Origin of the sequence: Acinetobacter sp. WU_MDCI_Abxe161, assembly GCF_025514355.1 — a bacterium.
In the GTDB taxonomy this organism is placed as follows: Bacteria; Pseudomonadota; Gammaproteobacteria; order Pseudomonadales; family Moraxellaceae; genus Acinetobacter; species Acinetobacter pittii_E.
Genome location: NZ_JAHPTU010000003.1, coordinates 287,751 through 340,374, shown reverse-complemented (window position 1 = coordinate 340,374; position 52,624 = coordinate 287,751). Strand labels below are relative to the sequence as shown.

The window sequence follows — 52,624 nt, the reverse complement described above, 5'->3', positions numbered from 1 at the left end:
GGCGAAATTGGTAGACGCACTGGATTTAGGTTCCAGCGCCGCAAGGTGTAAGAGTTCGAGTCTCTTCGCCCCCACCACTTTAAGTTAGAAACTTAAGGTTGATGTAGATGTTAAGTCATCTAGATCTTGGAAGAGGATTGGTGTAATGGTAGCATGACGGTCTCCAAAACCGTTCGTCAAGGTTCGAGTCCTTGATCCTCTGCCACATTTATTTTAAATAAATGTCCCAGATGGGGGCGTGGCGAAATTGGTAGACGCACTGGATTTAGGTTCCAGCGCCGCAAGGTGTAAGAGTTCGAGTCTCTTCGCCCCCACCATTGAAAGAAGCAAGACAATGATCTTGCTTTTTTTATGATTAAATCTAATGGGTTTAGTCATAAATATAGAGGATTGATGTAATGGTAGCATGACGGTCTCCAAAACCGTTCGTCAAGGTTCGAGTCCTTGATCCTCTGCCATTGAATAAAAGATGAAGCTCCTATTTAGGAGTTTTTTTATTATCTATAATTTTTAGAGATAAATTTTTATTGGCGATTGAAATAATTTTATAAATAGATATTTCGATTTCTGTTTTTGCATGGTTGTATATTAAATAATAGATTATTCTTTACTTAGACAATATGCTGAATTTCTTAATATTTTTTTAAGCTATTGTTTTCTATTTATTTAAGTTACGTTTTGGAAATTATTTAAATAAAAGCCTTGAATACAAATTTATTTCCTGTATGATTTAGTTAACTAGAAAAAAGTCTTGTTAGTAAATCTTCTTTTAAGTATCGTAGTTTTAGTCATAATCCTTCGTTTTTTAAGATATTAAGCTCAATTTGTTATTCTTTTTTCAAAGTTATGATAGGGTCATTATTTGTTTAATGATTCTAAAATATTAGAAATCAGTAGGATATATCATGTCTAATACAGTAAGTGGTACAGTTAAGTGGTTTAACGAAACTAAAGGTTTCGGTTTCATTCAACAAGATAATGGTCCAGATGTGTTTGCTCACTTCAAAGAAATTTCTGGTTCAGGTTTCAAAACTTTGCACGAAGGTCAACGTGTAACGTTTACTGTTACTCAAGGGCAAAAAGGCCCAAATGCTGTAAATATTATTCCACAATAATATACAGCAAACAAAAAAAGCACTTTTTAGTGCTTTTTTTTATTTTGGCTTTAAAGTAATTGATTGATGTTTTTTAAAGCCTTAAAGCCCTAAATAAGAGGGCTTTTTATTTTTATATAAAAATTAATATTTAATTATAAGTACATGTAATTACTCATTTAATTTTAATGTAAACTTTAAAATATATGTGAAAAATAAATTATTAGTAACAGATGTATGTTAGATTAAAAAATCTTTAAATAAAGAAATTTTATATTTCACGGAATTGCTAATGAACGTTCGCCTGTGTTATGCCAGTCAACGAAACGAAAAAAATGAAGATTTGTTGCAAGATCTACGTGATATTTTGACAGAAGCTAGAGATTTCAATGATTTGAATCAAATTTGTGGCGTACTCTATTATGCTGATAATGCTTTCTTTCAATGTTTAGAAGGTGAACAAGAGATAGTTGAAACATTATTTGAAAAAATTGCAAATGATGAAAGACACCACAATGTTAAATGGTTGTGCACATATTCCATTGAACAAAACTCTTTTAAAAAATGGTCAATGAAATATGTGCAACGCAATACCAATATTGAATCTTTCTTTCTAAAAATGGGAGAAACTACTTTTAATCCGATTCGTCTTGATGAGCAAAATTTAAAAGCTTTCATCAAAGAATTAGTTATTGCTGAGCAAACCAAAATTAAGACAGTTAAGAGAGTAGGTATGGTGAATCGGGGTGTGAACCCGTTTTAGCTATTTGGCTATTATACCGATATGGATGGTCTTGAGTTTAGGTAGTATTCTAGTCATCACTAAATATACAATAACTGTAGTTGCAAGCATCCATATCACTTCTAGGCTTTGACTAATGACAAACATTGCCCAATAAAAAAGGCCAAATAAAGCAAGGCACAGTCCACTACCTTTGAAATACCAAGTAATAAATATCCCAAACAGCGTGGAAGAAAGAAGGAGATTAATCGTCTCATTCATTCCTATATAGTTAAAAAGAATAATCAGTAAGCATAAAGCTAACATTGATAGTAAATATACAAATATATTTTTTGCAATAAACATTTTCTATACCCTATCTGATGATTAAAAAATTATCTTTCCTCTGTTTCCAGAGGAAAGATAGTACATATTAATTTTTTGAGATTCTTTTTCTATTATTAAGAGTTTTTCTATTAATAAAGATGACTTTATCATTTTCTCCAGATCTCTTTATTAATATTAAGCTTTCTATTTAATAGGAAAGAGTGCTTATATGTACTGAAATTAATTATAAGAAAAACAATGAGTTGTATTGTAAGTTTTAGCTTACATAGTTGTGAGAGAATACCTACATTTGTTCAAAAAATAATCAAAATTTACAAAGCTGATTTTATGTTAAATATATATTTTTCATAAGGTTATATTGATTTAAGGAGTAAGCCAAGCTTTACATAAATAACAAAAAGTAACATCGGTTTTTATGTTTTTTTAAATAAAAAGAATAAACAAAAAATATTATTGTTAAAAAACAATTGTGATGAATACTTGAATTTATAATTATGAAGTTTTTTTATTTGAATAATTACATTAATAATCGTAAATAATGAAAATATAGTGAGATTTCTTATTTTATCGGCTTCACTAAAGAGCAACTATAAGATGAGTTAATTTAAACTATTAATCTTAAAGATTTGTGCAGATTTTTCTATAGGCGGCGGGAGTTAAACCATAGCAACGCTTAAACCAGCGGCTCAAATGGCTTTGATCGGCAAAACATAAATCTGAAGCAACTTGTGCAGGTGAGATGCTTCTGGAAAGTAGCTCTCTTGCTCGTGTAAGTCTGAGTTGAATCAGATATTGGTGAGGAGCCAAGTGAAAGGCAGCTTTAAAAATACGGTGAATATGATATCGGTCTAGACCGATCATATTTGAAATCTCTTCTAATCCAATATCATCAAATAAATGGTCATGCAGAATATCTCGGATTTGGTGGGCGATCTGAGGACCATGCATAGACGATGTTTGTTGAGCTCTTTTTAACCATTTCCCTTGGGCAATATATTGAATTAGCAAGTCCAGACTATTGTCTTTCACAATATTCATTTCTTTATAATGCAAATGCTGAAATGCTTGTGACGTAATAATTGCAAGTTGCTCATCGGACTTTAATGGTGCATCAATGACTAACTCGTAATGATCAGGACTGTTATGAAATAAGCCCTGAATACGTTGTTTCAACCATTCCGGGTGCAGATAAAGCATTTGATAGGTAAAGCCATCAGAGGCAGGGGCATTTCCATCATGAATTTCTTCTGGTTCAAGCATAAAGACTTGTCCAGCATGACTATTAATTTGTTTTTTACGACAATGAAATTGCTGAACACCAGATTCGGTTACGCCAATTAAATAACTTGAATGCCAATGAGGGTCATAGGCATGACCCGTAAAATGGGCACGGATTGTTTCGATACCAGTATTGGTATCTTTTGAAATATCCACCCAGTTACCCATAATCTTTGACCCGTAAATTTTTAACTTTTGCCTCTAGAACGTTACAAAAGAGATCAACGCAGTTCTAGAAGATTTGTGCAAAACTTTAAAAATTTAGTGAGAATTAAAGCCAATCTAAGTTGATTAGACTGGTTTTCGCTAATATTTGAATGGATTAATCTGAGCGCTCGACTAACCATTGATTCACTTCTGGCCAGACTGTAGTCGGTGCTTGGCTACCCGAAACGACACCCATATGGCCACCCGGTACGACTTTAAAGGTTTTGTCTTCGCTACTAATCAAATCCATAAGCGGCTTAACAGCCTCAGTGGTCACGATAATATCTGTGCTTCCACCTACTGCGAGTACTGAACATTCAATATCTTTTAGATAAGCTGTAAGCTCACCAAACTTAACGACGCCTTTAGACAGTTCATTATCAATCCAGAAGCGGAGAATAATATCGCGCATGACTCCACCTGGGTAAGCCAGCATATTATCGATAAATGAACTTGAAGTTGCATGGTCGACAATAAACTCTCGGTTATCAAGATTCTTAAAAAGTTCCCAATATGTTTTCAGATTTCCAATCGGGTCGGTTAATTTAAAACCAAGGGTATTTTGCCAGCCGTGGATATGAAATGCTTCACTTGGTACATGATGGCGAATACGAAACGGCGTATGCTTACGAACCCATTCGGCAGGTTTGGTAAGACTACCGTAGAGTTTCCCCATATAACCCGCTTTATGTGTGTCGATAGGGGAAGCAAGAATAATGAGGTTTTTAATATCTTTATCTTTGTACAATGCGGTATAGCAGAGTGAAAGTGCACCGCCTAAACTCCAACCATGTAAAGAAAGCTGTTGTTGACCGCTGTGCAAGCGAACTTGCTTTAACATCTCTGGCATGAAAACTTTAATATAAGTGCCGAAGTTATATTTTGCTTGGTGCCGAGTTGGGACACCCCAGTCGATTAAATAGACATCAAAACCTTGCGCTAAAAAATAGCGTACAAAACTGCGCGTAGGAAACAAATCATAAATGAGCATGTTCACTGCTAGCGGTGGAACGATCACTAACGGTACGCGATGTTTAGGTGTAGATGTGTCAGTCTCATTTCTATAGTGGCGTAAGCTAATAATTTCATGCTTATAAATCACATCAAAAGGTGTTTTTCCTGACAAGGCAATTTGAGGGCCTCGGAAAAAGAGATCTGATGCATTGATCAGCATGTGAGGTATTTTTTGACCAGCACGTGTCTGAAGAGATTTTTTAATAGATTGTAGCTGTGGAACGTTCTGACGAACTTTAAGCAATAAACTCATTGAATATAAAACCTATAAAGATGTTGCCCAGAGCAGTGACGAGCTGGTCTTTTACGGATATTAAATGGAATAAAAGATGAGTTCAGTGACCCAAAAGACAGGATTTTCTGTTTAAGATATCAAGAGAATATTATTTTTAATCAAGGGTTGTTTTATTTAAGTTATTAAAAATAAATAATTAAATGGTTTTAAGATCAAAAAGTAATGTAAAATATTAAAAATTTAAGCTATTTTTAAGAATAATAAAAAAATATTGGTAGCGTAGTTTTGTAAAGTTTATTTGTGTTTTTTTTACATATTAAAAATAAAAATATAATTATTTTACAATCCGTTAGGAATGTTATTAGAAAGTAGTATATATGGAATTTGTTTTTAATGGTTTTTATACACTAATTTCGGCGGTTATCGTCTTATTGTTGGGCCGCTTTCTTGTTAATCGGATTGATTTTTTAAAACGCTACAATATTCCCGAACCTGTAGCCGGTGGTTTGGTGGCTGCTGTAGTTTCTTTACTCATCCACACTTTGTGGGGGTACAGCATTGTTTTTAGTAGTGAACTACAAACCAGCTTTATGCTCGTGTTCTTCGCTTCTATTGGTTTAAGTGCTAATTTTATGAAGCTGAAAGAAGGTGGTATGGCTTTAGTCATCTTCTTGGTTTGTGTAGCGTCATTTATTGTTGTGCAAAATGCTGTAGGTATGAGTCTTGCGACTTTACTCGGTCTTGATCCACTCATTGGTTTAATTGCGGGTTCAATTACCTTAACAGGTGGTCATGGTACAGCTGGTGCATGGGGTGAAATTTTAGAAACCCAACATGGTATTCAAGGTGCTTTAGCATTAGGGATGGCGAGTGCTACTTTTGGTTTGATTATTGGTGGTGTGATTGGTGGTCCTTTAGCAAAATTGCTTATCAACCGTTATGGCCTTGCTCAAGCAAAAACCAATGCTGAAATTCAAAATCGTGATACGCATCTTGAACAAAACTCAGATGATCTTGCACCGTTTGAAAACCCGCATCAAGTTCGTTTAATTACAGCAGACAATGCGATTACTACGCTGGGTATGTTTGCAGCCTGTTTAGCATTTGCTGAATTTATGACGGGCTTTAGTAAGGGAACATGGTTTGAGTTACCAACTTTCGTTTGGGCGCTTGGTGGCGGCGTTATCTTAAGAAATATTTTAGAGAGCGTGCTGAAAATTGATATTTTCGACCGTGCGATTGATGTATTTGGTAATGCATCGTTATCACTCTATTTAGCAATGGCATTGCTTTCATTAAAGCTTTGGCAACTTGCCGACTTAGCTGGCCCGTTAGTTGTAATTTTGGGTGCTCAAACAATTACGATGGCGCTATATGCAGCATTTGTGACATTCCGTGTTATGGGCAAAAACTATGATGCAGCAGTGTTATCAGCAGGTCATTGTGGTTTCGGTATGGGGGCAACACCAACCGCCGTTGCAAATATGCAAGCCATTACCAACATGTATGGTCCATCGCATAAGGCCTTTTTGATTGTTCCACTTTGTGGGGCATTCTTTGTCGACTTAATTAATGCAACAGTTATTCAGCTCATGTTGAAATTTATTGCTTAATTTAAAAAAGCCCGTAAGGGCTTTTTTTATGGGTGCTTGTCTATGAATATTTGATTTGTATCTATAGGCCCAATTTTTCTTTTCGGAGGATTTAAGCCATTTTATTTTTAGGATACTTTTTCTCAAAACTAATAATCGCCCTTACACCAAGTTTCACTTAGAATAATTTGCAGATAAATAAAATGAGAAATGTATGAGCTCAGAAGCGCATTCAATTAGCTTGGTTGCCCCAGTGGTTTTATTGGCAGCGGCTGTCATTGCAGTTCCTATTTTTAAACGTATTGGTTTGGGTTCAGTATTAGGTTACTTAATTGCAGGGCTGATTATTGGCCCATTCGGTTTTGCTTTTTTTCAAGATTCTGCCGCAATTTTGCATATTGCCGAGTTGGGCATTGTGATGTACCTATTTGTGATTGGTTTGGAAATGCAACCATCACATTTGTGGAGTCTTAGACGCGAAATTTTTGGTCTAGGTACACTACAGATCATTATTTGTGCACTGGCTTTGACTGGCGTAGGGCTATTATTTGGTTTTACGTGGCAAGTCGCTTTTATTGGTGCCGCAGGGTTCGTCTTAACGTCGACTGCGATTGTGATGCAATTATTGGGTGACCGCGGTGATTTGACTCAGCCACGTGGGCAAAAGATTGTAGCCATCTTACTATTTGAAGATTTATTAATTGTACCATTACTGGCTATTGTCGCTTTTATGGCACCGAATCACGTAATTGAAAGCACATCGGTACGTTTGGAAAATATAGGAATTGGTTTAATCGCAATTGCAGGTCTTATTGCGGCAGGGTATTGGTTACTTAATCCATTATTTAGGCTCTTGGCTGCTGCCAAAGCCCGAGAAGTCATGACTGCCGCTGCATTATTGGTGGTGTTGGGCGCAGCGCTACTCATGCAAGTCAGCGGTTTGTCCATGGCGATGGGTGCTTTTTTAGCGGGTGTACTTTTATCTGAATCAACATTTAGACATCAAATTGAAGCGGATATTGAACCATTCCGAGGAATCTTGTTAGGTCTGTTTTTCCTTGGCGTGGGTATGTCGTTGGATTTATCAGTTGTCGCTCAAAACTGGCAGCTTATTGTGAGTGGCGTAGTTGCTCTAATGTTTGTCAAAGCGCTCATGATTTATATAGTAGCCCGTATAACTAAAAGTCCTCACACAGAAGCCTTAGATCGCGCTTTGCTCATGGCTCAAGGAGGCGAGTTTGCCTTTGTACTTTTCTCTGCCGCACTCAGTGCACAAGTCATCGATAGTACGGTTAAATCTAATCTCACCGCTATTGTTGTGCTTTCAATGGTGTTGACGCCAATTGTAGGTATTATTTTTAAACGTTTCACTCAGACCAAAGCCAATATTTCACTAGAAAACGTGAATGTTGCTGACGGATTAAGCGGCAGTGTTTTAATGATTGGATTTGGACGCTTTGGGCAGGTAACTAGTCAGCTTTTATTGGCAAGAGGCGTAGATGTCACCATTATTGATAATAATACTGACATGATTCAAAACGCTGAAAAATTTGGTTTTAAAATTTATTATGGCGATGGCTGTCGCTTGGATATTCTGCATGCTTCTGGTGCAGCAACAGCGCAAGCGATTGTGGTGTGTGTAGACAGTAAGGAAACGACCAATCGAATTGTAGAACTCGTTAGCCATGAGTTTCCTTTAGCGAAATTATTAGTCCGTTCATATGACCGCGAGCATTCACTGCATTTAGTCAAACAAAAAGTAGACTTTATGATTCGTGAAACGTTTGAATCTGCAATTAAGTTTGGCGAAGTGATTTTACAAGAACTTGGCGTAGATGAAGACGAAGTCGTAAGAATTAGCGAAGAAATTCGAGATCTTGATAATGAGCGATTTGAAACTGAAATTGCAGCAGACGATGTATATGCCGGAGTTGGTTTGCAATATACACATGCTCATCATCCACGACCAACTGCGCCGTTAATTCGACCGAAACAAGAAGGGCGGATTTTAAACAAAGAAGATGCCTCCGATAATGAGAGTCTTAATTAGCATAAAAATATCTATAAAAGTTCTGTTTAGAAGCACTTCTACAAAATCATTATAAGTGATCTAAGGAGGAGTGCCTTTAAAATATGCATCCCTTTAAAGCGGGAGCGACTTCTGCAAAAATTACATTTTATGTATCAAGTTTATTTTGGGGAAAATTACGGTATTTTTTAATTGAATTGTCATAAAGAAAGGCTAATTTAAACTCATAACAAAAATTGATGAAGATTGTTGCGAACAATAAAATCAAACGCAATTTTCACAGACGTGGTCGTGAGGTAATTAGGGCTAATTCGAAAGAGTTGGCTTTTTTGTTTTAATCAATTTTTTCTGCAAACGATATTTTTGGTTGAAATGTTTAGCTTCTTTAAAGTTAAACTTGGTTATTATTAAGATGCAATATCTAATTGAATTAAAATAATAATTTTTCAGATATTTTTTATCCCACAGTAAATTGACGGTCTAAAATTTAAAGATTATCCTTCTTTTTTTTATGGCAAAACGAAAGTAGGACACTTTAGGGTGTGCTAGGGTCTAACTAGTCTGTCAACCTTCTTTCGTTTTGTCGCCATTATTTAGCATTAATGCAAAATCGTTAAATTTAATTTGAATCTATATTTAGCTTGACTATCTAATTGAATGAAAAACAATAATTATTTAACTATTTTCTATTCAACCTTACATTGACACTCTAAACCTTGCCGATTATCCTTTGCCTGCTGGCCACATTGCCAGTCAGCTTTTGACAGAGCTGGTACAAAAGGCGCACAACAACGTATTATTTCGTTTTGTGCGTTCTCCTAAGTCACGCCTTTATGGTGAGGCTAGGAGGGGCACGCTTGCGTGCGCTGGTTTCCTTTTGTACCAGTCTGTCAACCCTTCTAGTCTTGCCACCATTATTTGACAGTAATTGGTAAGACTCTTTTAAATCAAAAGGAGTTCGCTCATGCGTACTAATTTTTTTCTTTATTGGTCTTTGCCAAATTCTCTCTATCCATACCACTTAAACAGTCTTTAAAACGGCTTAATCGACTCTAGGTTTCGACACCTTAAGAATCAGTACGACTAAAACATAGCAACAATAAACCAGAGATAGGCGAGCACACTATTATTGTGCGGCTTTTGCATGCCTGTATTTAGCACTCATTTTAAGAGTGACGGCATTTTTCTCTCTTTTATATACAACAAAAAATTATTTTAAGCGGTATACATGAAAAATTTAGAATCTTCATTTAGAGCACTCAAAGTGCTTCACACAGCAAAAGACTTATTTAATTTATATGGATTTAATAAGGTGGGTATTGACCGCATTATTGCTGAGGCCAAAATTCCCAAAGCCACTTTCTATAACATCTTTCATTCAAAAGCACGACTCATCGAGATGAGTCTCACTTTTCAAACAGATGCACTCAAAGTAAAAGTACTTTCAATTTTCAATTCTTATCGTGAGCAAATGGTGCTCGATAAACTCAAGGAAATTTATTTTCTGCATGCCCATCTAGAGGGATTTTACCATTTGCCATTTAAAGCCATTTTTGAAATTGAAAAGCTCTATCCCAATGCCTATAAGGTGGTAATTGATTATCGTAAATGGTTAATTAATGAAATTTATAAGCTGCTTTTAACGCTAAAATCGACTGCCTCAGTCCAAGATGCCTATATGTTTTTATTTTTGATTGATGGGGCAATGGTTCAGCTTGCAGGGGAGAATCAGAGAGATGATCGAGATAAGCTGTGGGATTACTTTTTACTGATGATTTCTTTGGTTTAAATCAATTAAAGCCCCTTTTTAAGAAAGGGGTTTCTTATATACTTTTCTGTTATTTATATAATTTAATAAACTAGACCGTAGAGTCGTTATTCAATTTTCTCTTGAAGAAATGAGATTAGTTTGGCACATTGCTTAGACGTAGAATTTTATGCAAGCGTTGTAGCAAGCAGTTCTGACACAGTAAAAATTATAAATTTCAGAGTATAACTATGCGGCTTAAAGAATTAGCGGGTTGTGAGGAGTGCGATACAGTCTATCGTAGAACCCCGCTTGCTTATGGAAAAAGAGCTTATTGCGTATGTTGCGGCGCTGAACTCTATCGGCACACCAAGCCTTTTTCGACATTACTGGCTTTAATCTTAACGGCATTAATCGTATTTATTCTTGCCAATAGCTTTCCTATCGTAAAAATTGAATTGCAGGGAAATATCTCTGAAACTACCTTACTTGGTGCGGTTTGGGTAATGTTTCATTATGATCGGGCTTTCGTTGGCGTACTCATCTTAATTACTACTTTTATTGTGCCGCTTTCCTATCTTTTATTACTTTCCTATGTGTTAGGTACAGTGAGTATATTGAAGAGAAGACCCGCATTTTTGGTGATTGCCTTACGCACACTTTTTTTTATGAGAGTGTGGGGAATGGTTGAGGTGTTTTTAATCGGGATTTTGGTCACGCTCGTAAAGTTAATAGGAATGGTCTTAGTCATTCCCGAGATTGCTTTATGGGCATTTGCGATCTTGAGTGTGTTGTTGGTTTATATTACTTCTATAAAGGTGAGTGATATATGGAATGAAATTGATAGGTCACTGCCATGAAAACGATAAAAAACGTGACCCCAACAAAAAGCTCGCAACAAGGTTCGATAATTAAGCAATATCCAAGAGCTAAAGACCTGTCATTAATTGTGTGTCACTGCTGTGGTGTCGTAAATTCTGCTCAAAATGAAAAAAGACATCTACCCCAAAGCCATCAGGAGTTACGTTGTATTCGCTGTAATAGCGTACTGCATTCACGTAAGCCAGCGAGTTTAAACCGAACTTTTGCCTTAGTGGTGGCTGCAACTATTCTTTATATTCCAGCCAATGTACTTCCAATGACAGTAACTGACTCACTTTTAGGTAGTCAGCAAGATACCATCATGAGTGGTGTCATTTACTTCTGGAAAAGCGGAGACTATCTGGTATCTGTGGTCATTTTCATGGCCAGTATTTTTATTCCCATGTTGAAGCTACTGATTTTGTATTTTTTATTGGTAGCGGTATATCTTCAACAATCAGCAGCTTGGAAGTTTTTACCTGAGCAATGCGTTAAATTATATCGAATTGTCGAATTTATCGGTCGTTGGTCAATGATTGATGTGTTTGTGGTGGCACTATTAACAGCGCTTATTCAGATTCAATCGCTTGCTACTATTTTAGCAGGGCCGGGTTCGATTGCTTTTGGTGCGGTTGTGGTGTTAACCATGTTTGCATCTTTAAGTTTTGACCCACGACTTATTTGGGATAACTTTTACGCATCTCAAAATACAAATAAACCTTCTTCTTTTACTTCAGAAAAACCAACGATTATTCAGGCAGAACACCCGCCGTTGAATAATGATTCCATTAATCCAAGTCAATAAAAGAACAATGAGTATGTCTGAAAATGAAATAACCCCTGGTAACTCAGATCGTCGTGATACCGATATTGAACTGGATAGCATGAATGATTTACCAGAACCTCAAGAAAAGAAAAGTCGGTGGAAGCCTCTTTTAATTTGGCTTATTCCATTGATTGCTCTTTTAATCGCGCTTTCATTAGCGATAAAAGCGCTCTTGTCTCACGGCCCTACAATTGACGTCTCTTTTAGGACGGCTGAGGGACTGGTTGCTGGTAAAACAACGGTCCGCTATAAACAGGTGGATATTGGTTTAGTACGACAGATTGATCTTTCAGAAGACCGCTCACACGTGATTGCTAGAATTGATTTGCGTAAAGACGCGAGTAACTTTGCAGCAAAAGATTCACGGTTTTGGGTTGTGCGACCACGTATTGGGACGAGTGGGGTTTCGGGCATCGATACTTTATTGTCAGGTTCATATATTGAAGTGGATGGAGGTAAGTCTGAGGAGAAAAAACTTGAATTTACTGGGTTAGAGATACCGCCAGTTATATCTTCAGATGTGCCCGGGAAAATATTTTTCTTAAATGCAGACGATTTGGGATCTTTAGATGTTGGTTCTCCAATTTATTATCGTCGAATTAATGTGGGACAAATTACAGCTTATAAATTATCTGATGATGGTAAAACTGTAGAGCTGCAAACGTTTATTCGCGCGCCGTATGACAAGTTTGTGACCACCGATGCACGTTTCTGGCAGGCAAGTGGGATTGATGTGACCTTAAATGCTTCGGGCTTTAATTTAGATACCCAGTCGCTTGCAAGTATTGTTGCGGGTGGTATTGCTTTTGGATACCCTGAAAACTCACATGCGACCACAGCAGCAAATCATAGCCGCTTTAATCTTTGGGATTCAAAATCTGATGCATTGAAAGAACCGGATGGACAACCTCGTGGCGTAATTATGTACTTTGATCATTCATTGCGTGGATTGGCAGTCGGTGCGCCAATTGACTTCATGGGCATTGAAGTTGGTAATGTTAAAGCGATTAATGCCGAATTTACTAACGACTATAAGCAGATGCGTATGCGTGTTGATGCCGTTTTTTATCCTTCACGTGTTGAAAAAGGTTTGGCACTTAATCCGAATAGTGAAATCTTCAAAGACTTTGTTGAACATGGATGGCGTGCTCAAATGAGAACAGGCAACTTACTCACGGGTCAAAACTATATTGCCCTAGATAAGTTCCCTAAAGCTAAACCAGCCAAATTACAAATTTTGAGTGATGATCGCGTAGTGATTCCAACTACACAGACCGAACTCAGTGGCTTACAAGCACAAGTTTCTCAGATTGCTGACAAGTTAACGAAGTTCCCGTTAGTTGAGATTGGGCAAGATGTACGTAAAACGCTCAACAATATGAACACAGCGATTGCCTCTACCGATAAACTGGTTAAACAGTTAGATGGAAAAGTTGCACCTGGTTTACAAGCAACGCTAGACGATGTCCGTAAAACGGTAAGATCTTCTGAGTCTATTTTGTCGAGTGATGCGCCGTTACAACAAGACGTACGTAAAGCATTGCAGCAAATGACACGTGCGGCAGCTTCATTGCAGTTAATGGCAGACTATATTGAACAACACCCTGAATCAATTATTCGTGGTAAAACACCAGAGACCGATGATGAAAAATAAAAACACTCTATCTTTTCAGCATCCTAAAGCAGCCAAATGGCTGCTTGGGAGTGGCCTGTTTTTAACGGCAGTTACCATGACGGCCTGCTCGAGTTCGCCAACACCAAACTATTATACGATGTCTCCTAAAATCACTGCGGCTACAAAAACAACTGTGCAGGTGATTGAAGTATTACCCGTCGGGATTCCAGACCGATTGGACCGTGCGCCTTTTGTGCTCCAAGACAGTAGTGGTAAGTCTACGGTGTTAAATAATGAACGCTGGACATCGACTATGGGTACGCAATTACGCGATACCTTGTCGGCGGGTTTACAGCAAAAATTAGGGGCAATTGATAGTTATAGCAGTGGTCTTGCTGGAAACAACCAACCTTTATATCGAGTTTCTACAGACTTTTCTCATTTTGATATTGTAGATAAAAGCTATATTAATATTGCGGTGTCTTGGGTAGTGAAGCGTCAAATACCGCCCACTCAATTAGAGTCAAATAATGCAAAAGTCATCACTAATGCAGGCTCGCAGTTGAATTGTCGAATTGCTTTTAAACAGTCGATTGATCAAAAAGCTAAAAAGATGGATGCGATTGTGAGTGCTTCAAGTGAGGCCATGACTCAAATTATTAATACGGTTTCTTCTTCAATTGTGGCGCTGGATTCAAATAAAAAATCGGTTATTAGCAATGGTGTTTGTTCGTAAAACCAAGCGCTTTTAATCAACCCCTTTATTTGTACACAACAGATAAAGGGGTTTTTATTTTAGTTGCCTCGATAGGTTGAGTAACCGTAAGGGCTGAGTAATAACGGAATATGGTAGTGGTTTACACTTCCATCCACTTTAAAAATCACAGGTACTTCGGCAAAAAAAGTTTGTTGTTTGTTCTTTTTAAACCAGTCTTCAGTTTTAAAAGTAACTTTATAAACCCCTTGCTCTAATTTTTTATTTTCTGGATAGAGCGCAGTAATACGACCATTTGAATCGGTCACTTGCTGATTGAGTTTCACCCACTGGTTATTGGTATTTTTTTCTAAAACCACTTCAACCTGAGAAGAGGGCAAACCCGTTTCTAGATTTAACACATGCACACTTAGCGGATTAGTTTGAGCAAACGTAGCTGAAGCAATAAATAACGAAGATAAAGCAATAAATGATTTAGTCATGATGAACTCCTTATGAATGAAAAACGGTATCAATAGCTTTGCTTGCGCATTGATTGTCATTTTGTGCGCCGCCAGCACCTGCAACCCCAATCGCTCCGATCACTTGGTTCTCAAAAAGAACAGGCACGCCACCACCTAACAAAAGTAAATTTGTTACGGTAGTTAAATTTTTTGCATCGGGGTTTTGATTACTGTTTTGGCTTAAAACTAAGGTCGATGTTTTGGTAGATAAAGCGGTATAGGCTTTTTTCTCGGCAGCCATTAAATTATGCGGACCAACTAATTCATGCCGTTCGGCAGTTAATGGATTACCGCCACGATCCACAACAACGACCGCAATATTTTGATTTAGTTTTTTGCAGGCCTCTTTCGCACTGTCGGCTAGCAGATGCGCAGTTTTAAGATCTAACGAATAAACTTGATTCAAAGCAGGGGGCTGTGCAAAAGTACTATTACCGAATAGCATGGCTGCAAACATCAGCCAGTTCAATTTTTTCATAATGATTGCCTCTATGTCGCTTTGAAAATCTTAAACACATTGCTTAACTTCAAGCGTGACAATCACATTACAAAGTTGTCATCTTTCTAATGAGTCTCTACAAAATGCGTATCCTTATTATTGAAGACGAGATCAAGATCGCCACTTATTTGGTCAAAGGATTAAAAGAGTCTGGATATCAAGCGGAGTGTGTTCACTTAGGGCTGCAAGGTTTGGAAATGCTAAAGAGAGATCAATATGACTTACTTATTCTTGATGTCATGTTGCCGGACATAGATGGTTGGAGCGTATTACAGGTCTTACGCCAGTTTTCAAAAATTCCGGTGATTTTCTTAACAGCAAAAGATCAGGTAATAGATAGAGTTAAAGGTTTGGAGTTAGGTGCAGATGATTACTTGGCTAAACCTTTTTCCTATATTGAACTATTGGCACGTATTAAAAGTCTGTTAAGACGACAGCAATATCTACAAGAAAACGAGTTGTCTATCAGCGATTTAAAAATGGATGTGGTCAGCCATAAAGTATGGCGTAATGGAAACTTAATTGAGCTAAGCAAAACCGAATTTAATTTGTTGCGTTACTTGTTGCTCAACAAAGAGCAAATCGTGACGCGCAGACAAATTGGCTCCGAAGTTTGGAATATTAACTTTGACACAGATACCAACTTTATTGATGTCGCGGTACGCCGTTTACGAAGCAAAATTGATGAGGGATATGAATTAAAACTCATTCATACCATACGTGGTTTGGGCTATAAAATTTCGGTTAGCTTATGAAATTTAAATTTCTGCGTTCTCTTGAAGTCCGTATTACATTACTGGTCACGCTTTGTTCTGCCTTAATTTTATGTTCCGTCGGCTTTATGACCTATTTGGGCATTAACCAGATTTTATTAAAGCAGCAAGATAAAGCTTTAGCAGACAGAATTAACCGTTTGGAAATTTTGCTGCAAGATAGCGAAAATGTAGAGCAAATCATTGCGCGCCCTAAACTGTATCAAAACATGCTCGGCAACCAAGACAATTTGTTTCTGCTCATTCATAAAGACAAAACTTTAATTAATATCAATCCACTGCATATTCAGTTACCTCAGCTTGCACAGCACAACAGTCTTCAATTTCAAGATTTAGCCAACAACTCATATCCAACACGAATTGCTTGGAAAACCATAAAGATTAATAACGAGCCTTATCTGCTCATTGCAGGTAAACAGTGGTCGGAACGCATCAATATTATTTTACCTTTTCAAGAAAGTCTCTTGATGTATGTGGTCGGGGGCGTATTTGCAATCTTTGTACTTTGCATTTTAGCGTGTCATTTAGGTTTACGGTCGCTACAACAGCTTCGCAAGCAAACTCATTCTATTAACGTAAATCAGCTCCAGAAAAGATTAAACCTACCAAATTCTCCTTTAGAAGTTGAGCTACTTTCAAAAGATATAAACCACATGCTTGAGCGTATCGAAAAGGGCTATACGCAGCTCAACCGTTTTTCTGAAGATATCGCTCATGAGTTCCGTACGCCTTTAAATAATCTGATTGGGCAAACCGAGATTGCTTTAACTGGCGAACGCTCGGTTGAGCAATATGAAGATTTGCTGGTGTCTCATTTAGACGATTACCACAGATTAAAACGCATGATTGATAGCATGCTTTTCTTGGCAAGAGCCGATCAGAAAATGGTTCTTGTAAATAAACAGGAAATAAACGTTCAAGATGTTATAGATGGCCTATGCCAGATTTTTGAATATCAAGCTGAAGAACAAGAGTGTCATTTTAGTTTTAACTTAGAGGCTAAAAATTTATTTGCAGATCCTGAGCTATTTCAAAGAGCAGTTTATAACCTGATTTTAAATGCGCTGGTTCACGGTGGTGACAAGCGGACTATTTATATCACAACTAAACATAAGATGATTGAGCATACGCAATGGGTCAGCCTGACTGTGGTAACGGGTGGGGTTTCAATTGCTGAACATCAACTTGAGCATCTTTTTGAAAGATTCTACCAATGCCATTCAAGTCGAAGTGATGAGAATCAAACAGGTGGATTAGGTTTGTCGATTGTTGCTTCAATTATGGATCTACATCATGGTCGCTATCGGGCTTATAACACAGTCGAAGGTGTGTGTTTTGAGCTTGATTTTCCTATTTTAAACTCTACACCATAGTCCCAATTCATGAGCTAATTTTTTATCAGCAACTTCCATGTGTTCATAATTATCATTAAATATATCTATGTTCATGTGTTTTTTATCAAGTATAAATTAAATCCAAATATTTTAACTTCATTTAAAGTTTTTAGTATAAAAGCAGCAATTTTATTCTAGCTACACTTTACTCATAAGAGATATAGATAAGTTTTGAATAAATAGAAGGGTTAAATAATGAAAACAATCGGTTTATTAGGTGGAATGAGTTGGGAATCTACAGCGCTTTATTATCAACAAATCAATAAAATGATTCAGCGTAAATTAGGAAAATTGCATTCTGCTAAGGTCATTATTAATAGTGTTGATTTTGAAGAAATAGCAGCCTTGCAAGCGAAGGGTTTATGGCAAGAAGCTGGCGAATATTTAGCCGAGCAAGCATTAAATCTGGAAAAAGCAGGAGCTGATTGTATTTTGGTGTGTACTAATACTATGCACAAAGTTGCAGAACAAATTGAAGATTCAATTACAGTTCCTTTCTTACACATTGCTGATGCAACGGCAAAAGAAATTTTAAATCAAAACATTACTAAGGTTGCACTGTTGGGGACAGCTTTTACAATGGAGCAAGATTTTTATAAAGCTCGATTACGAGATCATGGAATTGATGTGATTGTTCCCAATGAAGCCGATAGAAAAATCGTCCATCGCATCATTTATGAAGAGCTTTGTTTAGGTGTGATCAACCCAGATTCGCAGCAACAGTACATCGCTATTGTAGAAAGGCTCATAGCTGAAGGTGCTCAAGGGATTGTTTTGGGGTGTACTGAAATTTGTATGTTGATTGGTGAGCTTAAATTCTCGGTTCCTTTATTTGATACGACCACCATTCATGCAAAAGAGGCGGTGAGTTTTGCTTTAATTTAAGAATATAAATTAAATAAATTAGAATGAATAAATTGCTAAAAACTAATTTAAAAATGGAGGATAAATTTTGAAATTTAGATCAAAAATTGATTGGTGGCTTTTGTTAATATTTATTGTTATCACTGCCAATATTGTTATAAAAATTTATGAAGCAAATCATCATTATTCTTTAGCTTCAAATTTTCCGCATCTTATCATTTATAGTTTAGTCATTTTTCTTATTTGGCTTCCCATCTTTAATACTTACTATGTGGTAGAAAACGGTACTCTAGTGATTAAAAGCTTGGTATTCCGATGGAAAATTAATATTAATGATATTACCCAAATAGAACCTACTCATAATCCACTTTCATCTCCAGCGCTCTCATTAGATCGACTCAAAATTTATTATATGAAAAATGGAAAAATCGCAACGGTTATGATTTCACCGAAAAATAAAGAAGCTTTTTTGCAAGCGATAAACAAAAGACTCCATTAAAGTTGCTTGTTTAATTGCAGACATAAATTACGCTATTTCCATGACATCAAAAAAGAAATGGTGATAAATCATGACTAAACGTTTTTTACTGCCAGTTTTAGGCACTACGGTTTTAGTTACATTAGCTGGATGCGCTTCATCCTCACAATATCCGATTACTGAGAGTTATGGTCCAGATCCAAAATTACCTGAACCTAAATCAAGTTTATTTCCCACTGTTAATATTGCACCTGCAAAAGGTTGGCCGAGTGGGGTAATGCCAAAACCCGCGGAAGGTTTAAAGGTAAAAGCATTTGCAAAAGGACTTGAGCATCCACGTTGGCTTTATGTATTGCCGAATGGTGATGTACTGGTTGCGGAAACAGATGCTCCGCCTAAACCTGAAGACAGCAAAGGCATTAAAGGTAAAATTATGTCTTTTGTGATGAAACGTGCAGGCTCATCCCATCCAAGTGCAAACCGTATTAGCTTACTTCGTGATACTAATGGAGACGGAGTTGCCGATCAGAAAACAGCATTTCTTCAAAACTTAAATTCTCCATTTGGCATGGCATTGGTAGGTAATAACCTATATATCGCCAATACGGATGCGCTTGTGCGTTTTCCTTATCAAGAGGGTGGAACTCAAATTACAGCCAGTGGAACCAAAGTATTAGATTTACCGGGCGGTCCTTTAAATCACCATTGGACCAAGAATGTCATTGCTAACGCGGCGGGTACAAAGCTCTACATTACCGTTGGTTCTAACAGTAACGTTGCTGAAAATGGTCTAGATAAAGAAAAAGGTCGTGCACAAATTACAGAGTTTGATATTGCAAGCGGTCAGTCACGTCCATTTGCAACAGGACTGCGTAATCCAAATGGTATGGCTTGGCAACCGCAAAGTGGAAAACTCTGGACCGTTGTTAATGAGCGCGATGAAATTGGTAGTGACTTAGTACCTGATTATATGACGTCAGTCCAAGACGGTGGTTTTTATGGATGGCCATATAGCTATTATGGTCAACATGTAGATGTGCGAGTAAAACCACAAAATCCGGAAATGGTTGCTCGTGCAATTAAACCCGACTATGCACTTGGTAACCATACCGCTTCTTTAGGTCTTACATTTTACACAGCTGAACTCATGCCACAATTTAGAGGAGGCGCATTGATCGGTCAGCATGGCTCTTGGAACCGCAAGCCTCACAGTGGTTATAAAGTCGTTTTTGTACCTTTTAGAAGTGGTCAACCCTCTGGTCCACCACAAGATATTTTGACTGGATTCCTGAGTGATAAAGGCAAAGCGTATGGTCGTCCTGTGGGTGTAGCAATTGATTTTTCAGGTGCCGTATTAGTTGCAGATGATGTAGGCAATACGATTTGGCGCGTTTCACCGGTTGCCGAGACGACTTATGAAGCTCCCATGAAACATGCTATTGGAACCCCGCCAGGCACACCATAAAGTGTTTTAACAATCATTTATTAGCACGGGCGGCCTTTAAGCTTTATAGTGGCTCGCCCAAATGGCTATTATTTAATTTTTAAATAATTGAACAAAAAAAATACTAATTGGACTTTATAAGCCAACTTCTCAAAAATGAATATGTGAAAACGATAATGATGTTTAAGGAACAAACACATGAATACACATATTCGAATTGCCGTGGTTGGTGGTGGTATTGCTGGTCTAGCTTTAGCAAGTAATTTAAGTAAACACGCCCATTTAGATGTGCAAATGTTTGAATCTGCACCTCAGTTTGCTGAAATTGGGGCAGGAATTTCTTTTGGTGCTAACGCAGTCAAAGCCATTGAACTGTTAGGTTTAGCCAACGAATATCACGCGATTGCAGATAAAGTATCGGCACCATTTCAAGATGTTTGGTTTCAATGGCGCAATGGTTACACCGATGAATATTTATCTGCATCTATCGCGACAGATGTAGGGCAGTCATCTGTTCATCGTGCTGATTTTCTAGATGCCATTATTCCTCACATGCCTACGCAAAATGTCCATTTTTCGAAACGGCTAGAAGCAATTGAAGAACAAAATGATCAGGTGGTTTTGCACTTTAATGATGGTAGTCAGCATGAGTGCGATTATTTGATTGGGGCTGATGGTATCCGCTCTGTGGCTCGCCAATATGTTTTAGCTACTCACGATTTACCACCGGTTCATCCACGTTTTTCAGGAACTTGGGCTTATCGTGGCATTATTTCTCACGCTTCATTTAAAGAAGCTTTGCAGCAAATAAACGGCGATACAGATTTAGCAGATATTCCCCAAATGTTATTGGGCAAAGACAAACATATTTTAACGTTCCCCATTCGTAAGGGGGAGCAAATTAATATCGTTGCTTTCTGCTCAAACCGTGAAGATACGGTACTCCCAGCTGATACACCATGGACCAAACCTGTAGATAAAGCTCAAATGCTTTCCGATTTTTCAGACTGGAGCGAAAGCTGCCAAACATTACTCGGTTTAATTGAACAGCCTACCATTTGGGCCTTACATGAAATTGAAGAACTTTCAACTTATCAAAGTGCCTCTGGTCATGTGATTGTTATGGGTGACGCTGCACATGCGATGTTACCCCATCAAGGTGCAGGAGCAGGACAAGGTCTTGAAGATGCCTTAATCCTTGCAGCCTTATTGTCGACAAAAAACTTACAAGCAGATCAGTTAGCCGATGTGTCTTCAATTTATGAAAAGCTCCGTTTAAAACGTGCTTGTCGTGTTCAGCAAACTTCTCGTGAATCTGGCGAAATTTATGAGTGTTGTTCGACTCAGTACCCAACATTTGCCGAAATTGGTGAACATCTTGAACATCGTTTTGATTGGTTATGGCAACACGACCTAGAACAGGATGTTGTAGAAGCAAAGCAACAATTACATCAATTAAAAATGGCAACGATTTAAATAAATTTTTGTTTTACACGCAATTTGCTAAGGAAAGCAATTATGGAAAAACTAAATGCAAATCAATTGATTGATGACGCAAGATTAACACCATTACATTGGCGTGTGATCTTGCTGAGTGCGCTTATTATTATTTTTGATGGCTACGACTTAGTCATTTATGGTGTTGCATTGCCTAAGCTTATGCAACATTGGCAGTTAGATAGTATGACTGCTGGATTACTGGGCAGTGTTGCATTATTTGGCATGATGTTTGGTGCCATGATTTTCGGTAGCTTAGCCGATAAATTAGAGTCTTATGGCTTTAGCCGTAAGCGTTTAATTATGCTGTGTGTCCTTATTTTTAGTGGTTTTACGGTGTTATGTGGTTTTGCCAACAGCCCCAAAGAGTTTGCCATTTACCGTTTTATTGCTGGTCTTGGTTTGGGCGGAGTAATGCCGAACGTTATTGCTTTAATGACCGAATTCGCCCCAAAGAAATTACGATCAACTTTAGTATCGCTCATGTTTAGCGGCTATGCGATTGGTGGGATGAGTTCAGCGCTTTTAGGCATGTGGTTGGTTCCTAAGTTTGGTTGGCAAATCATGTTTATTCTGGCGGGCATACCACTCATTTCATTACCTATTATTTGGAAATTTTTACCCGAATCAATTGATTATCTGGTTCGCCAAAAAAAATGGAATGAGGTACGTGATTTACTTAAACAGTTAGCGCCAGAACAAAACATAGCTGATCATACGAGCATCGTATTACACCAAGAAAACCAACGAACTGCGGCTCGACCTTTGGTTGCTCTATTTACTGAGAACCGTGCTTTAGTCACTGTATTTTTCTGGCTGAGTGTATTTATGGCTTTACTCATGGTGTACGCGCTCGGTAACTGGATACCCAAACTCATGGTCGAGGCTGGATATGATTTATCAACCAGTCTTGTTTTTTTACTGGCGCTAAACTTGGGTGGGATGCTGGGTGCAATCGGTGGAGGCTACTTTGCTGATCGTTTTCACCTAGGCAAGGTCATTTGTTCACTCTTCTTTGCAGGTGCAGTGTCGCTCTACTTGTTGAGCTATGCTTTACCTATGGTCATTTTATATCTCTGTGTTGCCATTGCTGGAGCGGCATCTATTGGCGGGCAAATTTTATTGCTAGCTTATATGGCTCAGTTTTATCCTTCACCAATTCGCAGTACGGGCATTGGTATGGCTTTAGGAGTAGGCCGTATCGGGGCGATTTTAGGTCCGATTTTATGCGGCTGGCTTTTAAGTTTGCATTTACCCATTGAATATAATTTTATCGCTCTAGCCATCCCTTGTGTGCTGGCAACTTTAAGTGTTATTGCCATAAGTATTTGCAATCGAACTAAACGCGTAATGCTAAATTCAAGTATATCTCCATAAGAATGAAGCATTTTTATTCCTATAAAAGGAACTAAACTCTAAACAAAGAAGTTAAAGTCTTTGTTTAGAGTATTTAAAGGATCAGAACCATGGATTTAGGTTTGATTAAAGTTTTTGTCTGTATTTATGAGTCTCGGCATATTAGTAAAGCTGCTGATAAATTAAATTTGAGTCAGCCTTCTGTGACTTATAATTTGAATCGTTTACGCCGTCAGTTAAATGATGAGTTGTTTACCCGAAGCCGAGGTGGAGTCGAACCGACAAAAGTTGCGCATGAGCTTTATCCAATTTTTCATCAAGCAATTTTTAATATTGAATCAGCGATCGCTCAAGCACAGGAATTTCGTCCTGAAAACTCAAATAAAACTTTCCGAATCGGACTCTCTGACGCAGGGGAAATTTGTCTCTTGCCTAGTCTTATGGCTTTTTTGCAGAAAACAGCACCTTATATTCAAATTGAGATTGAAGAGATTCAGTCGTCTAAGGTTGAACAGTGGCTTATTGACGGCTTTTTAGATCTAGCCGTATTTAATAGTACGCAGACCATAATGCCTAAAATAGAAACGCGTACTTTATTTGAAGAAAGATATGTATGCATTGCTAGAGCTGACCACCCAAGGCTACAGCAGCAACTGACATTAGAGCAATATTTGCAAGAAGATCATGTGGCTATCAAATCATCGACAGGACATATCCAAGTTGAGCAATATTTAAAAACAATGGATTTAAAGCGACGAATTCGTTTAGAGGTCCCACATTTTAGTGTTTTACAAGGGGTTGTGCAGAGTTCAGATATGTTGGTGACCTTACCATCGCGAGCAGCTCGGCATTATTTAGCCCATGGTAATGTCCAAATGTTTGAATTACCTTTTGCCATGGATTCTTTTAAAGTGAGCTTGAACTGGTTTAATCGTAGTGATGATATTATTGCCAGAAAATGGCTGATTCAATCTGTCGGTCAAATATTTGAGGTTTTATAAAACTAGTTAACGCTATTTCAAATCTCATTTTTAGTGGAATGGGGAATATTTGAGAGTTTAAAGTTCTTTCCAATTTATTATTAAATTTTGATAGCATTCGCGTTATATACAATAAGAACTTTATATGAATTATGACCGATCAATTAAGAGCAAAATTTGAAAATTTAGAACTTAACGCAGGATTAGGGAAAATTAGCGCCTTTATTTCAATGTCGCTCAGCTTACTTTGTCTATTTGGTGCATTATGTTTTTTATTTCCCAGTGTATTAACCACCCCAGAACTCCGTCCTATTTACGCAAAACACTATAATCTTTTTTATTATGGGCTGATCACAGGCATTATTATTAGCGCTGGTTTTGGTGCATTTAGTGCAATTATTCGTCAAAACCGATATGGTTTTTATGGGTTATGTTTTTCACTTGTGGCAGCGGTTGTGGGTTGTGGTGTAATTGAAGCACCCGTTTTACCAAGTGTACCATTTTATGCAGGTATCGATTATTTTGTACTGACTTTATTTATTTTAGCCTTTGTTTTTATTCCACTTGAAGGTTTTTTTGCTAAAAATCCTGAACAAAAAATATTAAGAGTAGGGTGGGTGACCGATATGAAATATTTCATGGTCAGCCATATTGGCATTCAATTATTTAGCTTTTTAACCGTCATGCCAATTCAATATTGGATTACGCATTTGCCTCATAATCCAATTGTGCCTTATGTACAAGCTCAACCAATTTGGCTGCAATTTATTGAGTTGCTCATTGTGGTCGATTTTACGGTGTACTGGTTACATCGAGCTATGCATGAGGTTAATTTCTTATGGCGCTTTCACGCAATTCATCATTCGACTGAATATATGGATTGGTTAGCATCTTCTCGTTTGCATGTCATTGAAGTGCTCATGACTCGCTTCATTGTTACTTTACCGATTTTCCTGCTGGGTTTTCATACTTCGGCTGTTTTTGCCTATTTAGTCTTTATTTCATTTCACGCTATTTTTATTCATTCTAATGTGCGTTTTCGCTTTCCATATTTACGCTGGATTATCGCAACGCCAGAATTTCATCATTGGCATCATTCTTCAGAAAAACCTGCTATTGATAAAAATTACGCCGCTTTTATTCCTCTATACGATGTCATTTTTAAAAGTGTATATATGCCTAGTCATTTAGCAAGCGTGTATGGCACGGTGGGTTATAAAATCCCAAATAGTTTTATAAAACAGTTTACTTGGCCTTTTAAAAATTATGTAAAGCGTTTTTTGAAACCTTGGCGTGATCAGTAAAGTAAAAAAGCCTCGATGGAGGCTTTTTTTAATCATTATTTGCTTTTAATATTTTTAAAAATCATTACAAGTGCAATCAGAGCAAGACCAATAATTAAACTCATATAAAGGTTGGCACTGCTCATAAGTCCGATTTTACCCACAAAGTAACCTGCTAAAATTGCTGGAATACTAAAAGCCAAATAACTCTCTACAAAAAAAGCAGCCATAAGTCCTGCGCGTTCTTCGGGTAAAGCTAGAGGCATGACTGTACGAATTGCCCCCATAAAGGCTGTACCAAAACCTACCCCCGTAATAATAGAACCTAAGAGTAAAATTGCGGCACTGGTAAAATTAATCGCTAGAAATAAAACGGTTGCCCCAATGATGATGGATAAGGTACCCGTGAGCAAAATACGAAAGTTGGTAGATTTTCTAAGAGTCAGAATCCCTGCTGCACCTGAAAGGGCGAGTGCCATAAACATAACGCCATTTAGCCAAGCTGAAGATGTGTGAAAAATTTTTGCTAATAAAGAGGGCATAAGTGATAAGAAAAAACCACTGACCATCCAAAGCGCAATATTAATAGGACTAATACTGAATAGAGCACTTCTTGCTTGATGTGGAATAGCCATGTTGGGTTTTAAAGAAGCAAGAGCACCTGATCTTTTGCGTACTGTTTCAGGATTAAAAAAACTTAAAATGAGTTCAACTGCAAACAATACACATAAGAGTTCAAAAACTAGATGTAAAGGTTGAACCGAAAATTGCAGAATAAGGCATGTAATAAAAATTCCTACTGCCATGCCGACCATGGGAGCAATACTATTAATTAGGGAACCATGATGCTTACTGAAATCTAAAATTGCGGCTCCAATTGCAGAAACAGCAAGACCTGTTGCAATACCTTGTAAGCCACGCGCAATAAATAACATCGAAACATCTGAGGCAAAAAGGAAAAAACTCATTGAAGCAATTTGCAAAAAAATTGCTGAAATAATGACAGGCCGACGTCCGATATAATCAGATAAAGAACCAATAATGAGTAAAGAAGCAAGTAAGGTAAACGCGTAGGTCGCAAAAATTAAAGTTAAGGTAACAGGCGAAAATTGCCATGTCTGCTGATACAGACGATATAGTGGTGTAGGAGCACTAGAGGCCGCCATAAAGGTCATGAGCGTGATTGTGTTTAAGGTCAACGCGACTTTTGAATCTAACTGAAAAACTGATCCAGACCGTTTTGAACTTGAATTGTTCATATAAGATGAATAACATTAAAGCGAATATTTAGCTTTTATACATTATTTTCACACTAAAGCAAATCATTAGCTTTAGTGTATTTTGTATATACAAATAATATTTTAATAGTTTCCTTTTGAAGTAGAGCTGATTAATGGCAAAAGTTGTTACTGGGTTACGTCCAGGTGGTCGTAGTGAAAGAATTCAAACTGCGGTACATCAAGCAGTAAAAGAGCTTCAAAAAAATTTGGAACAAAGCCAAATTACTATACCTATGATTGCTAATGAAGCAGGTGTAACCCCTTCAACAATTTACCGCCGTTGGGGCGATATCAATCAGCTATTTTCAGATGTGGCTCTAAATGAACTGAAGCCGGATATGGAGCCGAAAGATTTAGGTTCATTTCAGCTTGATATCACTGCATGGATTGAACAATATTTTGAAGAATACTCTTCTGAAGTAGGGCAAACATTGCTACGAGATTTGCTATATGCAACTGAATCTTCAAACGCTCGAAAGTGTGAAACTTTAATCGTTCAACAACTTGATATTATTCAAGCCAGAGCAAAGGCACGTAATGAATTAACTATAGAAAATCAAGAGATTATCGAAGCTGTGATTGCACCTATGCTGTTCAGAATTTTATTCACTGATCGAGCATTAGGCTTAGACTATGTCCAAACTTTATTAGCACGTTTATTCAAAGCACATTCTGATGTAATTTAGTTGAAACGGCTGCAAATCTGAATAGTTTATAAAAATAGGCAAAAATTTATCTTATTATAAAATTTTATATCAATTTTCCTTATTATTTTTAAATTAAATTCTCATAATTTTTAATTTACATGTTTTTTATAAAATCATTTATTTAATAAATGTTTGGGTGGTATAGCTTAATTAAACTTATATAGGCAATATGAATATAGTTTTTATCAAAAATAATAAAAGTAAATAAATACTTATGATTAATTTTAGTTGCATTTTTAATTTTTAAAACCTAGAAATTAAATTGATTTTATATAATTTATTGCATGACTATTAAATTTGACATTTTTTAAATTTATAACACAGGCCGTTTTTTATTCTTTACAATGGCTTTTCCTTGATAAAGCAGCTTGTGGTGTACGCTTTATATTTATTTTTTTATTCCCATCGAAAAGGTATTTAGATAATGGATTTCAATACCCTTGACCAAGAAACAGTACAGAAAAAACAGAAGTTTCACCAAATTTTGTATGTACAGGTCATCTTTGCAATTATTTTGGGCATTTTAATAGGTCATTTTTACCCAGAACTTGGCGAAAGTTTAAAACCACTTGGTGATGCATTCATCAAGATTGTTAAAATGATTATTGCTCCCGTCATCTTTTTAACTGTTGTGACAGGCATTGCCAGTATGACAAACATGAGCCGAGTTGGCCGTGTAACTGGTAAAGCGATGCTTTATTTTCTTACCTTCTCAAGCTTGGCTCTTGTGGTGGGTATGATTGTGGCAAATATTATTCAACCGGGTAAAGGTCTTAATATTGATCCTGCTACTTTAGTCAACGATAAAGTAAATACTTACGTTGAAAAGGCGCACGCAACAAATATTACCGACTTTTTCATGAATATTATCCCGCAAACACTAGTCAGCCCTCTGGCAGGTGGCGAAATTTTGCAGGTTCTATTTGTAGCGGTGTTATTTGGTATTTCTTTGGCTGCATTGGGTGACCGCGCACGTCCAATTACCGATTTCTTAAATAACTTAACAGCTCCAGTTTTCTATCTGGTTGGTATGTTAATGAAGCTAGCTCCAATCGGTGCTTTTGGTGCAATGGCTTTTACCATCGGTGCTTATGGAATCGAATCAATTGGTAATTTATTACTATTAATTATGACGTTCTATATTACAGCGGTGTTGTTTGTCATCGTGATCTTAGGAGCTGTAGCTCGTTATAACGGCTTCTCAATTATCCATTTAATTCGCTATATCAAAGATGAACTTTGGCTGGTTTTAGGGACGAGTTCTTCTGAAGCAGCTTTACCATCTTTAATGGATAAAATGCAAAAAGCAGGTTGTGAAAAATCGGTAGTCGGTTTGGTGATTCCAACAGGTTACTCATTTAACCTTGATGGTACAAATATCTACATGACCATGGCTGCTCTGTTTATTGCACAAGCGTGTAACGTGGACTTATCCATTAGTGAACAAATTGCATTGCTTCTAGTTGCGATGGTAAGTTCTAAAGGTGCAGCAGGGGTGACTGGTGCAGGCTTTATTACTCTGGCTGCAACTCTATCGGTTGTACCAGCTGTTCCTGTTGCAGGTATGGCGTTAATTCTTGGTATTGACCGTTTTATGTCTGAGTGCCGTGCATTAACAAACTTAGTAGGGAATGCCTGCGCAACAATCGTTGTAGCACGTTGGGATAAAGCTTTAGATAAAGATCTTTTAGATAAAGCCTTAAAGAACCATAAAGCAGAATAACCTTATAAAAAAATCTGTAGCTAAGGGCAATTTGGGAGAATAGCCCAGCTACAGATTTTTTTAACGTCTAAAAATATATTTTAATTAAACCATTCTAAAGTTCTGCAATATTACTTATCTTTTAAAAAAGACAATTTAAATAAAAAATGAGTTGTAAAAAATTATGCTTTTAAGTGATCCTCAAACTCTTCACCTAATTGCATCGCTAATGAATTACCTGCCAAATCACAGGTCACTAAACCATATTCTTTTTTAAAACTAAAGGTAAAACCTTTTCCATCAGCAAGATTTTTAACTGAATACCCTAACTTTTCTAACCAAATGCGAAACGCAATCAAATTTTTAGCTTTAACAACCTTTTTCACGTGAGAACTCCTTCTATCCGTGGCATTACATCTTATTTATTAATAGGGTTTTAATTAGATTTTTTAAAGGGGGAAATCTTTGTTTTATTTTGCAACTTGTAAAAAAAGTAAGATAGAGAAAGAAAAGTTTTCTTTTTTATAAAATTATAAAGTGGTTATGTAACTAAAAAATAAAAACTTTTTATTTAAAAGATTGTCCCTTGGCAGATTTTTAAAAAATTATAAATTGGGCGAAATTTTAAAAAAGCTAAATAAATAAGAATAAAGTAAATGTAAAAAATAATTACCATGAATCTGCACGATGCAAAAAGATACAGTTTTTAAAATGAAACTGTATCTTTTATTGAAAATTAATTTTAAAAATTATCTTTAAGGGCACGTAAGTGAGCAAAGTCTTCGACACTTTCTGCACGGAGAAAAGGATTTGTTGCTAATTCAAGTTCTATGGTACTGGGTAGGGTGATTGTTCCTTGTTTACGTAGCTCACGGACTTCTTCAGCTCGTTCAGATAAAGCATGGTTGTGTGGTTCTACCGTTAATGCAAATTCGGCATTTGAAAGTGTGTACTCATGCGTGCAATATACTTTGGTTTGTGTGGGTAATGCTGCTAAACGACTAAGTGAGTGATACATTTGTTCTGCCGTACCTTCAAATAATCGACCACATCCCATCGCAAATAAAGTGTCGCCGCAGAAGACAGCTTCTAACTCTTCAATAAAATAGACAATATGACCTAAAGTATGGCCAGGGGTCGCAATAATCTCTACTTTTAAATCATTAAACTTTAGATGGTCATTATGCTGTAAGGGATGGGTAATTCCCGGAATTTTTGAAAGCTCATCACGTGGGCCATACACTGTAATATTTTGGGTAGCAGTTAAATCAGCAACTCCACCGATATGGTCTTTATGCCAATGTGTAAGCCAGATTTGTTTTAAATTTAACTGATGATTCTGACAAAAGTGGGTAACGAGTTCTGCCTCTGTTGGATCAACTGCAACAGCTTCTTGGGTTTCAGTATCTTCTAAAATCCAGATATAGTTTTGGAGGGCATTCTGTACATCAATAAAATGAATTCTATAACGCATTGTTTTATCCTAAAACCAAATCCAAAAAGTAAATAATCACTAATTTTGATCATAACAGAAAATAGTATTAACCCATGCACTCAACTAGTTGATGAAAAGGATTTATATAAAACAAAAAAGCCCCCATGTAGGGAGCTTTTTATATGGATGATTTAACGTACCTTAGCGAGCCAGTTGCCTAGTGTCTGTACAATCTGTACTAAGAGCAATAAAACAATCACTGTTAAAATTACCACACTTGTATCAAAACGCTGATAGCCATAAGAAATAGCTAAATCGCCAATACCACCTGCGCCAACGGCACCAGCCATTGCTGTTGCACCGATGAGACTGATGGTCGCCGTGGTTAAGTTTAAAATGAGTGAACTGCGTGCTTCTGGCAAAACAAAGCGGGAGATAATTTGCCAAGGTGTAGCACCCATTGCCTGAGCAGATTCAATAATTCCTTCATTTACTTCGAGTAGGGAAGTCTCAATCAGGCGTCCCATATATGGCCCAACATAAATTGTTAAAGGAACGATCGCGGCCCATGTACCAATTGAAGTACCTACCAATAACTTGGTAAGAGGAATCACTGCAATAAGTAAGATAATAAATGGCAGAGAGCGTAACGCATTTACAATCGGGTTAAGTAAATGATAAATGAATCTATTTGGCAAAATACCTTCTGGGCGGGTTACAAGCAGGATAATTCCTTGAATGAAACCCCAAATACCACCAAATAAAAGCGCAAAAAACACCATGTGAAATGTTTCTTGCAACGCTGTTACAAACTGGTCAATTGAAAGAGAACTGTGCCAGAAAGGCTGAGTAAGTTCAGTCAACCATTGTACGATAAAATCTCTCATACTTGATCTCCTGATTGAACTACACCTACTTCATTTTGTTCCAAAAACTCGATGGCTTGTTTAATCAGCTGAGGATCGCCTAGAAGCTGCACAAACATTTGACCAATCACAGTACCATTAATTTCAGTCATGTTAGCGAACAAGATATTTAAGCTAATATCAAATTGTTTAATCAGTGACTGAATTACTGGCTCTTGAGCCGAGCGCCCTAAGAACTGTAAACAGTAGATGCTATGATGATGCTGATTCTCGAGTTGATTTAAAATATTCACAGGTAACTGTTGATGTAAAACAGTTTGAATGAAGTTTTTAGTCGTCGGGTGTTGAGGTTTACTAAAGATATCAATCGTTGAACCTTGTTCAATGACTTTACCTGCTTCCATCACAGCCACATGATCACAAACAGTTTCAATGACATCCATTTCATGGGTCACCATAACAATTGTGATTTTTTGCTCTTGATTGATTTTCTTAAGTAGCTCTAGCACAGACTTGGTTGTTTGTGGGTCGAGGGCAGAGGTTGCTTCATCACACAAAAGAATTTTTGGATGATTTGCCAAAGCACGAGCAATACCGACACGTTGCTTTTGGCCGCCAGAAAGCTCATCTGGATAAGCATCTTTTTTATGCTTAAGATCAATGAACTCCAATAACTCATTCAAGCGCTTTTCACGTTCTGCCTTATTGTAATTCAGCAGACGCATTGGCATTTCGATATTTTCAGCAACCGTCTTGGTTTGTAGCAAATTGAAGTGCTGAAAAATCATACCAATATTTGCACGTTCCTGACGTAATGAACGCGCATCCAAAGCAGTGAAGTCCTTTTGATTAATGATAACCTGACCTTCATTTGGTCGTTCAAGTAAGTTAATCAGGCGGATTAAAGTACTTTTACCTGCACCACTATAGCCAATAATCCCAAAAATACTTCCTTCTGGAATTTCCAAATTAATTTGGTCCAGAGCTCGTATGGTTTGGCCTTTAAGCTGATAGTGCTTTGAAATGTTTTTAAATTGAATCATGTCGTCAAAAACTATGCTAAAAAGAAAAAACAGGCAAAGAGACTTTGCCTGTTTCGCGTTGCCGGTATTATATTACTATTTAGCTTCTGTGAGGTAGCTGATTGGCTGATTCACGTCAACTTTTGTACCACCAAAGTGTTGTTCAACGTATTTTTTAACAGCTTCAGTGTGGTATAGCTGACCAACCTTCTGAAGAACTGGGTCATCTTTACGAGATTCTGCTGCCGCAAGAATATTTACATTGAGTTTAGTACTTTGATCAACTGGTTCATAGTAGATAGAATCTTTAAGTACATTTAGACCACCTTCCAGAGCTAAAGTATTACCTAAAACGATTGCATCGACTTCATCTTTTACGCGTACAGCAGTTGCCATTTGGATTGGTTTAATATCAATTTTTTTGCTGTTATCGATAATATCGCTTGGCGTACCTTTCGCAGGATCGAAGTCAGCTTTAAGCTTGATTAAACCCGCACTTTGTAATAACAATAACGCGCGTGCTTCATTCGCCGCATCATTAGGAATTGCAATGCTTGCACCTTGAGGGAATTCTTCTACTTTTTTGTGTTTACTTGAGTAGATACCCATTGGTTCAAGATAAGTTGTAGCAACTGGTGCAATTTTATCTTTGTTTGATGCATTGAAAGCAACTAAATATGCATAAGATTGGAATGCGTTTAAGTCAACTTCTTTATTAGCTACAGCTGTATTCATTGCAACATAATCAGTGAAGTTTTTCACTTCAAGCTTAATACCAGCAGCTTTAGTTTCCGGTAAAGTTGAAATATAACGCCAGATGTCAGCGTCAGAACCCGTTGAGGCAATAACCACAGTTTGAAGTTGTGATGAATCACCGCTTTTTCCAGCTTGTGGTTCACTTTGTTGTTTACCGCAGGCTGCAAGTAATAGCACAGACACGCTTAAAAAAAGACTGATCAGCTTTTTCATGTAAAAAAAGTCCTGATTAAGTGAGAGATCAACTATTTAAGTTGCCTCTCGACTAGTAAAGAAATGAGTTTAGTTGCAACGTCACAAAGTTTTCAAGGCTAAAGGTTATTACTTATAGCTCTTTTCTAATTCTTCAGACACTTGATTTACCGCATTCATCTGAGCTAAATAAAACTATTTTCACAACAGTTTTATCTTATATTCTCAGCTTTTAAACGGTCTCTAAAAGTATGAGTGTTAAAAATAACGATTATCTTTAACAGAATTAGATGATGTGCCCTAATATTTAAAGGCCCATTAACTTTATGGAAAGTTCCAACGCTTTAACTAATCATATCAATAAAAACATATTCAATATAGTGGACATCTTTCGATCTTAATCATCACAATTGAATAAAAATTAAGATTAATATGAATATTTGTGATAAGTGAAGACGAAAAATAAAAAAGCCCTCAAAAGAGAGCTTTTTTATATTTAAACTTTTACTCAGCTTTTTCACGTGCAATTGCACGATAACCGATATCGCTACGATATTGCATACCTGTGAATGTAACTTGGCCACATACTTCAAGTGCATTGATTTGCGCTTCAAGAACGCTGTCACCCAAAGCAGTTACACAAAGAACTCGACCACCAGAAGTCACAATATGACCGTCTTCACGAGTTGCAGTGCCTGCATGGAAAATTTTAGTATCTTCAGGTGATTGTCCAATACCTGAAATTACATCACCTTTGCGCACACTATCAGGATAACCTTCTGCTGCAAGTACAATACCGATTGACTTACGCTCATCCCATTCAGCTTCATTTGGTAAGTTACCAGCAATACCTGCTTCTACCAATTCAACAAGAGATGATTTTAAGCGCATCATGATGGGTTGAGTTTCAGGGTCACCAAAACGACAGTTGAACTCGATTACACGTGGTTGACCTTGTTCATCGATCATTAAGCCAGCATATAAGAAACCAGTGTAGACATGTCCGTCAGCAGCCATACCTTCAACAGTCGGGCGCATGATTTCAGTCATAACGCGTTCGAAAATATCAGAAGTTACAACTGGAGCAGGAGAGTAGGCACCCATACCACCAGTATTAGGACCTTGGTCACCTTCAAAAATACGCTTGTGATCTTGAGAAGTTGCCATTGGTAAAATGTTTTTACCATCAATCATACAAATGAAAGAAGCTTCTTCGCCTGCAAGGAACTGTTCAATTACCACACGTGAACCAGCATCACCGAATTTGTTGCCAGCAAGCATGTCATCAATTGCTGCAAAAGCTTCTTCGTTAGTCATTGCAACGATTACACCTTTACCAGCAGCAAGACCATCTGCCTTAATTACAATTGGTGCACCATTTTTTTCAACATAAGCTTTAGCTGCATCAACTTCCGTAAATACTTCGTAAAAAGCAGTTGGAATGTTATGACGCTTTAAAAAATGTTTAGCAAATGCTTTTGAGCCTTCAAGCTGAGCAGCGTATTGAGTCGGTCCCCAAATTTTTAGACCTGCTTCACGTGCAGCATCTACTACACCATTCACTAAAGGTGCTTCTGGGCCAACAATAATTAGCTCAACATTATTTTCTTTAGCAAAAGCAATAATTGCAGGGTTGTCTAAAATATCAAGTTGAACATTTACACATTTGTCTTCTGTTGCTGTACCAGCATTACCAGGTGCAACGAAAACTTGAGTAACTTTGGTATCTTGCGCGATTTTCCATGCTAAAGCATGTTCACGACCACCACTACCTAAAACTAAAATATTCATTTTTAATTTGTTCCTTAACTTTAATCCTTTTCATCCCCCTCTATCCCTCAAGGTGGAGTTTAGCTCCATTATTGTGGAAAACCCTCCTGAATAAAAGGAGGGTTAGGGAGGACTAAATTTAAATTAGTGGCGGAAATGGCGCATACCAGTGAAGACCATTGCAATACCAGCTTCATCTGCTGCTGCGATTACTTCTTCATCACGCATAGAACCACCTGGTTGAATGATGCATTTAATGCCAGCTTTAGCTGCATTATCAATACCATCACGGAACGGGAAGAATGCATCGGAAGCCATTACAGCACCTTCAACAACTAAACCAGCATGTTCAGCTTTAATGGCAGCAATACGAGCTGAGTTAACACGGCTCATTTGACCTGCACCTACACCAATAGTTTGGCGGTTTTTAGCATAAACAATTGCGTTTGATTTCACATATTTCGCAACTTTCCAAGCAAAGATGAGATCATCAATTTCTTGCTCAGTCGGTGCACGCTTAGTAACTACTTTAAGATCATCTTTAGTGATCATGCCCAAGTCTTGATCTTGAACAAGTAAGCCGCCATTAACACGTTTGTAGTCAAGTTGCGGTGCACGTGCATCAATTGCAGGTAATTCACCACATACTAAAACACGTACGTTTTTCTTTGCGCCAGTTACTTCAAGTACACCATCGGCAATGCTTGGAGCAATAATGACTTCAACGAATTGACGCTCTACAATTGCTTGAGCAGTTGCTACATCTAACTCACGGTTAAATGCAATGATACCGCCAAAAGCAGATTCTGGATCTGTTGCGTAAGCTAAATCATAAGCAGCTTTAATACCGTCTAAAGAAACAGCAACACCACAAGGGTTAGCATGTTTTACGATTACACAAGCAGGTTTTGCGAATGATTTAACACATTCAAGTGCTGCATCTGTATCTGCAATATTGTTATAAGACAATTCTTTGCCTTGTAACTGTTTTGCAGTAGAAACTGAAGCTTCTTTTGCATTTGCTTCAACATAAAATGCTGCAGATTGATGTGGGTTTTCACCGTAACGTAAATCTTGTGCTTTGTTCAATTGAGTATTGAATGTGCGAGGGAATAAATCAGCTTCGCCTTCGATCTTACCAACGCGAGCGCCTAAGTAAGAAGCGATCATGCCGTCGTATTGAGCTGTATGTTCAAATGCTTTAACTGCTAAATCAAAACGCGTTTCATAAGAAAGTGAACCAGCGGTTTTTAATTCATTGATTACAGTGTCGTAATCTGAAGCATTTACAACAATACCCACTGAAGCATGGTTTTTAGCTGCTGCACGAACCATTGTAGGACCACCGATGTCGATATTTTCGATTGCATCAGGAAGAGTACAGTCTGGTTTTGCAACAGTTGCAGCAAATGGATAAAGGTTTACAACAACAAGATCAATCGGATCAATGTTGTGTTCTTCCATAACTGCTTCGTCTAAACCGCGACGAGCAAGAATACCACCATGAATTTTTGGATGTAATGTCTTAACACGACCATCCATCATTTCAGGGAAGCCCGTATGTTCAGATACTTCTACAACCGCGATATTATTATCTTTAAGCAACTTATATGTGCCGCCTGTAGATAATAGTTCTACCCCTAGAGCTGCAAGGTTTTGAGCAAATTCGACAATTCCTGTCTTATCAGATACAGAAATCAAAGCACGTTTAATAGTCATGATGTTTAATTCAACAATTTCAAGTCTACGGATTAAAACCAATAAGCATAAAAAAATGCCCACGACGTCGTGAGCATTTTATCATTTATTCACTCATTAAACCGTGAGCTTTTAACTTTTTACGTAAAGTGCCACGGTTGAGTCCAAGAATCTCTGCAGCACGTGTTTGATTACCACGTGTATATTCAAGAACTACAGATAAAAGAGGTTTCTCCATTTCTGCTAGCACCATGTCATATACCTGAGATGGTTGCTCACCTTGCAATTGTGCAAAATAATGGCGAACTGCGCGATCCACGTGGATGCGAAGAGCAACATCAGATTGTGCAGTAAAAATAGGAGATTTGCTATTCATGCGAGTTAATCCGAAAATCAAATACTAACTTGGGTAAAGTAGTATATAAATGTGGTCTAAAAATACGGAGTCCTGTTTTAGATCCTAAAACAGTGACTCTAAAACATAAGAACAATTAGCTTGCCATATTTCTTCGTATTGAATAAAAAATAAGCGTAACAATAATTAAATATTTGTTACAGCCCCCTCAAAAACAAAAAAAGTTAGGCTATGCGCTTAAAGTAGAAAAGCACACATGCTTAACAGTATTTTTTTTGGATTGAGAGCGAGGAGTATATGAGTCAAAGCTTTCGTGGCGCGTATCATAACATTGTCTAGGAAAAAGTGAGCAAATTAACTGCATTTTTTTTTATTTTTTTTTCACTTTTTTTACATTTTAGGGGTGGACAATTTCTAATCGATAATTTACTAGGCTTTTTTTGCTTTTGTTTAGCTCAAATTGGAATCGGTAAGGGGTGTTCGATGGAATGCGCTGAATACCCTGTAAGTTCGCTACTAAATATTGCTGAGGAGTTAGTATGATTTCTTCAGTTTTGCTTGGTTCTGTCGCAAAAATCAACTTTAAGTTAGGAAGCTCAATACTTTTATCATTCTGATTAAGTAATATGCCTGAGAATTGGGTATGGTTTGCATCAATTCTACGAACTTTTATCTTTTCTATATGGATAAGTTCATACAGTTCTGCTGTTTTATTGCAATGTAGTATTTGGCAAACATAATTAAATACATGACTAACGGTAGGGCTTGTATGCATGAGTTTAGGGTTAAACCAGAGAATCTGGAAAGTAAAAACTAAAATCAGAATAAGGTTGGCAGAGCTCCAGAGCGTATAGTACAACCAACTATGTTTTTTATTATTGTCTTGTTCTTGTGGGGATACTTGCTCAGCCAAATTAAGGTTTGGTAAAGCATTAATAGGTTCATTATGAAAGTAATTTAAGTTGTTGAGATAGGTTAATAGATCAATATTAGAGTTCTCAACTTTTTGATCAAAGATATCTAACACGTGTGAATGTGTCATATATCGTGTTTGCATTGAACCATTAACTAAAGTAGATGAATTAACCATGGCTGGCTGTTCAATATTAATCAGATTGGTTAATGCATTAAAATTCGAATTACATTTGGGGCAACAAACCATACCCTGAGCAACAGTCAATTGAGTAAGAGATACTTTATAAACTGTTAAACACTTAGGGCAGCGGGTTTGTTTTTCATTCATGAGTTAGAAGTCTCAATTTATTGTTTTACGTTTTCCTGAAATGCGACACCAATTTTCTTCGCGTTTTTCGACATCTAATATATCAAAAAATTCAGAATAAACACGTGAAACATCAGCAACTTGCTCTTCGATTACACCTGCAAGTGCGAACTCACCCTCAGATTTAATTAAATTTGCAAACTCAGATGCAAGTGCCATTAATGGACCCGCTAAAATATTTGCAACTAAAACGTCTGCCTGCTGAGGTTTGAACTCTTGATCGAATTCTTCCGGAAGACCTACATATAGGCGATCTAATACACCATTAAGTTCTGCATTTTGTTTTGTTGCTAAAACAGCTTGAGGGTCAATATCGGTAGCATATACTTTTTTAGCACCTAATAACAAAGCCGCTACGCCTAAAATGCCTGAACCACAGCCATAATCAATCACGATTTTATCTTTAACATCAGTTTTACCTAGCCATTGTAAGCACAGGAAAGTACTTGCGTGATTACCTGTACCAAACGCAAGACCTGGGTCTAACTTAATATTAGTAGCGTCCGCTTCTGGTGGTTCTAGCCATTCAGGTACGATCCAGAACTTTTCCCCAATCTGAATTGGTTCATAATAATCCATCCATGCGCGTTCCCACACTTGATCTTCAAGTTCTTCATGACGCATAGGAACATCTGGAAGTTGAGCTTTTAAGAAAGCTTCTAAAGTGTCGACATCAATCGGATCTTGTTCGTCTTGTTGATAGATGCCTGTCACAATGACTTTATTCCATAAAGGTGTTTCACCTGGTAATGGTTCAAGTAAAGCCTGATCTTCAGCATCATCCAGAGTTACGCTTACCGCACCTAGAGACATTAAAAGTGTTTCTGTGAACTCAACTTGTTCTTGATCAACGGTAATGTGTATTTGTAACCACTTCACGAAAAGGACCTAAAAATTTTATTTAAAGGCGTATTGTAGCGGACTAGACCATTTTAAAAAAGAAAGCGGCCCATCTTTAATGGACCGTCTTTGAAAATACTGATGAGATATAGCGGTAAATAAATGACTTCTACTATACCTTGTGTAAAACAGATTAAGGAGCAGGGGCCTTAAATTGTAACTTGCCATTTTCGTTTGGTTGACAAGTACCGTTAAAGGTTACACCGTTGTGATTGTAAGAGACCCATTCACCTTGCTGTTTTTTTGCACAGACTCGAATTTGTTTTTGCATTTCGGCTTTGCTCGTGTCAGCAGCATGGGTAAAAGTTACGCCTGAAAAACAAATTAGAGATGCAGTTAAGATTTTTAACATGGTCGTTTTCATTTTGTATTCCTTCTCGTTGCGTTAATTTTAAAGTCATAGAAGTGCTGTACATTTTTTATTCTAAGATGAATTAATTTTAAAAACATTCACTTTGTATTGAATTCATGAAACAAAATGTCAAATCATGTGGCGTACCGTAAATTATGTGAAGACAATTTTGTAATTATGTACATCAATAAGCAGATAATTTTGCTATAATGTTCCGTCTTTTTTTTCTGGTGTTTTTGTACTCATGCACTATCCTAAAGTTTATGATGTTATCGTTATCGGTGGCGGTCACGCAGGTACGGAAGCGGCCCTTGCTGCTGCGCGTATGGGACGACAGACTTTGCTTTTGACCCATAACATTGAGACTTTGGGCCAAATGAGTTGTAACCCAGCAATTGGCGGTATTGGTAAGTCTCACTTAGTACGCGAAATTGATGCACTTGGTGGGGCAATGGCTTTAGCTGCCGATAAAGGTGGTATTCAGTTCCGTATTTTAAATTCGCGTAAAGGTGCAGCTGTGCGTGCAACACGTGCTCAAGCTGACCGCGTGCGCTATAAAGCTGCCATCCGCGATACTTTGGAAAATCAAGCAAATCTTGATATTTTCCAGCAAGCAGCTGATGACCTGATTGTTGAAGGCGATACTGTTAAAGGTGTTGTTACCCAAATGGGTATTCGCTTTGATGCAAAAACTGTTGTGTTGACTACAGGTACATTTTTGGGTGGTGTAATCCACGTTGGTTTGGAAAAATCAAGTGGTGGTCGTGCGGGTGATCCTCCTTCTATTGCACTTGCTCAGCGTTTACGTGAATTAAAACTACCTGTTGGTCGTTTAAAAACCGGTACTCCACCACGTATTGATGCACGTTCAGTTGACTTTTCTGTGATGATTCCGCAGCCGGGTGATTTCCCGTCTCCAGTCATGTCTTTCATGGGTGATGCTTCTATGCACCCTGAACAAGTAAACTGTTATATCACGCATACAAACGAAAAAACCCACGATATTATTCGCGGTGGTTTAGATCGTTCACCAATGTATACGGGTGTTATTGAGGGGGTAGGTCCACGTTACTGTCCGTCAATTGAAGATAAGATTCACCGTTTCGCTGATAAAGACTCACATCAAGTATTCTTGGAGCCAGAAGGTCTAGATACACATGAGCTTTATCCAAATGGTATTTCGACTTCTTTACCGTTCGATGTTCAGTTTGAGCTTGTACGCTCAATTCGTGGTATGGAAAACGCTCATATCTTACGTCCAGGCTATGCAATTGAATATGATTATTTCAATCCGCAAGCTTTGAAATTTACCCTCGAAACTAAAGCGATTAATGGCTTGTATTTCGCTGGTCAAATTAATGGTACAACAGGTTATGAAGAAGCGGGTGCTCAAGGTTTACTTGCGGGGTTAAATGCTGCACGCCGTGCGTGGGAGCAAGAAGAGTGGACACCTAAACGTGACCAAGCTTATATGGGCGTGTTAGTTGATGACCTCATTACGTTGGGTACTAAAGAACCTTACCGTATGTTTACCTCACGTGCTGAATATCGTTTGATGTTGCGTGAAGATAACGCGGATCAACGCTTGACAACTATTGGTCGTGAACTTGGTTTAGTTGATGATGTGCGTTGGGCGGCTTATTGTGAAAAAATGGAAGCAGTTGAGCGTGAAACCTCTCGTTTGCAACATATATGGGCAGCACCAAATAACCCTATGGGTAAAAAATTCGTTGAAATGACGGGTGCAGATTTGAGTAAGGAATGTAGCGCAATTGATTTGCTTAAGCGTCCTAACATCAACTTTGGTCAAATTGCAGAACTTACTGGTTCTGAAGTTTCAGAGCAAGTGGGTGAGCAAATCGAAATTGCTGTAAAATATGAAGGTTACATCAACCGTCAACATGAAGATGTTGCTCAATTAAAGCGTCTTGAAGAAACTAAAATACCAGCCGATTTTGATTATGATAACGTGTCTGGTTTATCACGTGAAATTACACAGAAGTTAAAAACAGTGCTTCCAGAAACTTTAGCTCAAGCAAGCCGTATTCCTGGTGTTACGCCAGCAGCTGTTCAGCTTGTCATGATCACAATTCGTAAGAACAATATGATTAAGAAAACAGCTTAATCATTTGAGTATATAAAAAGCCCAGTTAAGACTGGGCTTTTTTATTTTCTGTTCAAAAAATATATGGAAACTTCCTAAGGAAGAAAAGAGATTTCGCTTCCTTTTTTTCTTATTTCACATGTTTTACGCCGCCAGTTATATTGAATTCACGTTCAAACAAGAGGGCTTTAACCATGACAATGAAATCAATTCGCTACAATGGATATGAAATGGCATGCCAATGCTCATGTTCAAAATAGCGCAAAAGAAAGAGCGGATCAGTTTTGATGGGGGAGAACATCTTGATCTGGAAACAAGTAAAAATATAAGAAGAATATAAAATTAAGAAAATTATAATTCAAAATCTAAAGAGAACCGTATGGTTCTCTTTTTTATAACTACTTACTATCAGTTTCAATTTCACGTACAGCGTTGTGTACTTGAACTGGTTCAATATGGAGTAATTTTTTACCATAACTACGTAGCCACCACACCAGTTGAGATGTAAAAGGTACGGTAGCTGTAACTTCTACGATATTTTCTTCAAGTGGAGTAATTGTTTGGTCTTTACTCAACTGACTTTCATAAAAAGTTTTCGCAGTTTGTTCAGTCATGGTTAAGGTGAGCTGAATTGATTCAGTTGGCTGGTTGTAGTCCACTCTAAAGCCTAAAGCGCCTGAATCAATATAATGATCAATATCAAAATTGACCGGATGTAGGGCGCGACTATCTAATACTTTTGCTGATTTAAAACGGTGCAGAGCAAATGTTTGCACTTCAGTTTTGTCATGCCGTGTGCAAATCAAATAAATGACTGCACCTTTTTGTACCAAAGCTAAAGGGTTTAAAATATAAGTTTTATCTTCGCCTTGATTTACACGGGCCCGATAAACACACTCAATCTGTTTGTCTTGTAGTAGACCTTCATAAATTGCCTGCTGAGCGCCACGATCCACTACAGGTGGAATAAGCGGTTGACTTGCAGGAACAATGCGTACACGGTTAATCCACTGTCTCACATTATTTTGAGTAGAGAGGCTGCGTTTGGCTAAATCAAACCATGGACCCATCTCATCAAGCAGGCTTGGAGGAAGTAAGTGCTTTAGGTGTTCCTCAACCATCATAAAGGTCACTGCTTGAGAGCTCGTCATGTGAGGTAAACTCTGGATAGGAGCGTCTGACTGCCACCGCCAGCCTTGAGGTACGGCTTTATTACTCTCTATCGGAAAACGCTGAGCAATTTGATTTAAGTCACGCTGAATAGTCCTTAAACTGATTTCAATACCTTCGCGCTCAAGCATTTCTTGTAATTCTCGAGTTCCGATCCATTTACCGGTGGGTAGGCGAGACAAGATCTGCCATTGGCGATATAAACTATTCGAAGTTTCTTTTTCTATTACAGACATAAGCGTAATACATCTATATCCAATTGCTTTGGTGTCAACACAATAAAAAATCTTTACAGATTTAGCAAGTTTGTCAGATTCAGTTTATAGCCCGTTGGACAAAGGATGATAAGATTTAGAAGAAAGTTATAACAATGATGCCGTAAAAGTATTACAGATATATAAGTGGCACTGAAATTGCTTATTTAAAAATGAAATATAGATAAATGATAAGACGAGGTGGTTATGTCAGAACAAGAGCATGAATTACATCTAGATAACGATTTTTTTATACAAGAGCAGACAACAACGGCACTTATTAATCCAACCTCTTTTTTAGAACATATTTCTGTGCAAACCAATCTCTTTGAACAACTAAAATCACAGTTCTTTAACGAGATGCTTGATGATGTAACATCGAATGGTGCAGCTTCTAAAAAAATTGAACAATGGTTGAGTATCCGCACTTTAGATGAGTTAAAAGAGCTAAATGCTCAGGCGAAGCAGCATTTTCTTTATCATGGGATTACCTTTAATGTTTATGGTGATAAAGAAGGAATGGAGCGCACCATACCTTTCGATTTAATTCCAAGAGTGATCGAGAAAAAGCAATGGGAAAAAATTGCCTCGGGCTGTGCACAGCGTGTTAAGGCATTAAATTATTTCCTAGATGATATTTATCATGGACAACATATTTTAAAAGAACAAATCATTCCCGAAGAACAAATTATGGGAAATGAGGCTTTTCAACCCCATATGCTCAAACACGCTTTGAAAGGTAAAATTTATTCACAAATTAGTGGAATTGATATTATCCGTGATGGTGAAGGAGAGTTTTTTGTATTGGAGGATAATTTAAGAACACCTTCTGGCGTATCTTACATGATTGAAAGCCGAAACATTAGCCAGAAATTAATGCCTGAGCTATGTACAGCCAATAATTTACAGGGGATTGAGCATTATCCAAAACTTTTAAAAGAGATATTGCAAGAAAATTCTTCCGCGGACCAACCTTTTGTCGTGGTACTAACACCCGGGCGTTTTAACAGTGCTTATTATGAGCACGCTTTTCTAGCGCGTGAAATGGATGTGCCATTGGTTACAAATCGAGATTTATTTGTAGAAAATGATCAAGTATTTGTCAAAACTATTCGTGGGCGTCAAAAAGTAGACATAATTTACCGCCGTTTAGATGACGATTTTCTAGATCCTTTAGCATTTCGACCAGACAGTGCTTTAGGGGTAGCTGGTCTTATGTCTGCTTATTTGCAGAAAAATGTGGTGATTGCAAATGCACCTGGAACAGGTGTGGCGGATGATAAATCTATTTATCCTTATGTAGACCAAATGATCCAATATTATTTGGATGAAACACCAATTCTAAAAAATGTACCTACTTATCAGTGCCGTAAAGAAGAACACTTAGATTATGTACTCTCTAATCTGGATCAATTAGTCGTTAAGGAAGCACAAGGTTCAGGTGGATATGGCATGTTGATCGGGCCTAAAGCAAGCTCATGCGAAATTGATGAATTTAGAAAAAAATTAATAGCTATGCCTCATATGTACATTGCACAACCTACTTTGGCTTTATCTGTTGCTCCAACTTTAACGACGGGAGGAGTAGCTGAGCGTCATATTGATTTGCGTCCATTCGTGTTGAGCTCACCTTATCGTACAGAGATTGTACCTGGTGGTTTAACACGCGTGGCCATGCAAGCTGGCTCTTTGGTCGTAAATTCATCTCAAGGTGGCGGCATAAAAGATACATGGGTTGTCGAAACATTACATTCCTGATTGTGGGTTAAAGAGGAACTTTATGGTTTTACTCAATTCGAGTGCGCATCAAATATATTGGTTGGGTCGATATTTGATGCGAGTTAAATTTGCAGCCTCTCATTTACCCTTTATAGAAGATGAGAAAGCAACAAAATTTGCAGCAGCGTTTGGTTTAGCTATAGAAAATGCTGAATTACTAAATCGCTATATGTTAGACAAGAAGCAAACATTTTCATTATTGAACCAGCTCATTATTGCTAAAGATAATATTCAGGAACTAAGAGGGATTTTTTCGGCACATGCTTATGCAGAATTAAATAATGTGATTAATACGCTTCAACCTGAACCTAATGCATTGAATAAAGCTGTCAAACAATGCACTCAAATATTAGAAGCGGAACATGAAGATATTTATTTATTTTTGTATTTAGGCCAAAAAATAGAGCAATTTGATATAAAACTGCGTTTTGGACAAGATTTATTAGCTCTCGTATCAGAGCTAGATGTTGTGGTGCGACAGCTTGCTCATTTGAATTGGGAAAATATAGATGAAAATTGGCAAGTATTAAAGCAACAACTCACTTGGGACGCTTATTATACTTTTACACAGCAGTTGGAAAATATGTTTGAGGGCTGATTATGAAATTGATGGTTAATCATCAAACGCATTATAGCTATACTGAAACTGCTCGAAATAGCATTCAGTATATTAAAATGATGCCTCAAACATCGGCTCATCAGCATGTTATGAATTGGGCAATTAGTGTGCCGGGCGATAAAACCATCAAAAGAGATATATTTAATAATGTATGGATGACGGCTAGTCAGCGTTATTCATACCAACATCTAACCTTCATGGCTCAAGGAATTGTTGAGCTTCAAAACGTGGAAATGGGTTGTGTAAATCTCTCTACACCTGCTAATTTGTTTTTGCAAATGACAGGTACAACTCGATGTGATGCGGAAATGTTGGACTTTGCAAAAAATATTGTGGTGATTAAAGACCGACAACATATTGCATTATTAAGTGAATATATCTTACAGAAAATACTTTATCAGCCTGAAAGTACTTCAGTTCAGACAACTGCGATCGAAGCATTTCATGCTGGACAAGGTGTATGCCAAGATCATGCGCACATTTTAATTGCGATGTGCCGTGCGTTAAAATTACCTGCACGTTACGTCTCGGGTTATCTATTTGATCAAAACTATCCGCACCTTGCCAGTCACGCTTGGGCGGAAGTATTTTTAGAAAATCAGTGGTATTGTTTTGATGTAAGCAATCAGTTGTTTACACCCAAACATCATATTTACCTTGCTGTAGGACGAGACTATCTCGATGTAGCGCCTATTCGTGGTGTAAGAGAGCAAGGTGGAGTTGAGAACATGATGTCTGTGGTTCAAGTGTTGGCATGTTGAATGTAAAGAGAATGAAATGACCTATTGTTGTGCGCTAAGATTGGAACAGGGTTTAGTGTTTATCAGTGACACAAGAACCAATGCAGGGGTTGATCATATTTCTGTGTTCCGAAAATTGCATACTTTCGGCGTTACCGGAGAGCGCTTTATGGCATTGCAAACAGCAGGCAACTTGGCAACAACGCAAGCTGTTATAGGTCATTTGCAAAATGCGCTTACTTTGCAGCAAGAGCCTAATTTGTATAGTGTTAATACAATGTTTGAGGCAGCCGAACTGATAGGAAAAACTTTAAAAGCCGTTTTAGAGGATATTAGTTCAGACACTCAAGAACAAATGAATTATGCCTGTAGTATTTTGGTCGGTGGTCAGATTAAAGGTGGTGACATGCAGCTTTATAATGTCTATCCACAAGGCAATTTTATTTGTGCGACGACTGATACACCTTATTTTCAAATTGGTGAAAGTAAATATGGCAAACCGATTCTAGATCGAGCTTTATATTATGCAATGCCATTAGATGATGCATTACGTTGTAGCCTGATTTCTTTTGACTCAACTTTACGCTCAAATGTTTCTGTTGGCTTACCACTTGATGCATTGATTTATAAGAAAGATAGTTTTGTTATTCCGATGGGAAAACGAATTACAGAAGACGATCCTTATTTTTCACAAATTAGTCGGCAATGGTCAGATACTCTACGTCGCGGCTTACAAGAAATGCCGAAACCAACAGATGATTACTGGCGATAATACATTGAATATTTAAATAAAAAAATCCAAGCAAGCTTGGATTTTTTTATATTTTATTATTTAACTGCTTTTACGAGTAGGGCGATTACTTAGGCGACAGAGTAATTCATATCCTATCGTTCCGTTTGCATCCGCAACATCATCAACGAGGCGGTGTGGACCCCAAAGTTCAATTGGTGTACCTAATTTCACTTGCAGACCTGTTACGTCAATTGCAAGCATATCCATACTCACTCGCCCTACAACTGCGCAGAGCTGTTTATCAATAGCGACATAGTTTTGTTTAACATAAGCGCGTGGATAACCATCACCATACCCTATAGAAACAATGGCGATATCCATGGCTTGCTTTGCACAGAAAGTAGAACCATAACCGACATGTTCATCAGGTTGAATATGGTTTAGGGCAATGACTTCTGCTGAAAAAGTCATTACTGGTTTTAAGTCAAGATCATGGACTGTTTGATCTGCAAAAGGTGAGGCGCCGTAAAGCATGATACCCGGACGAACATAATCAAAATGTAATTCTGGCCATTTATAAATAGCAGCTGAGTTACAGCAAGATGCTAAAACAGGATCACAAGCTTGTTTAACTTGTAAAAATTGTTGTTTTTGTTGCTCGTTCAGTGGATGGTCTACATCTGCATTTGCGAAATGCATTGCAAGCACACAAGTAAATCCTTCAGATTTTAAAGTTTTAATAACTTCAATAATTTCTGGATTTTTAAAACCTAAACGATTCATGCCGCTGTTAAGCTTAACCCAAACTTTTAAACCTTGGGTGATGTAGGCTTGTTTGTATTTAATTAACCATTCAAATTGTTGTTGATGGTGAATCACACATTCAAATTTTTTTTCAATTGCAATTGGCATTTCATCTTCAGAAAATACCCCTTCAATTAAAGTAACGGGTTGTTGGAATCCGTGTTGACGAATTTCCAAACCTTCTTGTAGGCAGGCGACACCAAAGGCATCTGAGGCATTTAAGGCTGCTAAACAGTCTTTGATTCCATGTCCATAAGCATTAGCTTTCACCATACTTACAATTTTTGAATTTGTTGCGAGTTGTTTGACACGGTTTAAATTATATTGAAGTGCATTGCGATCAATATAAACTGTTGCTTGGCGCACCCTCATTTACTCCTTTGGGCTAGAGATAGAGTTTATTCTTCATCATCATATTGGCTGTAATACTCAGGAGAGAGATTACTAAATCGAGTATATTGACCTTCAAAAGCAAGACGAACTGAACCAATTGGACCGTTACGCTGCTTACCAATAATAATTTCTGCGGTGCCGGCTTCTTTCGACTCTTTGTTATAAACCTCATCACGGTAAATAAACATAATTAAGTCGGCATCCTGCTCGATCGCACCGGATTCACGTAAGTCGGACATTACAGGGCGTTTATTTGGACGGTTTTCCAGACTTCGGTTAAGCTGGGAAAGTGCGATAACAGGACATTGCATTTCTTTCGCTAGTGCTTTTAAGCTACGAGAAATTTCTGAAATCTCGCCTACACGGTTATCACCCATACCTGGAACTTTCATAAGCTGCAAGTAATCGACCATGATGCAACCAATTTTACCATCATGCATTTTTGCAACGCGGCGGGCACGGGCACGGAGTTCAGTTGGAGGCAGAGCAGATGAGTCATCAATATATAAATGCATTTGTTGAAGCTGCAAAATTGTACCAGTTACCTTGGTCCATTCATCTGCATCTAAATTCCCCGAACGTAAATGTCCTTGATGAACTTTACCCATTGCAGAAATAAGACGCATCGCAATCGAGTCTGCTGGCATCTCCATTGAAAATACCAGAGCAGGTAGCTTGTTATATTGCAAAACACTTTCAACCAAATTCATGGCAAAGGTAGTTTTACCCATCGATGGACGTGCAGCAACAATAATTAAATCACCAGGTTGCATACCCGATGTTTTATTATCAAGTTCTAAGAAACCTGTAGTTAAACCTGTAATGTTGCCGTCTAATTTTGAAAGCTCGTCTAGCTTACTAATAACGTCTGCGGTAACAGAACTAATAGATTTTGGGCCTGCATCTTTTTTATTATTATTGTGTTGTTCTGCTAAAGAGAAAATACTCGTTTCAGCTAAGTCTAAAATTTCACTAACCCCACGACCTTTTGTGTCATAAGCATTTTGTAAGATTTCAGTACTAACTTTAATCATACTGCGTAGGGTAGAAAATTCTTTAATTTTAGTGGCATAGGTTTCTAAGTTGTAGAAACTTGATGGTGAATCAGCCATGAGCTGCATTAAATATTCTTCGCCGCCGATAGCATCAAGTAAATTTTGTTTTAGAAGCCAGTCACTTACTAAGACAGCATCATAGGGTGAGTTTTCCTGTGCTAATTTCTCGATTGCACGAAAAATATATTTATGACGAGTCGCGTAAAAATCATTTTCTTTTAGTACATCGTTGACTTGCTCAAAAGATTCAGCAACTGTCATCAAAGCTGCCAGAACAGCTTGCTCAATGGCTAAATTGTGTGGGGGAGTGCGAAACTCTTTAAGTTGGCCTGATTCACTCGTTTTATTTTCTATTGGAGATGAAAGCGCTAAAGAAGTGGCATTCGCCTGAGACATAATTAGACCTGATGATAAAGAAGGGTGTACACAACGGGGCTGTAAAGCCGAGAACTATCTTAAAACAAAATTAAATAAACTACCTAATTAAAAAACCAATTAAACTGAAGAACTGATCAGGAATTAATATATCTTATTTTAAAATTTGAAACATAAAAAAAGAGCATGCAAAAGCATGCTCTTTTTTTTGATGAGAAATTACTCAGATACGATAGTAACGAGAACTTCTGCAACAACATCATGGTGCAATTGAATTGCGATGTTGAATTCACCAGTGTGACGAAGCGCGCCATTTGGTAAACGAACTTCTGCACGGTCAACTGTAAGACCAGCATTCGTTAATGCGTCAGCGATGTCACGAGTACCGATAGAACCGAACAGTTTACCTTCGTCACCAGCTTTAGCAGTGATAACGATGTTAACTTCGTTCAATTGTTCAGCACGTGCTTGAGCAGCAGCTAAAACTTCAGCTTCTTGCTTCTCAAGTTCAGCACGACGAGCTTCAAAAGCAGCAGTGTTAGCTTCAGTAGCTGCAACTGCTTTACCTTGAGGGATAAGGAAGTTACGGCCGTAACCAGCTTTAACTGATACTTTATCGCCTAATTTACCAAGGTTCTTAATGCGTTGTAATAAGATAACGTCCACAGATCACCTCACTTATGGTTGTCAGTGTACGGAATCAAAGACAAATAGCGAGCTTGTTTGATAGCAAGTGCTAATTGACGTTGATAACGAGCTTTAGTACCAGTGATACGGCTAGGAACAATCTTGCCGTTTTCAGTGATGTACTGTTTTAAAGTGTCGATATCTTTGTAGTCGATGTACGCAACATTCTCAGCTGTAAAGCGGCAGAACTTGCGACGACGGTAAAAACGTGCCATTGATGTTCTCCTTATTCAGCTTCTTGAGCAACTTGCTGTGCTTCTTCGCGTTGAGCTTTACGCGCACGCTTTTCTTCAGCACTCTTAGCAAGCAATGACTCTTCAGTGATTGCGTGTTCACGACGGATGATAAGGTTACGAATGATCGCGTCGTTATAACGGAATAATTCTTCTAACTCATCAAGCGTAGTTTGACCACATTCAACATTCATAAGAATGTAGTGCGCTTTGTGAATTTTGTTAATTGGGTAAGCCAATTGACGACGGCCCCAATCTTCTAAACGGTGAATTTGACCTTCAGCTTCTTTGATCTGAGAGATATAGCGTTCAACCATACCTACAACTTGATCGCTTTGGTCTGGGTGTACCAAAAGTACGATTTCGTAATGACGCATTGTCAGCTCCTTACGGTTTAAACAGCCCCTAATAAAAAAATTAGAAGCAAGGAGTCATAACTTAATAAGTTATGTCGCAAAAATTGCGAAGGCTGAATTATAGGTAAAAGTTCGGCTAAAAACAAATCTTTTGATCAGAAAAGTAAAACTTCTTTACTATAAAGAGGAAATCCTCTCTTGTTTAAAAGAGAGGAAGATTTGGAGCAGGGGATTGATAGGTAAAGCTAAAACTCAAACTTAACAGGGTAATTAATATGACCGAGTAGAGGAAAAAGCGTTTAGCCCAAAGTTGATCATTTTCGGCTTTAAATCCAATAACTGATAAATATAACCAATATGCTGTTAAAGCATTAAAGGTAATTAAAAAGAATACATTGGTATAGCCAAAACAATATAACCCATTCAAAACAGCTGCAAATAAGAGGATATAGATGACACATTCAATTTTCGTACGATAAATAGAACGTGCTACAGGCAAAATTGGAATTCCCGCATTTTTGTAATCATCAAAACGATAAATTGCAATTGCCCAAGAGTGAGGCATTTGCCATAAAGCGTATGCTAAAAACAAAAGCAAGGCTGCCACATCAAATTGATGAGTTACTGCGGTATAACCAATAACAGGAGGGCTCGCTCCGGAGATGCTACCAATGACGGTTTGATGGATTGAGGTGCGTTTGGTCCACAAACTATAAAAACCGACATAGACAATAAAACCAATCATTGCAAACAAAAATGCATAACCATTTACACCGAACCATAAAATGCTAAAACCAATTACTCCAAGCACTAATGCATATATCAGCGCAACAGTAGGAGAGATTGTTTTCTTAACAAGTGCGCGGTTTTGGGTGCGCTGCATCTTTGTGTCAATATCTTGATCTATAACATTATTAACCACACAACCAGAGGCCACAACTAAAGTTGTTCCAATTAGGGTAAGAAGTAATAATGAGATGTCTATAGAGCCTTGGGCGGCTAAGAAAAAGCCGCCCAAGGTGGTAATGAAATTACCGAAGAGAATTCCTGGTTTAGTCAGGAATAGATATTTTTTCAACATGACAATCAGTTTAGATCATCATATTGTAGTGAAGGTAATTCATAATCCACACAGAACCGATTAAAAGTACAGCGATACATAGGATTGTGTAGATAAATGCAATCATATTCCAACGTTGTTCAGATGATGTATTCATGTGTAAGAAGTACACAAGTTGTACAAGAACCTGAGCAACCGCAGTGATCGCAATCACAGTAACTAAAAGACCACGACTGAAACCACCCATCATCACCATCCCGAACGGGATGATGGTGAGGATAACAGAAAGGATAAATCCAACAGTGTATTGCTTAAAGTTACCGTGTGACGCACCAGCAGCATTATGCTCATGACTACTCATTAGAGAACTCCCAGTAAGTAAACGACGCTGAATACACAGATCCAAACGATGTCAAGGAAGTGCCAGAACAAGCTTAAGCAAGCAAGACGACGTGTATTCGGTAAAGTCAAACCTTTAGTTTTGATTTGATACATTAATACAAGCATCCACACTAAACCAGAAGTTACGTGGATACCGTGTGTACCAACCAAAGTAAAGAACGATGATAAGAATGCACTGTGAGTTGGACCA

The 52,624-nt window shown here is 37.6% G+C and carries 51 protein-coding genes and 3 tRNA genes (1 of these 54 running past the window's edge); 28 read left to right on the top strand and 26 right to left on the bottom strand.

Going from position 1 to position 52,624, the window contains the following annotated elements; translation table 11 throughout:
* Positions 1-131 precede the first annotated feature (131 nt).
* The 5 genes from KTI78_RS05385 (at position 132) to KTI78_RS05365 (ending at position 1,857) form a co-directional block, all read left to right on the top strand.
* A tRNA-Trp gene (locus KTI78_RS05385) sits at positions 132-205 on the top strand.
* A 27-nt stretch (positions 206-232) separates the two neighbouring features.
* Positions 233-317, top strand: a tRNA-Leu gene (locus KTI78_RS05380).
* Between the two features lie 67 nt (positions 318-384).
* Positions 385-458: transfer RNA gene (locus tag KTI78_RS05375), tRNA-Trp, on the top strand.
* Positions 459-905: 447 nt separating this feature from the next.
* Entirely contained in the window at positions 906-1,115 is a 210-nt protein-coding gene (locus KTI78_RS05370; protein WP_003650775.1) for a cold-shock protein, read from the top strand.
* Between the two features lie 271 nt (positions 1,116-1,386).
* Positions 1,387-1,857, top strand: coding sequence for an AnBLUF65 family BLUF photoreceptors (locus tag KTI78_RS05365; RefSeq protein WP_262445442.1), 471 nt, complete (start codon positions 1,387-1,389; stop codon positions 1,855-1,857).
* Here the strand turns inward: KTI78_RS05365 and KTI78_RS05360 are convergent, their stop codons facing one another.
* From KTI78_RS05360 to KTI78_RS05350, 3 genes are all read right to left on the bottom strand, one after another.
* Positions 1,858-2,181: a hypothetical protein gene (locus tag KTI78_RS05360; RefSeq protein WP_262445440.1), complete on the bottom strand. Its 324-nt coding sequence runs from the start codon at positions 2,179-2,181 to the stop codon at positions 1,858-1,860. It lies immediately after the preceding gene.
* Positions 2,182-2,781: 600 nt separating this feature from the next.
* Positions 2,782-3,609, bottom strand: a complete 828-nt coding sequence (locus KTI78_RS05355) for an AraC family transcriptional regulator (protein WP_262445438.1) — start codon at positions 3,607-3,609, stop codon at positions 2,782-2,784.
* A 154-nt stretch (positions 3,610-3,763) separates the two neighbouring features.
* Complete coding sequence (locus KTI78_RS05350; protein WP_262445436.1) at positions 3,764-4,915, bottom strand: alpha/beta fold hydrolase; 1,152 nt, start codon at positions 4,913-4,915, stop codon at positions 3,764-3,766.
* A 359-nt stretch (positions 4,916-5,274) separates the two neighbouring features.
* Here KTI78_RS05350 and gltS point away from each other — a divergent pair, with 359 nt between their 5' ends.
* The 7 genes from gltS to KTI78_RS05315 all read left to right on the top strand — a co-directional run bounded on the left by gltS (position 5,275) and on the right by KTI78_RS05315 (position 14,303).
* Complete coding sequence (gltS, locus tag KTI78_RS05345) at positions 5,275-6,510, top strand: sodium/glutamate symporter (RefSeq protein ID WP_016140525.1); 1,236 nt, start codon at positions 5,275-5,277, stop codon at positions 6,508-6,510.
* A gap of 193 nt (positions 6,511-6,703) precedes the next feature.
* Positions 6,704-8,539 carry a monovalent cation:proton antiporter-2 (CPA2) family protein gene (locus KTI78_RS05340; RefSeq protein ID WP_262445435.1) on the top strand — a complete coding sequence of 612 codons (1,836 nt, stop codon included), beginning with the start codon at positions 6,704-6,706 and terminating at the stop codon, positions 8,537-8,539.
* Positions 8,540-9,746: 1,207 nt separating this feature from the next.
* A complete protein-coding gene (locus KTI78_RS05335; RefSeq protein WP_262445433.1) occupies positions 9,747-10,307 on the top strand; it encodes a TetR/AcrR family transcriptional regulator in 561 nt (186 codons plus the stop codon).
* 209 nt (positions 10,308-10,516) lie between these two features.
* Positions 10,517-11,125, top strand: coding sequence for a paraquat-inducible protein A (locus KTI78_RS05330; RefSeq protein ID WP_032054203.1), 609 nt, complete (start codon positions 10,517-10,519; stop codon positions 11,123-11,125).
* Positions 11,122-11,931 carry a paraquat-inducible protein A gene (locus KTI78_RS05325; protein ID WP_262445432.1) on the top strand — a complete coding sequence of 270 codons (810 nt, stop codon included), beginning with the start codon at positions 11,122-11,124 and terminating at the stop codon, positions 11,929-11,931. The genes KTI78_RS05330 and KTI78_RS05325 overlap by 4 nt, the downstream gene beginning before the upstream one ends.
* A 7-nt stretch (positions 11,932-11,938) precedes the next feature.
* Positions 11,939-13,606, top strand: a complete 1,668-nt coding sequence (locus tag KTI78_RS05320; protein WP_262445431.1) for an intermembrane transport protein PqiB — start codon at positions 11,939-11,941, stop codon at positions 13,604-13,606.
* On the top strand, positions 13,596-14,303 hold the full coding sequence (locus KTI78_RS05315) for a membrane integrity-associated transporter subunit PqiC (protein WP_262445429.1): 708 nt from the start codon (positions 13,596-13,598) through the stop codon (positions 14,301-14,303). The genes KTI78_RS05320 and KTI78_RS05315 overlap by 11 nt, the downstream gene beginning before the upstream one ends.
* 59 nt (positions 14,304-14,362) lie before the next feature.
* Here KTI78_RS05315 and uraH read toward each other — a convergent pair whose 3' ends face one another.
* Both uraH and KTI78_RS05305 read right to left on the bottom strand, forming a co-directional pair.
* Positions 14,363-14,764, bottom strand: a complete 402-nt coding sequence (gene uraH, locus KTI78_RS05310) for a hydroxyisourate hydrolase (protein ID WP_000167347.1) — start codon at positions 14,762-14,764, stop codon at positions 14,363-14,365.
* Between the two features lie 10 nt (positions 14,765-14,774).
* On the bottom strand, positions 14,775-15,242 hold the full coding sequence (locus tag KTI78_RS05305) for a GlcG/HbpS family heme-binding protein (RefSeq protein ID WP_262445448.1): 468 nt from the start codon (positions 15,240-15,242) through the stop codon (positions 14,775-14,777).
* 125 nt (positions 15,243-15,367) lie between these two features.
* On the opposite strand from KTI78_RS05305, the gene KTI78_RS05300 reads away from it, so the two are divergent.
* The 9 genes from KTI78_RS05300 (at position 15,368) to KTI78_RS05260 (ending at position 25,374) form a co-directional block, all read left to right on the top strand.
* Positions 15,368-16,039 (top strand): heavy metal response regulator transcription factor, encoded by a 672-nt coding sequence (locus tag KTI78_RS05300; RefSeq protein WP_224991352.1) that lies wholly within the window; start codon positions 15,368-15,370, stop codon positions 16,037-16,039.
* Positions 16,036-17,430 (top strand): heavy metal sensor histidine kinase, encoded by a 1,395-nt coding sequence (locus KTI78_RS05295; protein ID WP_262445427.1) that lies wholly within the window; start codon positions 16,036-16,038, stop codon positions 17,428-17,430. Before KTI78_RS05300 ends, KTI78_RS05295 begins: the two co-directional genes overlap by 4 nt.
* Positions 17,431-17,646: 216 nt before the next feature.
* Positions 17,647-18,336, top strand: a complete 690-nt coding sequence (locus KTI78_RS05290; protein WP_262445426.1) for an aspartate/glutamate racemase family protein — start codon at positions 17,647-17,649, stop codon at positions 18,334-18,336.
* Between the two features lie 67 nt (positions 18,337-18,403).
* Positions 18,404-18,814 carry a PH domain-containing protein gene (locus tag KTI78_RS05285; protein WP_239977042.1) on the top strand — a complete coding sequence of 137 codons (411 nt, stop codon included), beginning with the start codon at positions 18,404-18,406 and terminating at the stop codon, positions 18,812-18,814.
* A gap of 70 nt (positions 18,815-18,884) precedes the next feature.
* Positions 18,885-20,258, top strand: a complete 1,374-nt coding sequence (locus KTI78_RS05280) for a PQQ-dependent sugar dehydrogenase (protein WP_262445425.1) — start codon at positions 18,885-18,887, stop codon at positions 20,256-20,258.
* 177 nt (positions 20,259-20,435) lie between these two features.
* Positions 20,436-21,713 (top strand): salicylate 1-monooxygenase, encoded by a 1,278-nt coding sequence (gene salA / locus KTI78_RS05275; RefSeq protein ID WP_262445424.1) that lies wholly within the window; start codon positions 20,436-20,438, stop codon positions 21,711-21,713.
* Between the two features lie 42 nt (positions 21,714-21,755).
* On the top strand, positions 21,756-23,111 hold the full coding sequence (locus KTI78_RS05270; RefSeq protein ID WP_262445423.1) for an MFS transporter: 1,356 nt from the start codon (positions 21,756-21,758) through the stop codon (positions 23,109-23,111).
* Positions 23,112-23,200: 89 nt separating this feature from the next.
* Complete coding sequence (locus tag KTI78_RS05265; protein ID WP_016140540.1) at positions 23,201-24,091, top strand: LysR family transcriptional regulator; 891 nt, start codon at positions 23,201-23,203, stop codon at positions 24,089-24,091.
* 131 nt (positions 24,092-24,222) lie between these two features.
* The gene (locus tag KTI78_RS05260; protein ID WP_262445422.1) at positions 24,223-25,374 is read left to right on the top strand and encodes a sterol desaturase family protein; all 1,152 of its coding nucleotides are present in this window, start codon (positions 24,223-24,225) and stop codon (positions 25,372-25,374) included.
* Positions 25,375-25,409: 35 nt separating this feature from the next.
* Here the strand turns inward: KTI78_RS05260 and KTI78_RS05255 are convergent, their stop codons facing one another.
* Positions 25,410-26,612 (bottom strand): MFS transporter, encoded by a 1,203-nt coding sequence (locus tag KTI78_RS05255; RefSeq protein WP_262445421.1) that lies wholly within the window; start codon positions 26,610-26,612, stop codon positions 25,410-25,412.
* A 134-nt stretch (positions 26,613-26,746) separates the two neighbouring features.
* Here KTI78_RS05255 and KTI78_RS05250 point away from each other — a divergent pair, with 134 nt between their 5' ends.
* Together KTI78_RS05250 and KTI78_RS05245 are read left to right on the top strand one after the other, a co-directional pair.
* Entirely contained in the window at positions 26,747-27,319 is a 573-nt protein-coding gene (locus KTI78_RS05250) for a TetR/AcrR family transcriptional regulator (protein ID WP_262445420.1), read from the top strand.
* A 445-nt stretch (positions 27,320-27,764) separates the two neighbouring features.
* Positions 27,765-29,063, top strand: coding sequence for a dicarboxylate/amino acid:cation symporter (locus KTI78_RS05245; RefSeq protein ID WP_016140544.1), 1,299 nt, complete (start codon positions 27,765-27,767; stop codon positions 29,061-29,063).
* Positions 29,064-29,224: 161 nt separating this feature from the next.
* Here the strand turns inward: KTI78_RS05245 and KTI78_RS05240 are convergent, their stop codons facing one another.
* From KTI78_RS05240 to KTI78_RS05190, 11 genes are all read right to left on the bottom strand, one after another.
* Positions 29,225-29,428, bottom strand: a complete 204-nt coding sequence (locus tag KTI78_RS05240) for a hypothetical protein (RefSeq protein WP_002119766.1) — start codon at positions 29,426-29,428, stop codon at positions 29,225-29,227.
* Between the two features lie 356 nt (positions 29,429-29,784).
* Complete coding sequence (gene gloB / locus KTI78_RS05235) at positions 29,785-30,516, bottom strand: hydroxyacylglutathione hydrolase (RefSeq protein ID WP_262445419.1); 732 nt, start codon at positions 30,514-30,516, stop codon at positions 29,785-29,787.
* Between the two features lie 152 nt (positions 30,517-30,668).
* Positions 30,669-31,364, bottom strand: a complete 696-nt coding sequence (locus KTI78_RS05230; protein ID WP_016140546.1) for a methionine ABC transporter permease — start codon at positions 31,362-31,364, stop codon at positions 30,669-30,671.
* Positions 31,361-32,386: a methionine ABC transporter ATP-binding protein gene (locus KTI78_RS05225; protein WP_016140547.1), complete on the bottom strand. Its 1,026-nt coding sequence runs from the start codon at positions 32,384-32,386 to the stop codon at positions 31,361-31,363. The genes KTI78_RS05230 and KTI78_RS05225 overlap by 4 nt, the downstream gene beginning before the upstream one ends.
* 75 nt (positions 32,387-32,461) lie before the next feature.
* Positions 32,462-33,334 carry a MetQ/NlpA family ABC transporter substrate-binding protein gene (locus KTI78_RS05220; protein WP_262445418.1) on the bottom strand — a complete coding sequence of 291 codons (873 nt, stop codon included), beginning with the start codon at positions 33,332-33,334 and terminating at the stop codon, positions 32,462-32,464.
* Between the two features lie 483 nt (positions 33,335-33,817).
* Positions 33,818-35,104: a phosphoribosylamine--glycine ligase gene (gene purD, locus KTI78_RS05215; RefSeq protein WP_262445417.1), complete on the bottom strand. Its 1,287-nt coding sequence runs from the start codon at positions 35,102-35,104 to the stop codon at positions 33,818-33,820.
* A gap of 123 nt (positions 35,105-35,227) precedes the next feature.
* Entirely contained in the window at positions 35,228-36,802 is a 1,575-nt protein-coding gene (gene purH / locus KTI78_RS05210; protein ID WP_262445416.1) for a bifunctional phosphoribosylaminoimidazolecarboxamide formyltransferase/IMP cyclohydrolase, read from the bottom strand.
* 85 nt (positions 36,803-36,887) lie between these two features.
* Positions 36,888-37,157, bottom strand: coding sequence for a DNA-binding transcriptional regulator Fis (gene fis / locus KTI78_RS05205; RefSeq protein WP_001086304.1), 270 nt, complete (start codon positions 37,155-37,157; stop codon positions 36,888-36,890).
* Between the two features lie 376 nt (positions 37,158-37,533).
* Positions 37,534-38,379, bottom strand: coding sequence for a zinc-ribbon and DUF3426 domain-containing protein (locus tag KTI78_RS05200; RefSeq protein ID WP_262445415.1), 846 nt, complete (start codon positions 38,377-38,379; stop codon positions 37,534-37,536).
* A 12-nt stretch (positions 38,380-38,391) separates the two neighbouring features.
* Positions 38,392-39,297, bottom strand: coding sequence for a 50S ribosomal protein L11 methyltransferase (gene prmA, locus KTI78_RS05195; protein WP_224991341.1), 906 nt, complete (start codon positions 39,295-39,297; stop codon positions 38,392-38,394).
* Between the two features lie 154 nt (positions 39,298-39,451).
* On the bottom strand, positions 39,452-39,682 hold the full coding sequence (locus KTI78_RS05190; protein ID WP_002119672.1) for a hypothetical protein: 231 nt from the start codon (positions 39,680-39,682) through the stop codon (positions 39,452-39,454).
* 232 nt (positions 39,683-39,914) lie between these two features.
* On the opposite strand from KTI78_RS05190, the gene mnmG reads away from it, so the two are divergent.
* A complete protein-coding gene (gene mnmG, locus KTI78_RS05185; protein WP_016140552.1) occupies positions 39,915-41,795 on the top strand; it encodes a tRNA uridine-5-carboxymethylaminomethyl(34) synthesis enzyme MnmG in 1,881 nt (626 codons plus the stop codon).
* A 377-nt stretch (positions 41,796-42,172) separates the two neighbouring features.
* Here mnmG and KTI78_RS05180 read toward each other — a convergent pair whose 3' ends face one another.
* Complete coding sequence (locus tag KTI78_RS05180; RefSeq protein ID WP_224991339.1) at positions 42,173-43,180, bottom strand: helix-turn-helix transcriptional regulator; 1,008 nt, start codon at positions 43,178-43,180, stop codon at positions 42,173-42,175.
* A gap of 225 nt (positions 43,181-43,405) precedes the next feature.
* Between KTI78_RS05180 and KTI78_RS05175 the strand changes: the two genes are divergently transcribed.
* Genes KTI78_RS05175 through KTI78_RS05160 form a run of 4 tightly spaced genes read left to right on the top strand, consistent with a single transcriptional unit; the run spans position 43,406 to position 47,108 of the window.
* Entirely contained in the window at positions 43,406-44,956 is a 1,551-nt protein-coding gene (locus KTI78_RS05175; protein WP_262445414.1) for a circularly permuted type 2 ATP-grasp protein, read from the top strand.
* Positions 44,957-44,978: 22 nt separating this feature from the next.
* Positions 44,979-45,575, top strand: coding sequence for a secretory pathway Sec39 family protein (locus KTI78_RS05170; protein ID WP_262445413.1), 597 nt, complete (start codon positions 44,979-44,981; stop codon positions 45,573-45,575).
* A gap of 2 nt (positions 45,576-45,577) precedes the next feature.
* Complete coding sequence (locus KTI78_RS05165) at positions 45,578-46,357, top strand: transglutaminase family protein (protein ID WP_262445412.1); 780 nt, start codon at positions 45,578-45,580, stop codon at positions 46,355-46,357.
* A 16-nt stretch (positions 46,358-46,373) separates the two neighbouring features.
* Positions 46,374-47,108, top strand: a complete 735-nt coding sequence (locus KTI78_RS05160; protein WP_016140557.1) for a proteasome-type protease — start codon at positions 46,374-46,376, stop codon at positions 47,106-47,108.
* Positions 47,109-47,168: 60 nt separating this feature from the next.
* Here KTI78_RS05160 and alr read toward each other — a convergent pair whose 3' ends face one another.
* The 8 genes from alr to cyoC form a co-directional block, all read right to left on the bottom strand.
* On the bottom strand, positions 47,169-48,239 hold the full coding sequence (gene alr / locus KTI78_RS05155) for an alanine racemase (protein ID WP_262445411.1): 1,071 nt from the start codon (positions 48,237-48,239) through the stop codon (positions 47,169-47,171).
* 32 nt (positions 48,240-48,271) lie between these two features.
* On the bottom strand, positions 48,272-49,717 hold the full coding sequence (gene dnaB, locus KTI78_RS05150) for a replicative DNA helicase (RefSeq protein WP_016140559.1): 1,446 nt from the start codon (positions 49,715-49,717) through the stop codon (positions 48,272-48,274).
* Positions 49,718-49,915: 198 nt separating this feature from the next.
* A complete protein-coding gene (rplI, locus tag KTI78_RS05145; protein WP_000382591.1) occupies positions 49,916-50,362 on the bottom strand; it encodes a 50S ribosomal protein L9 in 447 nt (148 codons plus the stop codon).
* Positions 50,363-50,370: 8 nt separating this feature from the next.
* Entirely contained in the window at positions 50,371-50,598 is a 228-nt protein-coding gene (gene rpsR, locus KTI78_RS05140; protein WP_000090661.1) for a 30S ribosomal protein S18, read from the bottom strand.
* A gap of 11 nt (positions 50,599-50,609) precedes the next feature.
* Positions 50,610-50,993: a 30S ribosomal protein S6 gene (rpsF, locus tag KTI78_RS05135; protein ID WP_002119610.1), complete on the bottom strand. Its 384-nt coding sequence runs from the start codon at positions 50,991-50,993 to the stop codon at positions 50,610-50,612.
* A gap of 181 nt (positions 50,994-51,174) precedes the next feature.
* Positions 51,175-52,053: a heme o synthase gene (gene cyoE / locus KTI78_RS05130; protein ID WP_016140560.1), complete on the bottom strand. Its 879-nt coding sequence runs from the start codon at positions 52,051-52,053 to the stop codon at positions 51,175-51,177.
* Positions 52,054-52,063: 10 nt separating this feature from the next.
* A complete protein-coding gene (locus tag KTI78_RS05125; protein WP_016140561.1) occupies positions 52,064-52,393 on the bottom strand; it encodes a cytochrome o ubiquinol oxidase subunit IV in 330 nt (109 codons plus the stop codon).
* Positions 52,393-52,624: the 3' end of a cytochrome o ubiquinol oxidase subunit III gene (gene cyoC, locus KTI78_RS05120; RefSeq protein WP_016140562.1), read on the bottom strand. The gene runs 389 nt beyond the window's last position; 232 of the gene's 621 nt are visible here — the last part of the coding sequence; the start codon falls outside the window, past its right edge; the stop codon is at positions 52,393-52,395. Before cyoC ends, KTI78_RS05125 begins: the two co-directional genes overlap by 1 nt.

What these genes read in the sequence shown, in the direction of transcription:
- KTI78_RS05370 (WP_003650775.1), top strand. Translation starts at nt 906, where the DNA reads ATGTCTAATACAGTAAGTGGTACAGTTAAGTGGTTTAACGAAACTAAA.
- KTI78_RS05365 (WP_262445442.1), top strand. Translation starts at nt 1,387, where the DNA reads ATGAACGTTCGCCTGTGTTATGCCAGTCAACGAAACGAAAAAAATGAA.
- KTI78_RS05360 (WP_262445440.1), bottom strand. Translation starts at nt 2,181, where the DNA reads ATGTTTATTGCAAAAAATATATTTGTATATTTACTATCAATGTTAGCT.
- KTI78_RS05355 (WP_262445438.1), bottom strand. Translation starts at nt 3,609, where the DNA reads ATGGGTAACTGGGTGGATATTTCAAAAGATACCAATACTGGTATCGAA.
- KTI78_RS05350 (WP_262445436.1), bottom strand. Translation starts at nt 4,915, where the DNA reads ATGAGTTTATTGCTTAAAGTTCGTCAGAACGTTCCACAGCTACAATCT.
- gltS (WP_016140525.1), top strand. Translation starts at nt 5,275, where the DNA reads ATGGAATTTGTTTTTAATGGTTTTTATACACTAATTTCGGCGGTTATC.
- KTI78_RS05340 (WP_262445435.1), top strand. Translation starts at nt 6,704, where the DNA reads ATGAGCTCAGAAGCGCATTCAATTAGCTTGGTTGCCCCAGTGGTTTTA.
- KTI78_RS05335 (WP_262445433.1), top strand. Translation starts at nt 9,747, where the DNA reads ATGAAAAATTTAGAATCTTCATTTAGAGCACTCAAAGTGCTTCACACA.
- KTI78_RS05330 (WP_032054203.1), top strand. Translation starts at nt 10,517, where the DNA reads ATGCGGCTTAAAGAATTAGCGGGTTGTGAGGAGTGCGATACAGTCTAT.
- KTI78_RS05325 (WP_262445432.1), top strand. Translation starts at nt 11,122, where the DNA reads ATGAAAACGATAAAAAACGTGACCCCAACAAAAAGCTCGCAACAAGGT.
- KTI78_RS05320 (WP_262445431.1), top strand. Translation starts at nt 11,939, where the DNA reads ATGAGTATGTCTGAAAATGAAATAACCCCTGGTAACTCAGATCGTCGT.
- KTI78_RS05315 (WP_262445429.1), top strand. Translation starts at nt 13,596, where the DNA reads ATGAAAAATAAAAACACTCTATCTTTTCAGCATCCTAAAGCAGCCAAA.
- uraH (WP_000167347.1), bottom strand. Translation starts at nt 14,764, where the DNA reads ATGACTAAATCATTTATTGCTTTATCTTCGTTATTTATTGCTTCAGCT.
- KTI78_RS05305 (WP_262445448.1), bottom strand. Translation starts at nt 15,242, where the DNA reads ATGTTTGCAGCCATGCTATTCGGTAATAGTACTTTTGCACAGCCCCCT.
- KTI78_RS05300 (WP_224991352.1), top strand. Translation starts at nt 15,368, where the DNA reads ATGCGTATCCTTATTATTGAAGACGAGATCAAGATCGCCACTTATTTG.
- KTI78_RS05295 (WP_262445427.1), top strand. Translation starts at nt 16,036, where the DNA reads ATGAAATTTAAATTTCTGCGTTCTCTTGAAGTCCGTATTACATTACTG.
- KTI78_RS05290 (WP_262445426.1), top strand. Translation starts at nt 17,647, where the DNA reads ATGAAAACAATCGGTTTATTAGGTGGAATGAGTTGGGAATCTACAGCG.
- KTI78_RS05280 (WP_262445425.1), top strand. Translation starts at nt 18,885, where the DNA reads ATGACTAAACGTTTTTTACTGCCAGTTTTAGGCACTACGGTTTTAGTT.
- salA (WP_262445424.1), top strand. Translation starts at nt 20,436, where the DNA reads ATGAATACACATATTCGAATTGCCGTGGTTGGTGGTGGTATTGCTGGT.
- KTI78_RS05270 (WP_262445423.1), top strand. Translation starts at nt 21,756, where the DNA reads ATGGAAAAACTAAATGCAAATCAATTGATTGATGACGCAAGATTAACA.
- KTI78_RS05265 (WP_016140540.1), top strand. Translation starts at nt 23,201, where the DNA reads ATGGATTTAGGTTTGATTAAAGTTTTTGTCTGTATTTATGAGTCTCGG.
- KTI78_RS05260 (WP_262445422.1), top strand. Translation starts at nt 24,223, where the DNA reads ATGACCGATCAATTAAGAGCAAAATTTGAAAATTTAGAACTTAACGCA.
- KTI78_RS05255 (WP_262445421.1), bottom strand. Translation starts at nt 26,612, where the DNA reads ATGAACAATTCAAGTTCAAAACGGTCTGGATCAGTTTTTCAGTTAGAT.
- KTI78_RS05250 (WP_262445420.1), top strand. Translation starts at nt 26,747, where the DNA reads ATGGCAAAAGTTGTTACTGGGTTACGTCCAGGTGGTCGTAGTGAAAGA.
- KTI78_RS05245 (WP_016140544.1), top strand. Translation starts at nt 27,765, where the DNA reads ATGGATTTCAATACCCTTGACCAAGAAACAGTACAGAAAAAACAGAAG.
- gloB (WP_262445419.1), bottom strand. Translation starts at nt 30,516, where the DNA reads ATGCGTTATAGAATTCATTTTATTGATGTACAGAATGCCCTCCAAAAC.
- KTI78_RS05230 (WP_016140546.1), bottom strand. Translation starts at nt 31,364, where the DNA reads ATGAGAGATTTTATCGTACAATGGTTGACTGAACTTACTCAGCCTTTC.
- KTI78_RS05225 (WP_016140547.1), bottom strand. Translation starts at nt 32,386, where the DNA reads ATGATTCAATTTAAAAACATTTCAAAGCACTATCAGCTTAAAGGCCAA.
- KTI78_RS05220 (WP_262445418.1), bottom strand. Translation starts at nt 33,334, where the DNA reads ATGAAAAAGCTGATCAGTCTTTTTTTAAGCGTGTCTGTGCTATTACTT.
- purD (WP_262445417.1), bottom strand. Translation starts at nt 35,104, where the DNA reads ATGAATATTTTAGTTTTAGGTAGTGGTGGTCGTGAACATGCTTTAGCA.
- purH (WP_262445416.1), bottom strand. Translation starts at nt 36,802, where the DNA reads ATGACTATTAAACGTGCTTTGATTTCTGTATCTGATAAGACAGGAATT.
- fis (WP_001086304.1), bottom strand. Translation starts at nt 37,157, where the DNA reads ATGAATAGCAAATCTCCTATTTTTACTGCACAATCTGATGTTGCTCTT.
- KTI78_RS05200 (WP_262445415.1), bottom strand. Translation starts at nt 38,379, where the DNA reads ATGAATGAAAAACAAACCCGCTGCCCTAAGTGTTTAACAGTTTATAAA.
- KTI78_RS05190 (WP_002119672.1), bottom strand. Translation starts at nt 39,682, where the DNA reads ATGAAAACGACCATGTTAAAAATCTTAACTGCATCTCTAATTTGTTTT.
- mnmG (WP_016140552.1), top strand. Translation starts at nt 39,915, where the DNA reads ATGCACTATCCTAAAGTTTATGATGTTATCGTTATCGGTGGCGGTCAC.
- KTI78_RS05180 (WP_224991339.1), bottom strand. Translation starts at nt 43,180, where the DNA reads ATGTCTGTAATAGAAAAAGAAACTTCGAATAGTTTATATCGCCAATGG.
- KTI78_RS05175 (WP_262445414.1), top strand. Translation starts at nt 43,406, where the DNA reads ATGTCAGAACAAGAGCATGAATTACATCTAGATAACGATTTTTTTATA.
- KTI78_RS05170 (WP_262445413.1), top strand. Translation starts at nt 44,979, where the DNA reads ATGGTTTTACTCAATTCGAGTGCGCATCAAATATATTGGTTGGGTCGA.
- KTI78_RS05165 (WP_262445412.1), top strand. Translation starts at nt 45,578, where the DNA reads ATGAAATTGATGGTTAATCATCAAACGCATTATAGCTATACTGAAACT.
- KTI78_RS05160 (WP_016140557.1), top strand. Translation starts at nt 46,374, where the DNA reads ATGACCTATTGTTGTGCGCTAAGATTGGAACAGGGTTTAGTGTTTATC.
- dnaB (WP_016140559.1), bottom strand. Translation starts at nt 49,717, where the DNA reads ATGTCTCAGGCGAATGCCACTTCTTTAGCGCTTTCATCTCCAATAGAA.
- rpsR (WP_000090661.1), bottom strand. Translation starts at nt 50,598, where the DNA reads ATGGCACGTTTTTACCGTCGTCGCAAGTTCTGCCGCTTTACAGCTGAG.
- rpsF (WP_002119610.1), bottom strand. Translation starts at nt 50,993, where the DNA reads ATGCGTCATTACGAAATCGTACTTTTGGTACACCCAGACCAAAGCGAT.
- cyoE (WP_016140560.1), bottom strand. Translation starts at nt 52,053, where the DNA reads ATGTTGAAAAAATATCTATTCCTGACTAAACCAGGAATTCTCTTCGGT.
- KTI78_RS05125 (WP_016140561.1), bottom strand. Translation starts at nt 52,393, where the DNA reads ATGAGTAGTCATGAGCATAATGCTGCTGGTGCGTCACACGGTAACTTT.